This is a genomic window from uncultured Aquimarina sp., assembly GCF_947492965.1.
Lineage (GTDB): Bacteria > Bacteroidota > Bacteroidia > Flavobacteriales > Flavobacteriaceae > Aquimarina.
Genome location: NZ_CANLOZ010000005.1, coordinates 1 through 57671, shown reverse-complemented (window position 1 = coordinate 57671; position 57671 = coordinate 1). Strand labels below are relative to the sequence as shown.

The window sequence follows — 57671 nt, the reverse complement described above, 5'->3', positions numbered from 1 at the left end:
GAGCAAAATTATCAAACATCAAATCATATGCAGGATGTACTGCCACCAATTGTCCCTGCAGATGCGTAGATAATTCTGTGATTTCTAATCCGTAATCTGCAATCTTACCTTTGAGTTCATCACAATAGGTTTGACTTTCTGCAGCAGTATCCAGATCAATAAGTCTGGTCTCCCAAGTAGGGATTTGAATACCTTTATATCCTAAATCAGAGGCCCATTTGCATAATCCATCAAGTGAGTTAAAAGGAGCTTTGTCATCCATAAATTGTGCAAGAAATACTGCAGGCCCTTTTATTGTCTTCATTGTCATAAGTTTTTAGTGGTGGTATATGTGTGTGATTGGTTCATTAAACGTTTTACTAGGATCATAATGTTACCCAAGCGGCATTATTACTACTACTTTCTACGGCAGCATAAATGAATTTCATTCCACGCACCCCATCTGCTACGGTTGGAAAATCTAATTGATCTGAAATAGAGTTTCCATTTTTAAACGCAAGGACTTCTTTGGCAAAACTTCTATAAATAGTAGCAAACCCTTCTAAATATCCTTCGGGATGTCCTGCAGGGATTCTTACATAGTCAGAAGATTCAGGATACGTTCCGTTTCCACCAGGAGTATAGATCTGTTTGGGTTGGTCTAACCATTTAACAATTAACTGATTTGGATTCTCTTGATACCATTCTACACTTCCTTTGGTACCATAAATTTTAACACCCAGATTATTTTCTTCTCCCGTTGCTATTTGAGAAAAAGAGATGATTCCTTTAGCTCCATTGTCGAAACGTACTAATATATTACCATCATCATCGAGACTACGACCTTCGCCAAAAGCGGTTAAATCTGCCGCAAGTGCTTCAATTTTTATATCTGTAATATATTCAATCAAGTTTTCAGCATGTGTGCCGATATCACCCAAAGCACCTCCAATTCCTGATCTCTTTGGATCTACTCGCCATGCAGCTTGTTTTTGACCAGTTTTTTCTACCGAAGTAGAAAGCCAGCCTTGCAGATAGTGAGCGTTTATTTTTCGAATGGTTCCTAAGTCTCCTTTGGCGATCATGGCTTTTGCCTGTTTTACCATAGGATATCCTGTGTAATTATGAGTTAGCGCAAATATTTTTCCAGTAGATGCAACTACTTTTTCTAATTCGACAGCTTCTTCTAAAGTTAAGGACAGTGGCTTATCACAAATCACATGAAACCCATATTCTAGAGCGATTTTAGCAGGAGGGAAGTGCATATGATTAGGAGTTACGATAGATACAAAATCCATTCGTTCCTCTTCAGGAAGTTTTGCCTCTTCCAGGATCATTTCTTCAAAACTGCCATACACTCGTTCATTAGGGATTCCTAGTTCTTTCCCAGAAGCAAGACTTTTTTCTTTACTAGAAGAAAATGCACCACAAACTAAATCAACCATTCCATCAATACTGGCGGCCTTGCGATGCACATCTCCAATAAAGGATCCTGTTCCGCCACCGACCATTCCCATTTTAAGTTTAGTCATAGTTAGCTTTCTTTATATTCTATTTTTTCATTTTTGAAGAAGATAGCAAATAATAGCATTACTGCAGCTGCAAAAATTGCTGGGAATATCCAAATGCTATTCCAGTTATGTTCTCCATCTGCGATTACATTAGCATCCGTAATTTTTCCAGCTACATAAAACCCAATAAGCATTCCTAATCCATAAGTCGCTAGTGTAATTAAACCTTGTGCAGCACTTTTAAATTTTTCTCCTGCTTTAGAGTCTGTATAGATTTGTCCAGATACAAAAAAGAAATCATAGCAAATACCATGTAGCGCAATTCCAACAATGAGCATAAATGCAAGTTCGCCCGAATTTCCGTAGGCGAATAATAGATATCGTACTCCCCAAGCTAACATTCCAACGATTAATGTTTTCTTGAAACCAAAACGTTTAAAGAAAAACGGTAAAAGTAACATGAACAGTACTTCGGATATTTGACCAATAGTCATTTTACCAGCAGGATTGCTAACACCAATTTCACCTAAGAATTGTCCAGCATGTTGATAATAGAATGCAAGAGGAATACAGATTAATATCGAGGCTAAGAAAAACATGAGAAAGTTTCTGTCTTTTAGCAGTTTGATTGCCTCCAGCCCTAAAATGTCAGAAATAGTTACTTTCTGATCTTTTCCAACCTTTGGAGGTGTTTTGGGTAATGTAAAACTAAAAACTCCTAGAATTGCAGATGCAATTGCTGTCATTAAAAAGGTGTTTTTCAGCATTCCATTAGCTACACCTTCTGGAGAATCCCAATGAAAAACATAACTAATGACTAAGCCCGCAACAATCCATCCAACAGTTCCAAATACTCTTACAAAAGAGAATTGTTTCGCCGGATCTGTCATTTGGTTAAACGATACAGAATTTACCAATGCCAATGTTGGCATATATACAATCATATATCCCAAAACATAGGGAAAGAATACCGAAAAATCAGTAGCGTTAGACATTTGATACATTAGCAATGCTCCGATGAGATGTAGTACTCCCAAAATACGTTCTGCGTTAAAAAAACGATCAGCAATAAGCCCGATAATGAAAGGAGCAATGATAGCGCCCCACGATTGTGTAGAATAGGCCATCGCAATTTCACCACCACTAGTATCGAGAGAGTTAGGTAAATAGATTCCCATAGTAACAAACCAACCACCCCAGATAAAGAACTCTAAAAACATCATTAGAGATAACTGAAATTGAATAAATTTCTTCATAATTTAAGAACGATTACCAGGTTACTTAGATAGCTTTATTAATAGATCTCTGGTGGCAATGATGCCATCAATTTCGCTTAGTCGTTCTCCTTCATATTCAACCCCAATATATCCTTGATATCCTGCAGTTTTGATGATATCCATCATTTTTTTAAAGTCGATAGTAGTTTCATTTCCATCTGCATCAAAATCATAGGATTTAGCACTCACTCCTTTGGCAAAAGGCATCATTTCTTCGATACCTTTATATTTTGGATATTCTTTTACACATTTGGCACCCCATCGTGCACCGCCTTCACGCTCCAAACAGAAGTTTCCAAAATCCGGAAGTGTTCCGCAGTTTTTCATGTTTACATTTTGCATCACTTTTACTAATAAAGATGCATCAGATGATAAATAGCCATGATTTTCTACAATTACATTGATACCCTTAGTAGCTGCGTACTCCGATAATTTCTTTAATCCATCAGTTGCTACTTCTACCCATTTTTCAGGATCATTGATGCCAAATAGATTTACTCGTATTGAATGACATCCTAAAAACTGAGCAGCATCTACCCATTTCTTGTGGTTTTCTACGGTTTGGTTTCTTTCTTTTTCACCAAGAACGGCTAGATCACCTTCTCCATCTACCATGATAAGTAGATTTTGGACATTGTACTGATCACTTTTATTTTTTAGCGCATTTAGAATCTCATGTAATTCCTTCTCTGGGTCGCCTGCATCTTTATATAGATGAGTATATAACTGGCTTACATACTCAATACCGGTAAAACCAAGTTCTTTTGCTTTTTTTGCAAAATCCATAGGATCTAATTTTCCGGATTGGATTTCTTTATGAAGCGACCACTGTGCTAAGGATAACTCAAAGATAGGTTCTGGTTCCTTCGGCGGTTCTTGTATGGTTTCTTCTTCTTGGGTTTCGGTTATGGTAGTTTCTTTAGAGGTATTCTTGCAGGAACTAATAATAAGCATACATATAAGCCCCTTAAAGATTGTTTTGTACATAATTTTAAATTTAGTTAGGTAATAATTATAAAGCCCAGTCCTTTCCACCGGTAAGATTTTGAACAGAATCACAACCGATATATTCTCCAGGAACAGGGAGGTAGTTTAATACGTTTTTGCCAATTTCTTTTGAGGTTTTAAATCCTAAAATAGAAATATCTCTTACTGAAGATAAGAAAATAAATGATATGGCTTCTCGAGATACATTTTCTAAATCCTCAGGAGTTTTTACTTTAGAAATTTCTTCCCAGTGCGCTTTTCGGGTTTCTTTAGGAAGTTTTAAGTATTTCGCTAACAAGGCATCATATTCTTCTGTGGTAACATCGTCGATATTTTTTTCTTCGCTAACCCCTAATTCTTTCATGATCACACCAGCACCGTATTTAAACATCTGTGTTTCTTCAGCTTCTTCGATACCCCTATTGATAAATTTATCAATAAACATTGGGATGTGTAATGCTTTTGCACCAGGAATATCTGTAGCTGGTAAGATAAGATCCACGATGTGATCTAAGGCTTTTCCTTCATCCACAGATAATAGTTCTGGTGTCCAATCCAATATGTACTCTTTTTTACAGCTTTGCAATAGACTGAAAAGGGTGGGAGTAGCAGCGATATATCCTGCTGATAGTCCAATATTTCTTAATGCTTGTCTTCTGTTCATAATACTTAGATTAAGCGTTTTTTTGAATTTGTTCTGCGGCATGATTTGCTGCACGAGCCGTAAAAGCCATGTACGTAAGTGATGGATTTACACAACTCGCTGAGGTCATAAAAGAGCCGTCGGTAACATAAACATTAGGAACTGCGTGAATTTGGTTATTTCCATTAAGTACAGACGTTTTAGGATCTCTTCCCATACGAGCTGTTCCCATTTCATGAATTCCTAAACCAGGTGCTCCAATATCATCCCAAGGCTGTATATCTGTAAATCCTGCTTTAGAAAGCATATCCATTGCCTGTTGTATCATATCCTTACGCATCTCTAGCTCATTTTCTTTAAACTCGGCATCAAATGTTACGGTAGGTAATCCCCATTCGTCTAGATTATCATAATCGAGCGTCATTTTATTTTCGTGATAGGGTAGACACTCACCAAATCCCATTAGTCCGAATCGCCATCCTCCAGGTTCTAATATTTTTTCTTTTAATTCGGCACCATAACCAAGCTCAGCAATAGTTTCTTCCCAGTTGGATCTGCTAGCTCCGCCTTGATATCCATAACCTCTTTTAAAATTCTCTTGATCTGTTTCGCCACCAATGTTTCTAAAACGTGGAATGTAAATACCATTAGGTCTTCTTCCTTTATAAAACTTGTCTTTATAGCCATCATATTTTCCAACAGCTCCAGCTTTAAAATGATGATCCATAATATTATGCCCTAATTCTCCAGAATCATTTCCCATTCCATTCGGAAAACGTTCTGATTTTGATTGCATTAATATACTTGCCGAAGCAATGGCTGAAGCACATAAGAAAATAACTTTTGCAGTAAATTGCATTTTCTCCTTAGTAAGTGTATCAATGACTTCTACTCCGGTAGCTTTTCCAGTTTTATCATCATAGAGTACTTGATGTACGATAGAATTGGGTCGCAAAGTCATATTACCTGTTCTTTCTGCAGCTGGTAAAGTGGATGAATTACTGCTAAAATAAGCTCCAAATGGGCATCCACGCATACATCGATTACGATATTGGCAGTTCATTCTGCCCTCAAAAGTCTTGGTTCCGGTAATATGAGCGGTTCTACCAATAGTAAGTAAGCGATCTTCATAATTCTCTGCAATATTCTTTTTTAGATGCTCTTCTACGCAGTTTAATTCCATGGGTGGCAAAAATTGTCCGTCGGGTAATTGTTCCAAACCTAATTTTTCTCCACTAACACCAATAAACTCTTCTACTTTATCATACCAAGGTGCAATATCTTTATAGCGTACTGGCCAATCTACAGCAATTCCTTCTTTCTTATTGGCTTCAAAATCAAAATCACACAGTCTATAACTTTGTCTTCCCCACATGAGTGATCTTCCACCAACATGATATCCTCTAATCCAGTCAAAACGTTTAATTTCATTGTATGGGTGTTTAAGATCATTTACAAAAAAGTGACGGTGTGCTTTATCAGTAACATACCCTGTTCGATGTTGTTTAGGTTGTTCGGCAATTTCTTCTCGAGAGGGTTCTCCTTTAAATTCGTAATCCCACGGATCATCATTAGCAGTGGTGTAATCGTCGATATGCGTTACCATACGACCTCTTTCTAATACGAGTGTTTTTAAACCTTTTTCACAAAGTTCTTTAGCAGCCCAGCCACCACTAATTCCTGTTCCAACGACAATAGCGTCAAATTGAGGTTCTTGTTCCATACTTTTTTTGATGTTTACAGACAGTCTATACGTTACATTAAAAGATGAGAGATTGCGATCAATCTTCTCATTTTATGTTAAAATAAATTAATCTCGAATCAAGCCGATCATTGCTTGATTGAGTACGCTCTGATAGTAGTTTTTTGTTTGTCTGTTTTCTTCTTGTTCTCGAAGAAAGGTGTTTTGAAAAATGAAAAATTAGAATTTCATAATTCAATTGCTATTGTTTGCACAATTTCGCTTCTAATATAAGAAGTTTGTTTCTGTATTAACAATAAAATTAACAAATCATTAATTAAATTAGCTGTGTTTTATGAACTATTCAATTTTGGGGTTATGGCTAAGCTAAATAGAAGAAAAGCAATTCAGAATATGTCTCTGGGTTTTGGAGCATTGAGTATCAGTGGTTCAGCGTTTGGAAGAACGATGTCACAAGATTTTTCGAGAACTTTTTCGGATAGATTAAAAGGAAATGTAAATCATGCAGTTTGTAGATGGTGTTATCAGAGTATACCATTAGAAGAATTCGCAGAAAAGTGTAAAAGCATTGGGATCAAGGCTATTGATCTTTTAAAACCGGAAGAATGGGAAGTAGTGCAAAAAAAAGGACTTTCTTGTTCTGTAGCTACGGATACATTTGCTAGTATTACAGAGGGTTTTAATGATGAGAAGAATCATGCAAAATTACAAAAGCAATATATAGAGCTTATTTCCAAAGCTTCTCATGTAGGAGTACAACAGGTGATTGTGTTTTCAGGAAATAAGAATGGGATCTCTGATGAAGAAGGATGGGAGCAATGTGCTAAAGGATTAGCACCTTTGGTGAAGCATGCGGAGAAGAATAATATTACGTTAATCATGGAATTGTTAAATAGTAAGGTTGATCATGTAGATTACCAATGTGATCATACTCCTTGGGGTGTTCAATTGGTGGATAAGATAGGTTCTGATAGCTTTAAATTGTTATACGATATCTATCACATGCAAATTATGGAAGGAGATATTATTGCTACCATTAGAAAGTACAAAGAGTATATAGCGCACTATCATACAGGAGGTGTGCCGGGACGACATGAAATAAATGACTCACAAGAATTAAATTATCCTGCAATTTTGAAAGCAATTGTGGATACTGGATTCAAAGGATATGTAGCCCAAGAATTTATCCCTACTTATGAGGATAATCTTGCAGCTCTAAAAGAGGGAATACTAATATGTGATGTATAATTTTTTGATCGTACTAGAATAGATCAATCCTTAATATTTTTTTAACAAAAACAGACTCAAATGGCTAAATACCCACTTATCTAAGTGGGGAGAGGGTATATATATAGGTATGGGTTTCATGTAAGATATAATACAAAGGGGTACTTATATAGGTGGGGCATTGTTTGTGAAAGGATTATGAGGGGTACTTCCAATAGTGGGTTAGGGTACCTTAGAGCTTGGTGCAACCTAGTAAAAAGCAAAGTGACACTAAGCTTAGAGGAAAGTGAGACTTCCCTTTTAGCTTCGACCATCTTAGTAATGAGGTAGGGAGAGGGGACTTCAGAAGTAGAGGGAGGGTACTTAACAAGTACCCCTAGTTGGTGAAAAAAACTTAATATTTTAACTTTTTGAATGCAGTTTAAACCACTTCGGTTACACCTTTGTTGCTAAATGATGGTTTTTAGATCCTGAATAACATTAATATTATGGCGTAAATACGCGAAAAGAACAAATAAAATAATCATAGCTACGGTAAACCCTAATAAGTTTCCATTTTTACTACTGGATACCTTTTTGGAAGTTTTTAAATAAGCTTTGGATAATTTTTTAGTGTATTTAGAAACTAAAGCAAAAGCAGGTGCAAAAATCAATACTACGATTAGCATATCGATGAGCACCAAAAGATAGCCTTGTTCATGAATTTGTTTTTTTACAAGTTTAATAACAAATTCGTTAATCAAAGCTGCGCAAAGAACAGCAATGGCATAGATCGCAAATTTAGTGAGTTGTCTATTATTCATGGGGGCATTTTCCTATAATTACTTTATCGTAAAAATAGGAAAATGTTCGTGACTTCTCCCCAAGAAATTTATTTATAAAGGAATATTACCGTGTTTTCTTTTTGGCTGATGGATCTCCTTATTTTCCAGCATGCTAAATCCTTTGATCAATTTTCTTCTGGTATCTTCTGGTAAGATCACTTCATCTACAAATCCGCGCTGTGCGGCTCTGTAGGGATTCGCAAAGGTATCTGCATACTCAGTTTCTTTTTCTGCTAATTTTGCCGCTGGATCATCCGCAGCTTTGATTTCTTTTCTAAAGATAATTTCACTAGCTCCTTTGGCACCCATAACCGCTATTTCGGCAGTTGGCCAAGCAAAATTAAGATCTGCGCCAATGTGTTTAGAATTCATTACGTCATAAGCTCCTCCGTAGGCTTTTCTCGTAATTACGGTTACCTTAGGAACAGAAGCTTCGCTTAAGGCATATAATAATTTAGCTCCATGGACAATAATTCCATTCCATTCCTGATCAGTTCCAGGTAAAAATCCTGGAACATCCACTAGTACCAATAAAGGAATATTGAAACAATCACAGAAACGTGTAAAACGAGCAGCTTTTTTAGAACTATTTACATCTAAAACACCTGCTAAAAACATAGGTTGATTCGCCACAATACCAACACTTTTACCTCCAATTCTGGCAAAACCTACAATAATATTTTCGGCGTAGTTTTTATGAATTTCAAAGAAAGAATCTTCATCAATAATTCCACCAATCACCTCATGCATATCATAAGGCTTGTTAGGATTGTCCGGAATGATATCAGCTAGAACAGCTCTTTTCTCGTCACCTAAGGTATACGGTAATGCTTTTGTTGTTTCTTTATTGTTTTGTGGTAAATAACTTAGTAATGTTTTAAGATCTTCTAAACACTGAATGTCATTAGAAGAAGTGATATGTGCTACACCAGATTTTGTAGAATGTGTGCTTGCGCCTCCTAATTCTTCAGAAGTTACTTCTTCATTAGTCACAGTTTTTACTACATTAGGTCCTGTTACAAACATGTAACTAGTATCTTCTACCATTAATGTGAAATCAGTAATTGCAGGAGAATATACGGCACCACCAGCACAAGGTCCCATAATGGCAGAGATCTGAGGAATAACACCAGAAGCTTGTACGTTTCTATGGAAAATGTCTGCATATCCACCCAAAGATCGTACTCCTTCCTGAATTCTAGCACCTCCAGAATCATTTAGTCCAATAATTGGCGCTCCCACGTTAACTGCTAAGTCCATAACCTTACAGATTTTCTCGGCATGTGTTTCGGATAGTGCTCCTCCAAATACGGTGAAATCTTGTGCAAAAACATAGACTAATCGTCCGTTTACAGTTCCATAACCGGTAACGACACCATCACCGTAGTATACTTCATCTTGCATACCAAAATCAGTAGTTCTGTGAGTAACCAGAATACCAATTTCTTCAAATGACCCTTCATCCAAGAAGTATGCAATACGTTCTCTGGCGGTTAGTTTCTTTTTTTGGTGTTGTTTTTCGATACGTTGTTTACCACCACCAAGATGTGCCTGATCAATTTTTTCTTGTAAAACTTTTATTTTTGAGTCCATATCTAGTGTGTTGGTAATCTTAATTGTTTTTGATCTTCTTGATATTGTCGTAATGCTATCAATGCAGCAATTCTGGCTTCTTCTTCCATTTCTGTTTTCAGAGCATCAGCAGTATAATATTTCTTTACAAAATGAGTATCGAAATTTCCTGATCTAAAGGCTTCGTGTTGGCATACAAATTTTCCAAAGGATAAGGTAGTCTGTACACCTTTTACTTGATAGTGATCAATAGCTTTGATCATTAATTCGATTGCTTCTTCTCGTGTTTCTCCATACGTGATTAGTTTGGATAGCATTGGATCATAGTAAATAGGAATATCCATTCCTTCTGCGTACCCATTATCTACACGAATACCATCACCAACGGGTATTTGATAGGTTTCCAGATTTCCAACACTTGGTAAGAAATCATTCATAGGGTCTTCTGCATAGACTCTTAATTCTAATGCATGTCCTTTAATGGTTAAATCTTCCTGTTTGATGTTTAACTTTTCACCTCTGGCAACTTTGATCTGTAGTTCTACAAGATCTACTTCAGTGATCAATTCAGTAACAGGATGTTCTACCTGTAAACGTGTATTCATTTCCAGGAAGTAGAAATTATGTTGCTCATCCAATAAAAATTCTACTGTTCCCGCACCAACATAATCACAAGCTTTGGCTACTCTAACCGCAGCTTCTCCCATTTTAGTTCTTAATTCTGGACTTAGTACAGCAGAAGGAGCTTCTTCCACTACTTTTTGGTGTCTTCTTTGTACACTACATTCTCTTTCAAAAAAGTGTAATACATTTCCATGCGTATCAGCCATCACCTGAATCTCGATATGTCTTGGAGAACCTACATATTTTTCGATAAAAACAGAACCATCACCAAAGGCAGAAACAGCCTCACTAATGGCACGTTGCATTTGAGATTCTAAGTCTTCTTCTTTTTCTACTACACGCATTCCTTTTCCACCACCACCAGCAGAAGCTTTGATCAAAATAGGAAACCCTATTTCTCTGGCAATTTCTTTAGCTTTTTCAGGATCTGTGATCGCTTCTTCGATACCTGGTACCATAGGGATGTCATATGCTTTAACCGCTTCTTTTGCCGCTAGCTTACTTCCCATAACTTCAATCGCTTTGGACTTAGGTCCAATAAAAATGATATCATTCTTTTCTACTTCCGAAGCGAATTCCGCATTTTCACTTAAGAATCCATATCCAGGATGTATGGCATCCACGTTTAATTCTTTGGCGATTTCAATAATCTTATTTCCTAATAAATAAGATTCACTAGAAGGAGCTTCACCAACACAAACGGCTTCATCGGCAAATGCCACGTGAGGTGAATTCCTATCTATAGTAGAATAGATAGCTACCGTTTTAATCCCCATTTTGCTAGCCGTTTTCATTACCCGTATAGCAATCTCGCCTCTATTAGCGACCAATATTTTTTTCATAATCGTTTAGACTTTCTTTAAAAGACAAAAAACATGACATCTAAGTTGTCATTCTGAGCTTGTCGAAGAACTTTAATAATTGAAGTGTATAAAAACTTCGACAAGCTCAGTTTGACATAGAAATTTATTTTTTGCCACTAGCTACTTATTCGAACTCGATTAATAATTTTCCTTTATCCACAGCATCGCCTTTTGAGACTTCGATGGATTTAATAGTTCCTGCTCTTGGCGAAGTAATGATATTTTCCATTTTCATAGCTTCCAAAACTAATAGATAGTCTTCCTCTTCAACCGTTTGTCCAACCGCTACCTGAATATCAATAATTAATCCTGGCATTGGAGATTTGATAGAGTTTACTTGTTTAGAAGCACCCACAGAAAATCCCATTTCTGCAATCATCAAATCCAATGAGTCAGCAATGTCCACTTCATACGTATTGGAGTTTACCTTTATGCTGTATTTTTTATTGTTGAAATCTGATTGGATGATCTCGCTATGATACGATTTGTTCTTATAGAGAAGATGAAATTTTGAATCAGAAGTCTGGATCATATCCGTTTTGGAGACTTCTTCCTGGTCTATAGTATATTCAAAATCCTTATTTACTTTTACCTTATATGTTGCATTCATAAATAATCATTCATTTGGTGGATAAATATAGGTATTTATATTCAGCATAGGGATTTCTTGTGAAATTTTTAAAAATTGTTTCATAAAGGGTATCTTTTCTAAGAAAATGAAAAAATAAAGACTTTCATTATGAGTTTGATTGCTTTTCTATTTTGATTGTATCTGTAGAGATAGTTTAGTTACATAATCCCCCAACAAAAATCAAGTTTGACACCTTTTTGCAACCCCATTTCACATTATTTTTCTAAGCTGTTACTATAATTTTGTCGTGCAATTTAAAAGCCCTAGTATGAAAAGACTTTTACACTTTACAGCAACAATCTTTATATTTTACACAGTTCAATTTCAAGCACAGACCAATAATCAGGTTAGCGGAGCAAGTATAATTCCTGAGGAGGATATTAGTACTCATACTCCTGCACCTTATGATCGAAGTGAATCATATACTCCGGGTTCACAAATAAGCTCAGGGGATTGGAATCTTATTTTTGGTCCGGGCGCTGGTGGATACTTAACTACTGGTTATAGAAATATATTGATTGGAGGTTTGGCAGGAGCAAGTCTAGATAATAGTGATTATGACAATACCATTATAGGGATGTTTGCTGCAGACCAAACAACAAATAGCTATGATAATGTCTATATAGGTAACTCTGTAGCCCGATATAACATAGGTAACGACAATGTAGTTATTGGGACAGAGGCAGGTAAAGATCTAACAGGAGGTTATGACAACACGATTATAGGTGAAGAGGCAGGTTGGAAACTTACAGAAGGTGATCGTAATGTATTTATGGGAGAAGATACAGGTAGAAATACCACTACCGGATCTGATAATGTATTTATAGGAAGACGAGCAGGGTATAATAATATTGCAGCATCAGGGAATACGTTTGTCGGAGGTAAAGCTCCGAGTAATGTCGATACCGAATTAGCGCTTATTGATACTTCTTATGATATATATTATCGTAATGCTTCTAGTGGAGAAACCAATACTACAGGGATTGGAAATACTTTTTTGGGTGCAGGATCAGGTCTTGATAATACTTCGGGTGGTGCCAATACTTTTTTAGGGTTTGCTGCTGGAGCAAATAGCGATAATGCTCATGGAAACACTTTTGTCGGTTATGGAGCAGGTTTCGAGAATGATAGAGTAGGAGGAACTAACGGTTCTAACAGAAATACATATCTAGGAGCTACCGCAGGGGGAACAAATCGATATGGTTCGGACAATGTAGGGATTGGTTGGAATGCAGATTTTTTAGAAGTCGGGTCATCGGGGAGTATACGAAATGAACGGAATGTGTTTATGGGAAGTTCAGTAAATATACAAGGAACAGAGAAGGTAGTTATAGGACATGAGGCAGAATCTACAGGAAGAAATACAGGAGCGATTGTAATTGGCGCGTTTAGTAAAGTTAACCAACAATACTCGGTGGCTCTAGGCCATAATGTGAACATTACTACCCCCAATACCATGGCACTTGGCGGTAATACAGCTACTAATAGACTAAGTGTGGGTATCGGTACGGTAGCAGCCAATCAAAATGCATCTTTAGAGTTAGCAGATACAGATAAAGGGTTTTTAGTCAATAGACTTACTACAGCGCAACGTAACGCTATGGTAACAACAGCTGCTAGTGGAAATGCATTAACCACTACAGATGCAGGATTATTGGTATATGATACAGATTTATCATCTATTTTTATATGGAATGGTACGGGATGGATAAATTCTACTCAAGATGTTGACACGGATACCGACGACCAAATCATTGACGTTTTTCAATTAAATGATAATGTTCTTGAATTATCGTTACAAGATGATGCTGAGGCAACTAAAACTGTAGATTTATCAGGATATTTAGATAATACAGATGCGCAAGAGTTGTCATTGGTAACGAATACCTTAAGTATTTCTGGTAATGCATCGACTATTGATCTTTCGGGTTATTTGGACAATACAGACAGTCAGGATTTAACACTAACAGATAATACGTTGAGTTTAACAAATGATGCGACTTCAATAGACTTATCAGGATATTTAGATAATACGGATGCGCAAGCATTATCATTAGCAACGAATACCTTAAGTATTTCTGGTAATGCATCTACGATTGATCTTTCAGGTTATTTGGACAATACAGACAGTCAGGATTTAACGCTAACAGATAATACTCTAAGTTTAACAAATGATGCAACTTCAATAGACTTATCAGGATATTTAGATAATACGGATGCGCAAGCATTATCATTAGCCACCAATACCTTAAGTATTTCTGGTAATGCCTCTACGGTTGATCTTTCGGGTTATTTGGACAATACAGACAGTCAGGATTTAACGCTAACAGATAATACGTTGAGTTTAACAAATGATGCAACTTCAATAGATTTATCAGGATATTTAGATAATACGGATGCGCAAGCATTATCATTAGCCACCAATACTTTAAGCATTTCGGGTAATGCCTCTACGGTTGATCTTTCCGGTTATTTAGATAATACCGATAGTCAGCGGTTAAGTTTAAATGAAACAGATTTATCAATTTCTGGAGGAAATACAGTAGATCTATCCTCGTTACAGGATGGAACAGGAACTGATAATCAAACTTTGGATTTAACTGATAATACTTTAAGTATTAGTAATGGAAATTCAGTGGATTTATCTGCTCTACAAGATGGAACGGGAACCGATAGCCAAACATTAAATTTAACTGATGCTACGCTAAGCATTAGTAATGGAAATACGGTTGATCTTTCTGCATTGCAAGATGGAACCGGAACTGATAGTCAAATTTTGGATTTAACTGATAGCACCTTAAGTATCAGCAATGGAAATACAGTGGATTTTTCAGCCTTTGTAAATACAGATGGACAAGATTTAACTTCTGCTAGTCTAAGCGGTACAGATCTTACTATAGAAATTCAAAATGGTGCTTCAGTAACGGTAGATTTATCTCCATTATTGACAGATATAGAAACTAGGTTGAGCAATTTGGAACATACTTTAGGAATAGGTGATGTAGGAGGAAGAGCAAATCAAAAGGCAGTGTTATACCAAAACATTCCTAATCCTTTTGATGCTACGTCTTCCATAAAATATTATATTCCAACAAATGTACGCAAGGCTTCAATTGTGTTCAGTAATACGAGTGGGCAAGTTGTTTCCACCATTGAGATTGGAGAAGTGGGAGAAGGAGAATTGCATATCAATAGCGATGGACTTGCTTCTGGAACTTATTTTTACACGTTATTTACCGATAACAAAAAAGTAGATACTAGAAAAATGGTAATCAACTAAGAAAAAATAATTATGATATCTTGATCCCGATACCGAATATGTATCGGGATTTTTTATGAAAGAATTAGAAATGGGGTAGCAAAAAGGTGTCAAAAGGGTTTCATTGTGGTAGCAAATAAATTATCTTGTATTTTTGAAACTAATAAACCTTTTGTCACATACTATTAAAACCTGATACTCCCTTTGAAACTACTATACCCTATTATTTTTTTCTTTCTTTGTATGATGCAGAGCTATGCTCAATCTCATGATAGTATAGCAAATCAATTAAAGGATAAGATCGAAAATGCGACTACTGATTCTACTCGACTTCGCTTTCAAATAGACTTGGCAAAACAATTACTTGCATCTAATGTAGATACTACAAGGATTATCCTCAAAGATGTATTGCGAACCGTTAAAACGAAAAAAGGGGTTTACTATCAAAGTGCTAAAGCCGCTGCACTAAATTATCTTGGTATTTTGGATACTAAGGAAAGTAAAACAGAAGAGGCATTGGCATCATATTTGGAAGCTTTAGATCTCAGTCAGAACTTGCAAGATTCTACAAATATTGGATTAACATTTCACAACTTAGGAATGTTTTATAGACGTCAAAAAGAATATAATAAAGCAAAACAATATCTGAAGAAATCTATACACATCAAAGAAAACCTGGTGGATGTGGAAGATCTTGCGCTTTCTCATCACATGTTGGCAGTTACTTATTATCAAAATAAACAATTAGATTCTTGCAGGTTCCATATAGCTATAGTAAAAGATTTACCCTGTTCTGATCTTCGAAAATCAAAAGCGAATGGAAGTTTAGCATTATTATATTACTCAAATAAAGAATATGATAAAGCCATTCAGATCTATAAGGAAAACATAAGTATTTCTAAAAAAGCAAAAGATTTGAATGAGTTAAGCGTAAGTTATTTAAATGTAGCAGTGTTATACAATGCTTTACAACAATATGACACTGCGGTTCCATATTTAGATAGTGCTATTGCAGAAGCTAAAAAGATTAAAAATAATGGACTATTAAGAACACAATATTATAGCAAAAGTAATCTGAATGAAACTAGAGGAGCGTATGAGCAAGCGTTACAAGATTACAAGATCTATAAAATGTATAATGATTCTATTAATAATACAGAAAAAACCAAGCGTATTACAGAATTAGAACTCAATTATAAATTTGATAAAGAAAAGCAAGCAAGTGAATTAAGATTGGAAAATGAAACATCTAAGAAGCAATTGTACTTATTACTTTTTGTAATTGCCACCATCTTGGGAGGTATTATTTTCTGGTTGACACGTAAAAACGCGAAGCAACGAATAGCCTTATCGAATGAAGAGTTAGCAACTGAGCAATTGGAAAAGGTAAAAGCAGAATTGGCATTAGTTACCAAAGAAAAAGAATTGAAAAATGCGGTTATAGAAAATTCTTTACGACAAGAAGTATTGAGTAAAACCTTGGGCGATATTAAGGAGATTATCAAACTAGAAAACGAAAAAGAACGTAAAACTGCCTTACAATCATTATCAGCATCCTTACTGTCGGAAAAAGCAACAAAAACTAATATCACGGATTTAAAATCTTATATAGATACGGTAAGTATGGATTTTAAAGTGATTTTGGATAATAAATTTCCCGATTTAAAAGAAAAAGAAAAAGAGCTACTATGTTTAATGACCTTAGGACTTAATGCCACAGAAATTAGCAAACTACAAAACAATACCGTTTCTGCTATTAAATCTGCACGCTCTCGTATTCGTAAAAAAATAGGAGTAGATTCTAAACAAGATATTATCGAGTTTATTAAGAATTCCAATATTTAATTAGTCCATAATTTTACTGCAGGAGTTATGATGTCATACTGGGCCTGTCGAAGTATAACTTTAGAACTTCCCTTTTTTGGCTTCCAGAACCTCAGCCCTCGATGTGTGTGGCCCCTTAATTACTCAAAAGGTCAAATTTTGAATATAACATATCGTCAGTTCGAGTGTCCCGATGTATATCGGGATGTATCGAGAACCAATTCTAGTCTTCATCATGTAGGGCTTCGAGAGCCTAAGCCCACGCTCAAGTTCTCGAAGGGACCGATATAGCCCATAAAGAAAAGAAAAATAAACCTGCAACCCCAAAAACACCTCGTTGCAACCCTTTTGCAACCCCTAAATTCTTTGTAACCCTTAAAATCCTGTTAATTTTGCACTCGATTTTAAGAATTTATTTCAACTCTTTTTTTAATAAAAAGCCCCTTATGAAATGAGCCGTTAAAATGATTTTTATTGAACTGATCATTACTATTGGCGAATTCCATCTGGCTGATAAACCTTATACAAGCAACAGATGAAACACTTTTACATTACACTATTTTTTATTGTTAGTTTTTTTACTGCTGGATTTGCTCAAAGTGAATTTATTACCACTTGGCAAACTACAACAGTTAATGAGAGTATTACCATTCCCACTATAGGATCAGGATACAATTATACGGTTGATTGGGGTGATGGAACTATTGAAACCGGTTTTATCGGAGATGCTTCTCACACATATGCTTCTTCAGGAATGCATACGGTTACTATCACGGGTGATTTTCCAAGAATTTATTTCAATAATAGAGGTGATAAAAGTAAAATTAGAACCGTAGAACAATGGGGTACGATCTCATGGTCTAGTATGGAAGCTGCTTTTTATGGATGCGATCGTTTAGAATTGGATGCGGATGATACTCCTGATTTTTCTGCTGTAACTAGTCTATCGCAAATGTTTAGGAATGCCTTTTCATTAGTTGATCGTAAGAATAATATAGAGAACTGGGATGTAAATACAATCACCGATATGTCTAGTATGTTTCAATTAGCCCCTGATTTTAATGAAAATATTGGAGTTTGGGATGTAGGTAGTGTTACTGATTTTTCGTCCATGTTTGAGGATGCTTCTGACTTTAATCAAAACCTAAACAATTGGAATATAGGGGAACGTGTTATCGGAACAATTGTAATGAATAAAATGTTTCGATCTTCAACGAAATTTAATGGTCCATTGAATAATTGGGATGTAAGTAAAGTGATAAACATGGAATCTATGTTTGATAATGCACATGGCTTTAACCAACCATTAAACCTCTGGGATGTGGGTGAAGTGACAAATATGAAATTTATGTTTTTTTCGGCATGGAGGTTTAATCAAGCTTTGGGAGATTGGGATATTTCTAGCGTTAACGATATGTCGTCTATGCTGGATGGAACTAATCTTTCTATAGGAAATTATGATGCCACACTAATTGGTTGGGCAACAGATAGTACAGATATACCTGAAAATATTTCTTTTAGAGCAAATTCCGGATATTGCCTATCCACAAACGCAAGAAATAAATTAACTTCTGCTCCTTACAGTTGGGATATCTCTGATGGAGGACAGATCTGTAATTTTAATAGAGCATTTACTACCACTTGGCAAACTACAGGGGCTAATGAAAACATTATAATACCCACCACAGGTGCTGGATATGATTATCTAGTGGATTGGGGAGATGGAACTGCAATTACTTCAGAAATAGGTAATGCAACACATACATATACTACAGCTGGATCATATGAGGTTAAAATTATAGGAGATTTTCCAAGAATTTATTTTGGCTTTTTGAGTAATAATGAGAATGCGAGTAAATTACAATCCATCAAGCAATGGGGATCACAGCAATGGACCAGTATGGAATATGCTTTTTCTAACTGTATTAATGTGGTCATAGATGCTACGGATACACCCGATTTAACAGGTGTCACCAGCATGAGAGGAATGTTTAATGAGTGTAGAAGCATTTCTGATAATGGAGGTGGAATTGGTGACTGGAACGTAAGTGCAGTAGAAGACATGAATACTACCTTCAGAAATTCATCATTTAATGAAAACATAAATAACTGGGATGTAAGAAATGTAGGATCTTTTTATGGGATGTTTCAATCAGCAACAAATTTTAACCAACCATTAAATAATTGGAGACTGAATAGCGCTACAACTACAACACAAATGTTTTCCGGCGCTACTCAATTTGATCAAGATCTAAGTGATTGGAATACCGATAATATCACGAGAATGAATGGGATGTTTCAATCTGCTACTTCATTTAATAGGGATCTAAGTAATTGGAATGTAAGTAAAGTAGAGAAATTTCAGAATATGTTTTCTGGCGCTACAGCATTTAATCAATCTTTAGGATCCTGGGATATTAGTAGTGCAAATGCGATGGTATCTATGTTCAATAATTCAGGACTCTCTACCGCTAATTATGATGCTACTTTAATCGGTTGGGCTACTCAAGATACTGGAGAGATGATACCTTCCAATATTAATATTAGTTTCTTAGGCAGTCAATACTGTTTTGGAACAGAGGCTAGAAATACGCTAACTGATCCTACTGGATTCAATTGGAACATTACCGATGATGGAGCTGCATGTGCCACCGCAGATTTCTTTATTACCACTTGGGAAACTACTGTGAATAATCAGAGTATTACCTTTCCAACTACAGGAAATGGATATGATTATTCGGTAGATTGGGGAGATGGTACTATCCAAACTGGATTTACAGGTAATGCATCACACTCATATGCTACTGCAGGAATCCATACGGTTAGAATTATTGGTGATTTTCCAAGAATTTATTTTAATAATGGAGGAGGTTATAAAAATAGAATTCGAACCATTGAGCAATGGGGATCGATTTCATGGACTTCTATGGAAAGAGCTTTTTATGGTTGTAATAGTTTAGAATTAAATGCGGATGATACCCCTGATTTATCTGCTACAACGAATCTATCGCGAATGTTTTGGGGCGCTGTTAAATTTATCGATCGTAAGGATACCATTGGAAACTGGGATGTAAGCACCATCACTGATATGTCTTATATGTTTAGGGTAGCTATTGATTTTGATGAAGACATTGGTAATTGGGATGTGGGTAGCGTCACTAATTTTACCTCTATGTTTGATAGTGCGTATAACTTTAATCAAAATCTAAATGATTGGAATATTGGAGAACGTGTTACTGGAACAATTAACATGAGTGAAATGTTTGCAAGAACAAGAGTATTTAATAGTCCATTGAATAATTGGAACGTTAGTAAAGTGACAAATATGCTTGGTATGTTTAATGAGGCAGATAATTTTAACCAACCATTAAACCTCTGGGATGTGAGTGAAGTGTCAAATATGAGATTGATGTTTTTAAGGGCATCGAGATTTAATCAAACTTTGGGAGATTGGGATATTGGCAACGTCAGTTCAATTTCGAATATGCTTGATCAATCAGGATTATCCACAGAAAACTATGACACTACTTTGATTGGTTGGGTAGGAAATAGTAATACACCAAGTGGATTAGATCTTGGAGCGTCTAATCTTACCTATTGTTTCGGAACGGACGCTAGAAATACACTAACGGATCCTACTGGATTCAATTGGAATATTACAGATGATGGTACTGCTTGTGATTTAACAGAAGCGTTCATCACTACCTGGCGAATCAATTCTAATAATGAAGAGATATCATTCCCTATTCCAGATACCGGACTTGATTTTATAGTAGATTGGGGTGATGGTACTATTACCAATGAAATAGAAGAAGCTTATCATACCTATGCAAATGCAGGAACCTATACCATTCGTATTTTAGGGAATTTTAATCGATTACGTTTTAATGATAATGCAGATAGTGATAAAATACTAACCATCGAACAGTGGGGAAGTAATACATGGACCTCTATGGAGGATGCTTTCAGAGGATGTACCAATTTAGAAGTAAAAGCAACAGACAGCCCCGATTTATCAAATGTTACTTCTCTTGCATATATGTTTGCCCAATGTAGTTCTTTAGATAAAGATTTTCCCGTTGATTTTTCGGGTTGGGATACGAGTGGTATTCAAGATTTTACATGGGCATTTGCGGATGCGGTAGCATTTAACAGTAGTAGTATTGTGAATTGGGATGTAAGCGAAGCCACCACCTTTGGATTTATGTTTGTAGGGGCGACTGCTTTTGATCAAGATTTATCGGCTTGGGATATTAGCAGCGCACAAACTATGGAATCGATGCTACAATTTACTTCCATGTCGGAAGAAAATTATGACAAAACCCTAATCGGTTGGGCTACTTTAGACACTGCTTCGGGGGAAACACAAATACCTTCGAATGTTGATTTAGAAGTTGATGCTACCTATTGTTTAGGAGTAAATGCCAAAAACACCTTACTAAATGCTCCATATGATTGGACTATCGATGATGGAGGACTGGGATGTCCTAATGAGGATCTCTTTATTACTACATGGAATATTGCTACCGATTTTGAATTTATCACACTTCCTGTGGTAGGATCGGGACTGGATTTTGTGGTAGATTGGGGCGATGGTACCGTTACTTTTGAAACTCAAGAAGCGTATCATACCTATGAAAATGCAGGAACGTATACCATGCGTATTTTAGGAGACTTCAATCGTATCAATTTTGATGGATATCCATCAAGCGAAAAAATAGTAACCATTGAGCAATGGGGACCGAACTTCTGGACTTCTATGGAAGATGCATTTAATGGTTGTATTAACCTCAAGTTAAATGCCGATGATGTTCCTGATTTATCATCCGTAAGCTCTACACAACGTATGTTCCAAGGATGTACGAATCTAGAAGACCTACAAGATAAAATGAATGATTGGGATATGAGTGCTGTGATCGATACTAGGTCAATGTTCGAGAACTGTAGCCTATTCAACGAAGTTATTAGTGATTGGAATGTAACTAATGTAAGAACTATGAATGCTATGTTTCAGTCTGCAACTGCTTTTAATCAAAGCTTAGGAAGTTGGGACATCAGTGCTGCCAATACGATGGACAATATGTTGGTAGACGCTGGAATGTCTTCTGAAAATTACGATAAGACCCTAATCGGTTGGGCTACTTTAGAAGCTGGAGAAACACAAATACCCAGTGATATCACATTTGATGCCAGTGCAGCGTATTGTTTAGGAGAAGCTGCTAGAAATATATTAACAGATGCTAGCGGGTTAAATTGGATCATTTCTGATGATGGATTAGGATGTGCTCCTACAGATGCTTTTATAACCACATGGACGGTAGCTGATGGTGGTCAAATTACAATTCCGAACTTTTCAATGTTTATTGCGCATAATTATAACGTAGATTGGGGTGATGGAACTTTCAGTATAGGAAATACCTCTTCTACATCTCATACATATACTTCTGGTGGAACCTATACGGTTAGTATAACAGGAAATATGCCTACTATATTTTTTGGTATTGCAGATAATACCACCAAAGAAAGTTTACAAACTATAGAGCAATGGGGAAATCAGAAATGGGAATATCTAAATGCAGGATTTGCGGGATGTACTAATCTAAAATTGAATGCAGATGACACACCTGATTTATCAGTAGTATCAACAGAAGATATAGGTTCTATGTTTAATGGCTGTACTAATTTTGAGGATCTAAAAGATCAAATAGGGAATTGGGATATGTCTCAGGTTCAGGATATATCATTTATGTTTTTTAATTGTTCCGTTTTTAATGAAGATATAAGTACTTGGTCATTTGATAATCTAACAAGTACAACAAATACATTCTCCAATGCTTTATCTTTTAATCAGGATATTTCTAATTGGGATATGTCTAATCTTGTAAGAGCTGCGGATATGTTTAAGGGAGCTTCATCTTTTAACCAGAACCTTACAAGTTGGGATTTAAGTAGTCTCACAACTGGTTTAGACGAAATTTTCGTTGGAACGGCACTGTCTCAAGAAAACTATGATAATACCTTGATTGGTTGGGCCACTTTAGAAGCTGGAGAAACACAAATTCCTACTGGCATTGATTTAGTAGCAGATGCTACCTATTGTCTTGCAGAGGCAGCCAGAAATACTTTACTATCTGCTCCGTATAATTGGAGCATTACCGATGGAGGACTTGGATGTATTGACCCAATAATTACTTTAATAGGAGATAATCCTCAGACTATTGAGAAGGGCGATGCTTATACAGAGTTAGGTGTTGACGTTACCTATGGAGCAATAGTAACAATCAATGCAACTTCTGTGGATACAGATGTGGTAGGTAGCTATACCGTTACTTATGATGCTACAAATACGGTTTCTGGAGCTACCGCAACACAAGTAACCAGAATGGTAGAAGTGGTAGATACTACAGCACCTGTAATTACCTTAAACGGACCAAATCCACAAATCATAGAACTAGGAGATCCGTATGTAGAACAGGGAGCAACAACCGATGACGGTAGTCCTGTTACCCTTGATACTAATATTTCTCTCCTAGTTAGTAATGTAGGCACTTATTCTGCCACGTATTTTGCAGCAGATGCCTATGGTAATAGTTCGACAGTATTCAGAACAGTAGAGGTTGTTGATACTACAGCACCCGTAATTACCTTAAACGGGCCAAATCCACAAATCATAGAATTAGGAGATCCGTACGTAGAGTTGGGAGCCACAACCGATGATGGTAGTACTATCACTTTTGATACTAATATTTATCTCTTTGTTAGTGATGTAGGCACATATACGGCAATGTATTTTGCTATCGATGACTATGGTAATAGTTCAATAGTATTCAGAACGGTAGAGGTGGTAGATACGACTGCTCCAGTAATTACCTTAAACGGGCCAAATCCACAAATCATAGAATTAGGAGATCCGTACGTAGAGTTGGGAGCAACCACCGATGATGGGAGTCCAGTTACTCTAGATACTAATATTAATCTCCTAGTTAGTGATGTAGGTACATATTCTGCCATGTATTTTGCAGCAGACGCCTATGGTAATAGTTCCACAGTATTCCGAACAGTAGAGGTGGTAGATACTACCAATCCTACTGTGGTATGCCAAAATATAACCGTACAATTAGATGATACAGGGAATGCTAGTATTACCGCTGCTATGATCGATAATGGTTCTGCAGATCTTTCAGGCATAGCCTCAATTGCTATTGATATAACAGATTTTGATTGTACTAACATTGGAGATAACATGGTAACCCTAACGGTTATTGATGCTCATGGAAATATAGAAATGTGTATGGCTACTGTTACGGTAGAAGATAACATTTCTCCAGAATTCGATATAACCACAGTACCTACGGATATGGAAGTGCCTTTTGATACTGGTGATATGTATGCGTTGGCTGATTTTACTACAGATGTAGTGGTAACTGACAATTGTGATAGCAACAGAAGGGCATTGGCCACTACGATTACGCAGAGTCCGGTAGCAGGTACACTGCTAGGAGCAGGTGATCATTTAATTACACTTACAGCAACAGATGATAACTCGAATATAGAAACAATTTCTTTTACGATTACCGTATCTGGCATATTGAGTGTAGAAGAAAATGAAGAGTATCTGTTCACTATATATCCAAATCCAGCGAAAGATCAGGTTTGGATCACTGGATTACAAGGTGAAGCAGAAGTAACGATTTCAGATATCAATGGTCGCATATTACGCACAATAAAAGTGATGAACGATCAAGCGATTTCTACAAGAGATTTATCAGAAGGAGTGTATTTAATTACGATCCAACAGAATAATATCAATCAAACGATGCGATTGATGAAGAATTAGAATACTAAATAATCATCGGCAAAAAGGAAGTGTTACAAAGTTAAGGGGTTGGAACATGGAAGTTTGCCAAACAAAACCATCTGCCTAGGCGGATGGTTTTCTTTTTTGATTAGATAAGAGATTGAATCGTATGTGAAGATATGTTTGGTACAAAGCTGTAGATATAAAAACTATATTTGCCTAGCAACAATCATACATATGTCATTTATAGAAGGGTTTTTGATTGGTTTGGCAATGGTAATTTTTGTTGGACCAGTATTCTTTTTGTTACTCAATAGTAGCTTTCAATACGGCATGAAAGCGGGGATATCTGTTGCTTTGGGTATTATTGTTAGTGATATTGTTTGTGTAATACTATGTTATTACGGAATATCAAAGTTTATAACAGCTTCAAATAATCAATTTTGGATAGGTGTTATAGGAAGTAGTATTCTTTTTGGATTAGGCATCAACTATCTTTTAAAAAAACCACATATTACCAATGATCTTGCGATTAACTCAAAAAAGGGTAGTACTTTTTTTATAAAAGGATTCAGCGTTAATTTTTTTAATCCTTTTGTATTTGTAGTTTGGATTGGAGTTTTTAAATATGGTTCTCAGAAATATTTCGAAACATTAGAATTATACATGTTTTTAAGTGCGGTACTTATGGGAATATTAACAACTGATTTGTTAAAAGTATTCCTCTCTGATAAACTTAAGAGATTTATTTCCGTGGATAGGTTAAAAGTATTTTTTAGAATTACGGGTGCAGTGCTGTTAATCTTTTCGTTTCGGTTATTGTATTTGGTATGGTGAAAATGATACTTTAGATTTTCGCTATATTTGAGTAACAACTTTAAAAACGAACCAATATGGAATTTAATTTAGTGATTACGGCACTTGCCGCTCTTATCCCTATGGTATTAGGATTTATATGGTATAACCCAAAGGTTTTTGGAACTGCGTGGATGAATGTTTGTGGTTTTACCGAAGAAGATCTCAAAGGAGGCAATATGGCGTTAATTTTTATCCTTAGCTACGTACTCAGTTTTTTTCTTGCAAGTTTTGTACAAACGTATGTAATTCACCAGTTCGGTGTTTTCCAAGTTCTTATGGAGAATCCTGATGTTCTAGTAGAAGGAACAGAAGCATACAAATATGCTCAGGATTTTATGGCGGATCATGGAGATAATTTCAGAACCTTTAAACATGGCGCTCTGCATGGAACAATGATGGGAATATTAGTAGCGTTACCAATTTTAGGAACCAATGCAATGTTCGAGAGAAAGGGCTTTAAGTATATTGCTATTAATGTAGGTTACTGTACGGTATGTCTAGCATTAATGGGAGGTGTTATTTGTCAGTTTGCTTAATATTCTTTTTTAAATACACAAAAGAGGGATACCATAGCGATCCCTTTTTTTATGATTTATTTCCAAATACTCGAGCAAACAGTTTTTCTAACATTGGACCAGCTTCTTGCATATCTCGCTCTCGCTCCTTGGCTTGCAATTTTCCGGAAGTATCGTAAAAAAGCTCGTAGCTAAAAACAAAGCGCTTTGCACTTTTTCCTAACCCTAACAAACCAAATCTAAGATCATTAAAATATATGTTGTTCTCAGTTTTTTCTATGGTGTACCAGCCATGAGATAACTTTATGAGACGTTGTACAAGTGGATCGTCTTTCATCTCACCTAATAAATGATGATTTTGAGGAAACTCTAAAAAATCAATAACATCAGGTTCATCGAGATAGGAATAATATCCGATAAGAAAGGAATTATCTGTTTTTATATTAGCAGTCCATAGAATACTATTAAGCGGTGTAGGACGCGTTTGTATATCTTGATATTGAATATGCTGATTCTCCAAATTGGTAATAAAATTTGAGCTAGCTCCTTTTTGCAAAACCAAGGTAAGTAAAAGATATGTGGAGCTTATGTATAACCCAATATTATTAACACGTCTCCTTTTGGGATTCGTTCGTTTGTAAAACATCGCAATGATTACAAATATGAGAAAGGGGACTGTATATAGTGGATCAACAACAAAAATATTATTAAAAGCTAATCTGTTACCAAATGGCCAGAATAATTGTGTTCCCCAGGTAGTAAAAGCATCGAGTATCGGATGTGTAAAGAGCCCTAAAAACATGAGTTTAGTCCAGTCTTTCCAATCGGCTTCTTTGTTTCTGTAAATTTTGCTCACAAGCCAACCGAGTATTGGAGCCATCAGAACGCTAAAGAGTATTGAATGGGAAAAACCTCTATGCAACTCATTGGCAGTTACGGGATCAAAAAACCATTTAGCAATTACATCTAAATCAGGAATAGTTCCAGCAATAGCACCCCATAACATGGCCTTGTTACCAACTTTTCTACCAATAACAGCCTCACCAACGGCGGCTCCTAATACAATTTGGGTTAATGAATCCATACTATCCTAATTGTAGCTTAAAAGGATTACGAATTTCATATTCACTGGGAGAAATAAGTTCTATCAACGGTTTTATTAATTGATTAGAAAGGGAATTTCCATGTCGTGCATATAACTTCATTTCCACGGGTTTAGCTCCCACAGAACTTTTAATGATTTCTGCAGTTCTTCCTAATCTTAATTCGCCGACCTTGCAACTAATGGCAAGATTCACATAATCATATAGCATTCTCTGGTAGATATCATGAGACTTATTGTAAGAATAATCAATTCCAATATGATTAGCTTCTACGATATTATCCAGAATAAAAGCGGTTGTAAAACCAACCAGAGAACCTTCAAGAAAATATCCTTTAAAAACAAATGAGTCGCTAAGAGTTTCTTTTAAGTTCTTAAATGTAATGGCATTCAATTTCCCTATTTTGAAATCTGCTTTATCTAAAACAGAAAGGTATAAAGCATCAATAATTTCTTGGTGTATTTCAATGTCATTGGCTGTAAAATCTTTGATAACTAATTCCTTTGATTTTTTAAGTACTTTTTTTGCTCTGGTTCTAAATTTTGTTTTCATGCTAGCTAAGTAGTCATTAAAACTTGTCCAATCTTTTTGAACCTCTAATACCATATTTACATCAATACTAAACTCTCTAAAATCTTGTTTCTTGATGTAATCACCCTTAGTAAAAGAAGAAGGCCAGAATTCTTTTAGTAAAATGAAAGAAGGCTTGTCGGCTTTTTCGGTTTTTCGTATTTCTTTGAGCGCTTCTGATAAATTTTCGAAAGCTTCTTGATCCGTAATTTGATCGGAATACACAAAACCATGTTCTCCACAAGAAAATAAATTGCCACATATCAGTACGCGAACGTCCATACTTTTAATTAGAGTATTTTTAATAGTATCACTAATGCGACAAGGAAATTCCTGTAGTTTTAGATCCTGAGGATTAAATTTTATCAATTGATTTACAGCGATACCAACGGCATCGTCTCTCCGATAAAAAATGATATAACGAAAATCGATGGTATCTGCCAAGGTATTTTCTAAAGTTCGAAGATATGATAAGGATAAAAACAGATTATGCTGTTCATTTATAGCATTCCATTCATTAATTGGAATCTCCGAAGTATTGGTAAATATCGAATATTGAAGCGAGGTACCTTTGCACCTGTTTTTTATTTTGTTAAGCATAAATCCCTTACAAATATTTTTCGTGTAGCCCCTAGGAAATAATATCAAATTTACATTTAATTTTATTAGCAGTTTGTTAAACCCTTCTCAATTTTGATAGAATCGATTTTTTTAGTGTTTTGTAGCCGTAATTTATTTACGGAAAAACATTTAAAGTTATTTTGTCGTTTAAATGATGTTTTTGAACGAAAACTCATTCGAAAAGTCTGATTTTATGGTGCATATGTCAAATAAGTTTACTTTTTTTGGGTGTAATTGGAAAGTCTTATGGGGAAATCAATCACTTGTGTGCTCTTAATCGATGATGATAGAGCCATTAACTTCTTTAATGAACGAGTAGTTACTAAGCACAATAGTTTTGATAATGTAAATACGGTGCAGAGTGGGAAAGCTGCGCTGGAATATCTTGCTAATGTGGAAAATGAATTGGCAATAAAACCAGATCTTATTTTCTTGGATATTAATATGCCTGCTATGAATGGGTGGGAGTTTTTAATAGAATTTGCTAAGTTGAAAAAAAGCCTTACCGAAGGTATAAAAGTCATTTTATTATCTACGTCTTCTAATCCTGATGATGTTAATGAGTCTATAAAAAATCATTCTGTAGATGATTTTATAAATAAACCGCTATCATTGGATCTGTTAGATAATGTGATCAAAAAACATTTCTCAAATAATACCGTTCCCGCAGATAAGTAAATTGAATTACTTATTTTGTGGATTATTTTAAGAGCTTATGAGAAAGTTGAAGCGTTTTCTTTTAATTGACGACAGCAAAGCAACGACATTTTTTAATAAAACGATTATTTTAAAAACGGAGGTTGTCGAAGAAATTGCTGTTGCTTATAATGGAAAAGAAGCGTTGGATAGTCTGCAGTCAGATAGTACTCCAGAACTAATTTTCTTAGATTTAAATATGCCTGTCATGAACGGATGGGAGTTTTTAGACGCTTATCATCATCCTTCGAATCCATTCCAGAATTCAAAAATCGTTGTCATGCTTGGGGCAGAAATAGGCAAAGAAGAACGAGAAAGACTTTTATCTTTTTCTCAAGTGGTAGAGTTCAGAGATAAAATGTTATCTAAAAAAGTCTTAGAAGAAATTATTCAGAAATATTTTGCGCAAGAAGTATCCTCAAAACCCTAATAAAACCTTCCAAATTATATTCAATTCTAAACAGCTAATGCATTTTATCGTGTTTAGTTGTATTTTATCTATAAATTTAGATTGATTCTCGGGTAAATACACCTTTTTAATACTGTATCTATTTCTTTTGCGCCAACCAACAAAGATATATTATGGATAATGTTGTTGACTGTGTATTGTTAATAGATGATAGTAAGGCTACTAACTTCTTTAATAGTACCGTTTTGGCTAAGCATAAAAGCTTTGATAAAATACTCATCAAACAAAGTGGGAAGGCTGCTTTAGAATACTTGTCAGAGGTCGAAAAAGGTAATGCAATAAAACCTAGGTTAATCTTTTTAGATCTGAATATGCCGGCTATGAACGGATGGGAGTTTCTTATAGAATATGAAGGACTAAACCCTAGTTTAACCAACGATATTACCGTAATTATACTTACTACCTCCTCAGATCATAGAGATATTGAAAAATCAAAATCCAACGATCTAGTTACAGATTTAATTAATAAACCGTTATCGTTACCCATATTAAATAGTGTAATCAATAAACATTTTTTAACACCCCACAGTTATGAAAAAAATAAGAACGGTTCTTTTAGTGGATGATAGTGATGCTACAACTTTTTTTAATAAAACCATACTTTCCAAAACAGGATATGTCGATGAGATATTGGCTGCAAAAAATGGTTTAGAAGCATTAACTATCATTAGATCAGGAGTAGTTCCCGATATCATATTTTTAGATATTAATATGCCTGTTATGAATGGATGGGAATTTTTAGAAGAATTTAAAAATTTGAACAATGCCTTAGAAAATACCATTATCGTTTTAATGATAGGAGCACCTTTATCAAATGAGGATAAGGATAGGATACTGTCTTTTCCACAGATAAAAGAATTTCAGGGTAAGATGCTTTCTCGGATTGTTATGGATGATATTATGAGAAAGCATTATCAAGAAGAATTTGCTATACTACAATCATAAAGACATACTTGTGTTTGTTGTACTTTTTAAAAGATTTCACGTTAATTTTTTTATCTTTCAGACATAAATAGAACGCAAATACATTCTTTAAATAGGAATTAAACTAAAATTACCCCTTATGGTCAGATTACAATATGTAGCCTGTATCGCTTTGTTATTCTTTTTTAGTACTATAGGAAATGTTGTTGCTCAGTCCAGAGGAGTTATATCAGGTAATGTATCTGATCAATTTGGTAGTTTGCCTGGAGCAAAAATTAGTATCGAAGGAACAAATAAAGTTACAACTACAGATGTAAATGGAAGTTATAGCTTTGATGTAGAGGAAGGAGAATATGTGCTAACAGCAGCTTTTGTTATGTATACTTCCATTTCTAAGACTGTTACAGTTAAGGTAGGAGAAACGGTAACCGTAGACTTTATATTAGAAACAGGTTTTTCTATAGACCAACCCATTGCCGTTGGATCCAGAGCCAAACCTAGATCTTCTCTAAAAACTACTGCTCCGGTTGATATTATATCTCCACAAGAAATTACAAATGCCTCCCAAATAGAGCTAAGCCATATTTTACACTATTTAGTACCTTCCTTTCACTCTACACATCAAACCATTGCCGATGGAACGGATCATATTGATCCTGCCACATTAAGAGGATTAGGACCAGATCAGGTGTTAGTGCTTATTAATGGAAAGCGAAGACATAATAGCTCATTACTAAATGTAAATGGTACCGTAGGTAGAGGTACTGTAGGAACAGATTTTAATGCAATACCAATTTCTGCTATTGAGCGAATAGAAATTCTTAGAGATGGTGCTACTTCTCAGTATGGATCAGATGCAATTGCAGGTGTAATTAATATCATACTGAAAAAACAGACTGAAGTAATACAGGTAGATAATAGAGTAGGAATCACTACAGAGGGAGACGGTTTTACTACATATTCATCAGCCAATTTTGGGTTAAAAATTAGGGAAGAAGGGTTTGTAAACGTAACCGCAGAATACAGGAATAGAGAATCGGTAAATAGAGCTGGTGATTACACAGGAACAGTGTATACCGATGATGCGGTTGAGGATGAAAGTTTAATTCAGGAGAATAATTTTTTTGGTCAAACAGGTTATGATGATCGTCGTGTCATGGAAATAGGAAGTGCAGAGACGCAAAACTTGGCTTTAGGAATTAACGGAGAGATAAAAATGTCAGATAATGCTACCTTTTACTTACAAGGAGGTAGAAATTACAGAGAAGGAATGTCCGCTGGATTTTATCGTTTCCCAAAAGATCAGGATAGAGTAGTTCCAGAGCTATTTCCTAATGGTTTCTCACCTCAGATATTAACAGATATTAGAGACGATGTAATTGCCGGAGGAATTAAAGGTATTAAGAATGGATGGAATATTGATTTTAGTCACTCAATAGGAATCAATCATTTAGACTATACAGTAAATAACTCTAATAATGCGTCTCTCGGTGTAGCCTCGCCAAGAACATTTTATGCAGGTGGATTTGAATACCAGCAGAATACCACAAATTTAGATTTATCTAAATCTTTTGATTGGTTAAGTGGAGTAAGTATTGCTTTTGGAGCAGAGTTACGAGTGGAGAATTATCAGATTATAGCGGGAGAAGAAGCGTCTTATATAGATGGTGGTAGCACCTATTTTGATACTTCTGGTCAAGAACTTCCAAGAGCAGTAGGAGCACAAGTTTTTCCAGGGTTTCGACCAGAAAACGAATTAAATCGTTTTAGAACCAATAGTTCAGCATACTTAGACGTTGAAACCAATATTTCAGAAAAGTTATTGGTAAAAGCAGCAGGACGGTATGAAGCGTATAATGATTTTGGTGGTCAAGGTATTTGGAAACTCTCAGGACGTTATATAGTAAAGGACGATATCAGTGTAAGAGCTAGTTTTTCTACTGGTTTTAGAGCACCTTCTTTGCATCAGGTGTTTTTTCAAAATATAAGTACTCAATTTGTAAATGGCGAAAGCATCCAAGTAGGAACTTTTAATAATGAAAGTGCAGTTACTGCCGAAGCATTTCAGATTGGACGTTTAAAACCAGAACTGTCGACACATTTTAGTGCTGGTATTAGCGGAAAGCTAAATGATAAATTTACCTTCGCTTTTGACTATTATTTAATTAATATAGATGACAGAATTGTTCTTTCTGGTAGATTTGCAGAAGGATATGAGACCATATTAGAACCTTTTGGAGTTGGTGCGGCACAGTTTTTTACCAATGCAATTGATTCCAGAACTTCTGGTGGTGATTTTGCAGTTGCATACAAAACAATACTCGGTACTGGCGAATTAAATGCATCGCTAGGAGCAAATGTTACGAATACTAAAGTAAAAGGAGGCATCAAAGTATCTCCATCGCTTATTGGACAGGAGAATGTCTTGTTTAATAGAGAGGAAATTGCAAGAGTAGAATCTTCTCAACCTAATTATAAAATTAATTCTGGAATATCCTACGAATTCGATAAATTCAGATTGCAAATGATGAATTCTCTATTTGGCGAAGTGGAATTTGTACATCCTGATGATGGAGACGCTGCAAATTGGGTGCTAAATGAATTTACCGGAGTAGTAGAATCACGTGACCAAACCTTTTCTCCTAAACTAACTACAGATCTAGCAGTTTCCTATCAATTTAATGATTACGTAAAATGTACTATAGGCGGGAATAATATTTTTAATGTGTATCCAGATGAGCATACACATTCAGCAAATACGAGTGATGGTAATTTCGTTTACAGCAGAAGAGTGCAACAATTCGGAGTTAATGGCGCGAATTACTATCTTCGATTATTGTTACGGTTATAATGAGGATCTTCCACCAACATCTTTTTAATACTAAATTGGGCAGGCGATATACTATAGGTATATTGATATTATTCCTTGTTCTTGGTAATATACAAAGGGTGGAAGGACAAGATCTTGGAAATGAAGAGGTAAAAAGAGCACAGCGAACGATTTTTATTTACAATTTTGCCCAACAAATAGGATGGCCACAAATAGCAGAACTAGAAACTTTTAAGATAGGAGTTTTAGGTCCTGACCGTACGGTAATAGATTTAAAGGCGATCGCACAAAAACGAAAGATTTTTGGAAAACCGATAGAGGTTGTTCGATATCAGTTTGTGAAAAATATTAAAGATATTCAATTGCTTTACGTACACAATAAGTACAATTATGACATAGCCTATATCTTACGTAAAATTTCTAAAAAAAATATACTATTAGTTTCAGAGGATTATTTTTATAATTCTTCGATGATTAATATGGTGAATGTTGGAGATTCTTTCGAATACGAAATCAATGAAAATAGAATAGAAAGAGAAGGGTTTGTGATCGCACCTTCTTTAAAACAATACGCAGTAACTTCTTCACAAAAATGGAAAGGGTTATTTAAATCCACAGAACAATCTTTAGTGAATGCTTTGAATGAAAATGAAGAGCAGAAAGCAGAAATTAAAAGTAAAAATGATCAGTTAAAACAACAAGAAAAGAAGATTGAAAATCAATCTAAAACTCTTGATAATATTCAGGAAAAAATTGTTGAGAATAATCAATGGATAAAAGAATTATCTAATCAAAATCAAATTCAGGAAAAGAAATATGAAGAGAAGCTTCTGATAGAAAAAGAATTAGAGAAAAATATTCAGGAGCAGGTTACTTTTATCAAAGCTCAAGAGGAAAGAATTAAACAGAGCGTAGTCGAAATAGAGGAGAAGCAACGTTATTTAAAGGAACAGAATAAACAGATTAAGGAACAAGAAAGTATTTTAGACAGGCAACGAGGGGAAATCGAAGATCAAAAAACGATTAACTGGTATCTTATTGCATTAATTTCTCTAATTCTCATAGGTGGTTTCTTTGTGTATAGAAGTTATCTCAATAAAAAGAAGTTGAATAAAGTTTTACAAGCGAAGAATAAAGAAATTCATGAGCAATCTTTGGATCTGGAATCTAAAAATAAGGAGTTAGAGCAGTTTGCATATATCGCTAGTCATGATCTACAAGAACCTCTTAATACGATATCTAGTTTTATAGGATTGATATCAGAGGATTATGGTGACAGTTTTGACGAGGTAGGAAAAGAAAGTTTGAATTATATCAGTGATGCAAGTATTAGAATGAAAAAACTGATCGATTCATTATTAGAATACTCCAGATTAGGCAGATCTACTGACTTTGTGGATACTGGTATGGAAACTATTTTACAGGAAATTAAAGAGGACTTTAGAAACGTATTAGAAAGAACAAACGCAAAAATACATTCAGTAAAATTACCCGTAGTATTTGGAAATCCAATAGAGTTAAGACTCTTATTACAAAATTTAATTAGTAATGGTATAAAATTTACAGATAAAGAGACGATACCGGAAATTCATATTAATGTGACTACCAAGAACGTACCAATCAATAGTCAGACAGAAACATTTTGGGAATTTTCAGTAAAGGATAACGGAATCGGTATACCCAAAAAACATCAGGATAGGATATTCGCTATTTTTCAAAGATTACATTCTAGAGAACAATATCAAGGTACAGGTATAGGGCTGGCACACTGTAAAAAGATAATCGAATCTCACGGTGGTAATATATGGCTAGAATCAGAAGAAGGAAAAGGAACTACCTTTTACTTCACTATTCCTAAGAAGGAAAATATACTATTAGATAAATCTGGGATAAAAATCGATTTGTAGACTAGACTTTTATATTTCTGGTCTACCTTTAAGTCTTTTTTCGATTTTTTGCTTTTTAGCAGTAATGATTTTCATCATATCCATTATTTCAGGATCTTTATTTTGCTTATAAATTTCATTAAGACTTAAGACAAGATCTTTAGCTTCTCTTGATGCTTCAACTCTATCACTAGTGGACATATTGCTCATACTCCTGTTCTCAAACTCCCTTGCTTTCTCCATTAATTCCATAACTCAATATTTTGTATAAAATAAAATGTTTAGTAGGTTATATTTTCTAAAATTTGGTACCCAAACTTAACATTTTCGGGCGTAAATATATAAAAAAAATAGGCATTTACATCCTCATATAAATAACAGAAATTAATAAGAATATAAATGTTAATGATACAGCTTTTGATAAAAAAGAATATTTCATTAAAAAACGTATCATAAATTTTAACGATTTAACTAATTTAATGAGAAATTTCTTACTTTCCTAATCTTTTTTGTAGTGAATTATTTTCCTTGATTCTCTATGGATTATCCTATTAATTCTTAACTAGTACATATCTGATTTTTAATTCATTTAAGAGTGTATCGAGTGAAACTGGAATAGCGGTTATTCAAAAACTGGACTACAACCTATATACAGATAAATAATATCATTGTATCAAAATAATTACAATGACTATTACGGACTTAAGTACACAAGAATATGATTCCTACTACAAGAGATATATCGATAAATTATCGTCACGCTTGGATTTACGTGAAGGTTTTGAAATAGGAAAGGAAAATATTATCGCGTTTTTTCAATCAATTCCAAGGAGTAAACATAATTATCAATATGATGATGATAAATGGACAGTAAAGGAGATTTTACAACATCTTATTGATACAGAAAGAGTTTTTATGTATCGATGTTTTCGAATTGCTCGTAGAGATAAAACTCCGTTAGCAGGTTTCGATCAAGATATTTATATCAAACCTTCTGGAGCAAAGGATAAGCAAATAGATGAGTTACTTGAAGAATATACCATATGTAGACAAAATTCAGTTTCTGTATTAGCCAGTATTTCAGATCACGATCTTCAATTTATTGGAAATGCCAACGGAGGTGATATGTCGGCAAGAGCAGCAGCATTTACTATTATAGGTCATGAGATTTGGCATATGGATATTATAAAAGAAAGATATTTATAAACCAGAAAAGATTAGGAAGTTATAATCTTTTCAATTGTCCGTTGTAATGTTGGTAGGACTTCATTCTTAAACCATTCGTTTTTGGCTTGCCATATATTATTTCTTGGAGAAGGATGCGGAAGCACAAAATAATCAGGTAAGTATTCTTTATAATTTTTAACAGATTCAGTAAGGGTTCTCTTTAATCTATTACCTAAATAATAATTTTGGGAATACGCTCCTATTAAAAGGGTAAGTTGCACATTAGACATCTGATTTAATAATTTTGGATGCCATAGAGGAGCACATTCTTTGGTGGGAGGTAAATCACCAGACTTTCCTTTTCCTGGATAACAAAACCCCATAGGAATAAGAGCTACTACTTCTGGATTATAAAAGGTCTCATTATCAATTCCCATCCAACTCCGTAGATTCTGCCCGCTTTTATCGTCCCATGGAATGCCAGACTTATGAACAACGCTACCAGGTGCCTGTCCGATAATAACAATTTTACTATGCTCGCTTGCAGAAACTACAGGCCTTGGTCCCAATGCTAATTTAGAAGCGCAAACATCACATTTTGAAATATCAGACAACAAACTTTCCATAAAATAGTGAATTATAAAAATTGAAATTACAAATAATATAGATACTCTTTAAGAATACCAGAATTATGATGCTTAATCATAATTTTAGTATCATTAGGTATATCGTTCGGCAGTATTTTTTTGCAAAACAACTGTTTATGATATGGCTTAAGTCGATAATTTGAATAATTACCAAAGAATAACTTGAAAGTTTAACAAAAATTTAAGCAAATGTAATTTTAGTGCGTTTTTTATTGAGTTTGGATCGTTTTGATGAGAATTTTTTAATTCTTTTTTGGTTTTTATGTTGTTGTTTATCAGGTGTTTAGTTTGTTTAGTGGTGTTGCTTTGATAAGCGGAATTTTACACATTAAGGTTATGGGTTTACCTGTTTTTATTGTATGGTTGTTTGATATAATTTTTCTACTTTTAAAGCTAACAGAAGTTAGTCTTGTAACAATCCTTTAAGAATATCTTCTAGTAATTGATGAACTTAGATATTGTTACAAGATCAATTCATCAAACTTATTATAATATTCACTCAATCAAAATAGAGGTTTATGAAACGTAGAGATTTTATTCAATACACAGGATTAGGTGCAGGAGCTTTAATGATGCCATCATTACTGTTAGGAAATGATATTTCGGCAGAGGCTTTACTTAATCCAGGAATGGATATAGCCATTAAAAAGAGGATGGCTGATGTAGCCCTCAATACAGCAAAATCGCTTGGTGCTACCTATGCCGATGCTCGAATCGGTAGATATTTAAACCAATATGTGTTTACTAGAGAAGATAAAGTGCAAAATGTAGTAAATACGGAATCCTTTGGTATAGGTATTAGAGTAATCGTAAATGGCACTTGGGGATTTGCATCTACCAATAGTGTTAATGAAGATGGAATTAAGAAAGCAACAGATCAAGCAGTTGCTATCGCAAAAGCCAATTCTAAAATTCAAAAGGAAGAGGTAAAATTAGCTCCAGTAGCATCCCATGGAGAAGTAAGCTGGAAAACACCGATTAAAAAGGATTTTAAAGATGTTCCGGTTTCCGAAAAGGTAGACCTGTTACTATCTGCAAATGCCGCAGCTTTAAAAAACGGAGCAAACTATGTGAATTCTGGATTGTTTATGGTAAATGAGCAGAAGTATTTTGCATCTACAGATGGTTCGTATATAGATCAGGATGTACATCGTATTTGGCCAACATTTACAGTTACTGCCATCGATAAAAGCACAGGAAAGTTTAAATCACGTCAGGCAATGAGTGCTCCAATGGGAATGGGGTATGAGTATATGGATGGATTAGCTTCGGAAAAACTAAAAGGTCCAGAAGGCTTAAACTTGTATCGCAATAGTTATGATATTGTAGAGGATGCAACTGTAGCTGCTCAGCAAGCCAAGCAAAGGTTAACTGCTAAATCGGTAGAAGCAGGTAAGTATGATTTGGTATTAGAACCAAATCACCTTGGTTTGACTATTCACGAATCTGTAGGTCATCCTTTAGAATTGGATAGAGTACTTGGTTATGAAGCAAATTACGCAGGAACAAGTTTTGCAACGTTAGACAAATGGAAAACAAAGAACTTTAAATATGGTAGCGAAATTGTTAATCTGGTAGCCGACAAAACTCAAGTGGGGTCTCTTGGAGCAGTAGGCTACGATGATGAAGGAGTAAAGACTAAAAAATGGGATCTGGTACGTAATGGTATTTTAACCAATTATCAGGCAATACGGGATCAAGTTCATATGATTGATCAAAAAGAATCTCATGGATGTTGTTATTCCCAAAGCTGGAATGATGTGCAATTCCAAAGAATGCCAAATGTTTCTCTAGAACCAGGAAAAGAGAAATACTCTATAGATGATATGATTAAGGATGTAGAGAAAGGAATTTATATAGCTGGTAGAGGTTCTTACTCTATTGATCAGCAACGATATAATTTCCAATTCGGTGGAACCGTTTTTTATGAAATCAAAAATGGAAAGATAGTGGGTATGTTAGATGATGTAGCATACCAATCTAATACACAGGAATTCTGGAATTCTTGTGCTAAGATATGTGACAAAGATGATTATCGAATGTTCGGATCATTCTTTGACGGAAAAGGACAGCCTTCGCAAATAAGTGCTGTTTCTCATGGAAGTTCTACTACACGTTTTAATGGTGTAAATGTGATCAACACAGGTAGAAAAATTTAAATCACTGTCTTATTACAAATAAAAATATCATGGCAATATATACGAAAGAAGAAGCAAAGCAGATCATGGAAAAGGCCTTAAGCTTTTCTACTGCAGATACGTGCGAAATCAATTTAAGTGGAAGCGAAAGTGGTAATATCCGCTATGCAAGAAATACGGTATCCACTGCAGGACATAGATCCAACCAAACACTAGTAGTACAATCTAGTTTTGGAAAAAAATCAGGTACAGCAACAATTGATGAGTTTGATGACGAGTCACTTAAGAAGGTAGTAAAGAGGGCAGAGGAGTTAGCAAAACTTTCTCCAGAAAATCCAGAATTTATGGCACCATTAGGTCCTCAAGAATATGATAAATCTATCACTTTTAAAGAATCTACTGCTAAGATAACACCTGATTACCGTGCTGAAGTTGCTAATAGTAGTATTGGGCCAGCAGCGGCTAAAAATGTAACTGCAGCAGGTTTTTTTAATGATTCATCAGGTTTTAGTGCAATGATGAATTCTAATGGTTTATTTGCCTATAATCAATCTACGAATGCCAGTTTTACAGTAACGATGCGTAGTAACGATGGTACAGGATCTGGATGGGTAACACGTGATTACAATGATGTATCCAAATTTAATGCCGCGGAAGCTTCAAAAATAGCGATCGATAAAGCGGTTATGTCTAAAGAAGCAAAAGCTATAGAACCTGGTAAGTATACAGTTATTTTAGAACCAGCAGCTTCTGTAGGTCTTTTAGGAAATATGGCATTTGCATTCAATGCTCGTACTGCAGATGAAGGAAGGAGTTTTATGTCTAAAGAGGGTGGTGGAACAAAACTAGGAGAGAAAATTGTAGATGAACGTGTGAATATTTGGTCTGATCCATTAAACCCAGATGTGCCAACAGGTACTTGGAATGGTTCTGGTCAACCTTTGAAAAAGACAACCTGGATAGAAAATGGTGTGGTGAAAAACCTTGCCTATAGTCGTTTTTGGGCTCAAAAGAAAGGAGTAGATCCAGTACCTTTTCCTAATGGATTTATTATGCAAGGAGGAGATGCTTCTCTCGAAGATCTAATCAAAGGAACTAAAAAAGGAATTTTAGTAACCAGATTATGGTATATCAGAAGTGTAGATCCACAAACCTTATTATATACGGGTCTTACCAGAGATGGAACGTTCTATATAGAAAACGGTAAAATCAAACATCCTGTAAAGAATTTTAGGTTTAATGAGAGCCCGATTATCATGCTTAATAATCTTGAAACTCTTGGAAAACAAGTAAGAATAGATGGTAATTTGGTGCCTTATATGAAAATAAGAGACTTTACTTTTACCAGCCTTTCGGACGCTGTATAACGGATATCACAATATATCAAATAAGTATAGTTGTTAGGTGTTACAAAGTAATACTTGGCAACTATACTTGCTATTTTGATGTATTTCTGGTAATAGAATCCTAATTAACTTTAATTTTAGATCATCTTCATAAGTAATAGTTTATATTGCTGTTTTACCTAGTTAGTTAAATATTGAGTGCCAAGTTTTTCTTTACGCGATTACAGTATGAGTCTGGAGATTGGGATGTAGATCAAAGAATGCCTTCCAATTTGTTGAACTCGTTAGTAGAGTATACTACATTAAAAGTAGATACACAGGAGAAGATTATTTCATTAAGTAGCGACGAGATTTTTAAAAGTCCATTTTGCTACATCTCTGGTCATAAGCTTGTTCAATTTACCAAAAAGGAAAGGGAAAACTTTAAAAAATATGTGAATAATGGAGGTTTTGTATTTGCAGATGATTGTAACCATGATATTGATGGTTTGTTTTCAAAATCTTTTGAGCGTCAGATGGCAGATATTTTTGGCCCACAAGCACTAAAAAAAATACCAAATAATCACGAGTTGTATAAAGTGTTTTTTGAGTTTGAAGATGGTCCTCCTACCACTTCTCAAGAATTAAATGGATGGGGAGACGATATCGTTCATGATTATCTAAAAGCAATAGAAATTAATGGCAGAATAGGGGTTTTATACAGTAATAAAGATTATGGATGCGAATGGGATTATGATTTTAGAAACAAGCGTTGGTATAAAATAGATAATACACGATTTGGTGTTAACATTGTTATGTATGCATTGACGTCTTAAAATAATGTATGTAAATGAATAAAGAGTTGGCTAGTATAGAACGAGAGATAGATACGCTCACAGAAAAATTACAGAATTTACGTAAAGAAATCGCGAAGGTAATTACAGGACAAGAAGAAACTATCGAACAGCTATTAATTACTTTTTTAGCTGGCGGGCACGCATTATTAGAAGGTGTTCCAGGTTTAGCAAAAACCCTAATGATACGAACATTAGCGCAAGCGATAGACCTCAAGTTTAAAAGGATTCAGTTTACACCAGACTTAATGCCTTCTGATATTATAGGTACCGAAATATTGGAAGAAGATTACAGTACTGGGAAGAAGTTTTTTAAATTTAATAAAGGGCCAATTTTCTCAAATATCATTTTGGCAGATGAAATTAATAGAACACCTCCAAAAACCCAGGCAGCTCTGTTAGAAGCAATGCAGGAGTTCGAAGTGACGTATTCTGGAAAAACATACGAGTTGGATAAGCCATTTTTTATTCTGGCAACGCAAAACCCAATTGAACAATCAGGAACTTTTGTGCTTCCGGAAGCACAACAAGATCGATTCTTATTATATATCAAGATAGGGTATCCAACAGCATCTGATGAAACCACCATTTTAAAAAATACAACTGGAGTAAAAAAAGCTACGCTAAATAAAGTGATCTCCGGAGAAGATATCATTCGATTACAACAGCTTGTCCGAGAGGTTCCTATTAGTGACGATCTTATCTCTTTTGTTAGTAAAGTAATAAGAGCGACCAGACCAGAAACAACAAACGTTTCTTATGTTAAAGAATGGGTGAACTGGGGAGCAGGACCAAGAGCTGGGCAGGCGATGATATTAACTGCGAAGGCCAGAGCCTTGGCACAAGGAAGGTTATCAGTTACCTTAGAAGATTTAAAACAAGTGGCGATTCCTGTATTACGTCATAGAGTAATTGTGAACTTTAGAGCGGAATCAGAAGGAATAACATCAGATGAAGTTACCAATCACTTATTGGAGCAGATCCAGGTAGGGAAATAAAGAATTACTAATATAAGTAGCCGTGAGACAAGATTATCATCAATTACTAAAACCAGAATTGATCAAAAGCGTATCTGGATTGTCTCTTATAGCGCGTATTATTGTAGATGGATATTTATCTGGATTAACCCGAAGTCGTAACGTAGGAACCGGAATGGAATTTAATCAATTTCGGAATTATGAACCAGGAGATGATTTGCGGCTTTTAGATTGGAAAATGTTAGCCAGATCAGGTAGATATTATATCAAACAATCAGAAATAGAAACTAATATCTCAGTCAACTTTATTATAGACGCAAGTGCATCCATGTTGCATACCGAACATACCTTTTCTAAAATGGATTTTGCAAGAGTATTAGTTGCTTCCTTGGGATATCTGTGTCAAAACCAAGGAGATGCTATTGGATTGTTTGGTTTAAATGAAGATCAATTGTATGACTTATATCCTAGAATTCGAAAACAGCACTACAATCGATTTTTGTTAGAACTGACCCAGATAGAAAACAAAGGGAAATGGCCTGAGAATTTGAATACTTCTAAAAGTCTTCATAATAGAAATCAAAAGGAATTGATTTTTTTTATTACAGACCTCTACGAACATACAGAAGAATTAACCAATTTTATAAAAAGACTTAAGACTCCTAAGAATGAAGTGGTTGTATTGCATTTGATGGGAGAAAACGAGCTTACTTTTAATTACAAAGGGACAGTTACTTTTGAAGATTTAGAGACAGGTGCAAAGCTTAAGATAGATACTAAAACCGCTAAAAAGCAGTATTTAGCGTCATTAGAAGAGATGATTAAAAAGGCAAAAAACACCTTGCTAATGAATGATGTTGATTATCATTTATGTGAACTGAATCAACCTATTGAAGAGACCCTTCGCTTATTCCTTAAAAAACGAAATAAACTAGTCTGAGATGTCTTTTTTATATCCTACATATCTCTGGGCGTTGTTGGGACTTATCATCCCGATAGTAATCCATTTTTGGAGTAAGAGAGAAGGAAAAACAATAAAAGTAGGTAGTACTAAATTATTAAGTGAATCAGATTCTAAACAATCTAAAAGCATTCAACTGAATGAGATCTTTTTATTGCTGCTAAGAATGTTACTATTGGGTGTATTTGTATTACTTATTTCCGGAATACGAATTAATAAAAAAGAAACAACGGTACCTGTTACTTATCTTTTTGAACCTTCTCTACTGAAACATGATCGTGTAATGAATATCTCGGATACGATAGATGAAGGAGAGTCGCTACGGTTATTGGCTAATACGTTTCCGCTCATAGACAAAGATCAATTAGATATAGATCAAAAAAGGATTCCTAATTATTGGCAATTAGCCAAAGAAATGGAAAATTTAAAAACAGATAGCGTAGTAGTGTTTACCAGCGCTTTCTTATCTGGACTTAAAGGTGCTAGACCAACGATTCATAAAAACATTAATTGGATTTCTTTTGATATAAAAGAATCAAATAACTATGCTCTTAAGGCTATTAGAAAAGAAGATACCACTCAAATCCTGATGTTAAGGAGTAACTCGGATCAATTAACTTTTATAAAAGAAAAGGTGTCAAATGAAGACCTTGAGTTTTCAAAAAATAATGATAGTATAGTTTTTACAAAAAATGATCTGAAACAACGAGTTCCTGTTTCTAATTTTAGTGCTAAAAAAGTAGCCTTGTTTTATGATGAAAGTCTCTTAGATCAAAAAAGATTAATAAAAGCTTCATTACAAGCCATTGCGAAGTATACTGATAGAACTATTGAAATAAAAGAGTATACAAATACTGCAGATACCATTACAGGTTTTGATCTTATTATTTGGTTGTCTACAGATCCTGCACCTAATACCAATTCAAAGTTATTGGTGTTGAAACCCGATGAATATGCAAAAAGAAGTATAGAAACTACTGATGCATCTAAGATATTCCACCTTACGGAACTACTTACTGTAGAGCGTAGTATAGATCAACATTTTTCAGAACAGCTTTTAGACGTGTTAGATGATTATCAAGATATAAAAAATGATATAGCAAAACATGATAGGCGAGTGATAGAAGTTTCTGAAATAACACCACTAGTAACTTCAAAACAAACAGCAAAAAAGCAGTTCGCATTTTTAGATATTTCTAAATGGTTGTGGTTGGTATTTGGAACATTATTAATAGTAGAACGTTGTATAGCAAAATATAGAAAACAGTAGTGAGCTCAGGATATAACATATTAGTAGGTTTTAAACGAAAATGGCAAGTGCTACTTTGGTTAGAAACCCTTTTGTACGGGGTGGGTACTTCGATACTGATATACACATTGTTTTCAAAAATACTGTTGGCAGTTTTAGTAGCTATCCTTATTGTAGGAGTACTACTAATTTTTACGAAACCATGGAAACCTTCTTTGGAGAGCACTGCCAGTTATATGGATCAACATTTGGATGCGATCGAGTATAGTACAGGTCTTATACTAATTCCGGAAAATGAATTATCCGGATTGGCTAGAATCCAACAAAATAGGGCAGGCAATATTCTAGTTGAAAAATATAAAACAGTTCAACCACCTAGCCATCTTAAATGGAGTGCCTTGTTTTTTGCATTATGCCTTGGGATTGGATTGTTTTTAAATACTATTGGCATATTTCCCTTTTCTCAAAATCCAGTATCACCACAAAATGTGCCAGATGAAATTGTTTTTATAGCAACGGATAGCAGTACCGCAATAACTGCTCCTCCGAAGTTGATAAAACAAGAATTAGAAATTAAATATCCGGCATATACGAGAATAAAGTCTGTGATCACTTCCGATATGGATATTAAAGTGGTAGAAGGTACTAAAGTAACATGGCGACTAGAATTTGATAAAGAAATTAAGGAAGCTTTTGTAGAAAGTGCTGGAAATAGCTATGCAATGAAATTCACTGATGGAATTTATTTTGGTGGTTCGGAAATGAGAAGTTCAGGCTTTTATAATTTTAAGTTTATTGATCTAGACGATAAAGCTCACGTTTCTAAATTATATCCGATAGAAGTTATAAAAGATAAGAGTCCCGAGACACAAATTCTAGGAATTAAGCAGTTCACATCTTTTGAATATTCAGAGGATAAAAAACTTGCCTTTAGAACCAAGATTACAGATGATTTTGGAATTGGTGACGCCTACATTATTGCTACAGTAAGTAAAGGTTCTGGGGAGTCTGTGAAATTTAGAGAAGAAAAATTAAAGTTTAGTAATTTACAAATAGGAAGTAAAGATTTGGACTTATCTAAAGAAATTGATTTGGATAAGATGAAAATGGAACCTGGTGATGAATTGTATTTTTATGTAGAGGCTATAGATCAAAAACGACCTCAAAAGAATGTTTCACGTAGCGAAACCTATTTTGCCGCAATTAAAGATACCGTTTCTGATACATTTGCAGTAGAAGGAACTATGGGAGTAGACTTGATGCCAGATTATTTCAGAAGCCAGCGACAGCTTATTATAGATACCGAAAAATTACTGAAAGATAAATCGAAACTATCTGCCAAAGAATATAAGTCAAGAAGTAATGAGTTAGGTTTTGATCAAAAAGTATTGCGAATTAAGTATGCTGAGTTTATGGGAGACGAAACCGAAGAAGTTCATGCAGCCGAGGGAGATGGGGATGATCACGATCATGAAGAAGAACATGATCATGATCACGATGAACATGAAGATCATGAAGAAGAAGATCCTTTAGCGAAATATACACATAAACATGATCATGAGAACGAACATAACCTTGTACTGGAAGAAGAAAAAAAAGAGAAAGATCCTTTAGAAGAGTATTTACACAATCATGATGATCCAGAAGAATCTACTTTGTTTACACAATCGTTAAAAAGTAAATTACGACAAGCACTAAATGAAATGTGGGATGCTGAATTGTATCTACGATTATACAAACCAGAAAAGTCATTGCCGTATCAGTATAGAGCTTTAAAGCTTATTCAGGAAATAAAGAATAGTGCTCGCATTTATGTACATCGTATAGGATTTGATCCTCCACCCATAAAAGAAGAGAAGAGATTAACGGGAGAGATTGATAAAGTACATGGGTTTCGAAAAACAGCCGAAATAACAGAAGAAGATACTTATAAATCCATACGGTTAGCATTAAACAGGTTACAAACATTAATCACTGCAAGAGAAAAAATAGAAGTTGCTGAAACCGATAAGCAACTGTTTAGAGAAGCAGCAAATGAGTTGGCCATAAAAGCAATCGAAAAGCCTGGAAAATATTTAGCAACATTGCAGCAATTAAAATGGATATCAGAGGATGTAGAGATCCCTTATGAAGCCTTGATCGAATTGCAACAAGGATTGTTGCTGGCACTTCCTGCAATGCCTCCAAATGCTTTCAAAAAAGAGCAACCGTTAAGTGAAATCAATGAGTTATTGTTAAAAGAACTTGAAATTAATGAATAACGAGATTACCTTTTTGCATAACCATTGGATGATACCTATTGTAGTTTGTTGTCTCATCATTTGGGGTATCTTTATCTGGAAAGAATGGGATCATTTTTCAAAACCAAAGTTTTGGATTCGTAGCCTCGTAGCTTCTTTAGCAATTCTTACGATGGGAATTCTTGCATTACAACCTGCATTACCCATACATCGTAAAAACGCCAAAGTAGTTATTCTTACGGGTGACTATAAGAAAAGCACGTTGGATAGTCTAAAAAATCAATATAGAAATATAACCACAATTATTTATCAGGAGAACCAAACAATTCTGAAAGGAATATATACTTCTGATACTATTTTTGTGATTGGAAATGGGTTAGCATCCTATGATTTTTGGCAGTTAGAAAATCAGAAAGTTACTTATATAAATGGTACTACACCTTCTGGAATTATAAAATATACCTATAATCAAAAAGCTACTGTCGGAGAGCAGCTAGTATTCAAAGGGATTTATAACAATGCTAAAAAAGGTGCGCAATTATTTTTAGAAGAACCATCTGGAGATGTAATAGATTCTGTAACATTACAAACTGATAAAAACTGGAAATTTCAGTTATCTGCTACCCTAAAAATAGCTGGGAACTATACTTATAAAATTACCGAGAAAGATTCCTTGGGTACTTTGCTTTCTAAAGATCCTATTCCTATTCAGGTTGCAAAACGTAAAAGTCTAAGAATACTGATCGTAAATGATTTTCCAACTTTCGAAACGAAATATCTCAAAAATTATCTCAGTGAAAAAGGACATAAAGTTTTAGTGAAAACTAAAATAACAAAGGGTAAATATAAGTTTGAATATTTTAATACAGATCGGATTCCGATAGGAGGGTTTACAGAAAAAAATCTAGCACCTTATGATTTAGTGATTTTGGATGCTCTTACGGCTAAGAATCTTAGTAGGAATTCGAGAGTAGCTTTAGAAACCGTAATACGCACTAAGGGATTAGGGCTTTTTATACAACCAGATGAAAGTCTTTTTAGGACAAACAATAACTTACTGACTTTTGATGTAAGCCGAGAAAAATCTACAGAAGTTCGATTATATAGTGAAACTAGTGCAAAGGTGAGCAAATATCCATTTACAATACAACAAGGATTGATGGTTCAACCTATTCATATTGCTGCTAATGAATCCATGGTTTCTGGATGCAAACATATAGGTAAGGGTAAAGTAAGTACTACTTTATTGAAAGAAACCTATGAGCTTGTATTAAATGGGAAAAGTGCTACTTACCAAAGAATATGGTCAGATATTATCAATAAAATTGGTAAAAAAGATAATAAAGCGATTAATTGGGATGGTGGTGAGGTACCTATCCGTAAGGATGAACCTTATGAATTTACTTTAAGAACTTTTATACCAAATCCTGACGTAATTACTGAGAATGGATATCAAATTTCGATGGCAAGAAATATCGACGTTCCTAATTTATGGAAAGGAAAAATATATCCTAAAAAAACGGGATGGAATCATATTAGAACACCACAAGATACCACTACGGTTCTTAATTACTACGTAACAGATACTACTACATGGCAATCCAATAGTAAGTATAATCGAATTCAGGCTAACCAAAGGAATTTCGAAACTTCTCTATTCAAAGATACCAAAACAACTTCTCCGTTAGCACCTGTAAATCCTATTGGATTATATGTGTTTTTAATTTGCTGCCTCGGATATTTATGGCTAGCACCAAAACTTTCATAGAGTAGACTAGATAAAATACTATTCTACTAACATTCATTCTTCTATAAACACTAATCACAGGTAAATATTTAAAGCCTGTAATAATTAAGGGTGTGTTATGTTTTTGAAAATCAAATACTTTAAAAAAATATAAAAAAAATGAAATTAAGGTAGTAACATATTTAGTCCTTATGGAAGATACTTGTAAAGTGACGAGTTGTGATTAGCTAGTCATGGGAAAATGTAAGTTATTAATTCGTGAGTATTATTTATGAGGAAAATTCTTTTAATATGTATGATAACTCTCAGTATGTTATCAACAGCACAAGAAAGCTATTATGGAGGATACACTCCATCAGCAACTACTAAACCAACTGCTGCTAAAATTAGTGGAGGAAGAAATGCATCAGTAAATCTAACAACCGGAGCGGTACAAAAGCACATACCCATTTATACCATAGAACAAAATGGAATGTCATGGAGTACAGGACTGCAATATAATTACGCAGGATTAAGAGTCATGGAAGAACCTTCTGCTATTGGGTTAGGATGGAATTTGACTGCAACAGGAATGGTATCAAGAGAGGTAAGAGGGTTACCAGATGATCATCCTAAAGGCTATCATGGATCTGAAAATATCAGAGAACAATTGCATTTGGATGATTACTATGATTTTAGTCCACTAGGCTCTAGTGTGTCGTCACCAATAGGAGTTTTTCCTGAAACGGGAAATAAAAAAGTACTCAAAGAGCATCATGCTTATTTATTGGCGCAAGGTTTAGCAGATGGAGAACCAGACCTGTTTAGAGTAAGTGCAGGAAATCTGAATTTTGCTTTTAAACTGGGAGAAAATTTAGAGCCAGTATTACTATCTCATCATAATGTTAAGGTTACATTTAGCTGGAATCAGATAGAAGTTGTTGATTCGGAAGGTGTACTTTATATTTTTTCAGCTAAAGAGGTTTTTACTCCTATACCAGAAGATGATATTTTCAAACCTGGTCCTAATGGTGAGCAGATTCTTTTGCCAATAGAACCTAATTATCCATTTACTCGTAGTTGGTATTTAACAAGTATACAACCACCTAATACGACACAACAGATTACTTTTAGTTACGATAATCATCTTTTTCAAACCAAGGCTTTTTTACCTAAAATTTATTCTTATAAAGGGTTGCAGTCAGAGTTTTTAGTGGATTTACTAACTAAACAACCAGATATTGTACCTATTGGGCAACAACCAGATGTAGAGTTAGAAGAAGGACAAGATCCTACCGTATATACACATACTCGATTAGATGTAAACATTACTAAACCTGTACTAAGAAATATTCAATTTGCAGAAGGTTCTTTAGAATTCAATACGAAAACTGTTCCCAGCGGTGCACACCATCAATATGATGAGATTCTTCTAAAAGATTTTAATAATAAGCTAATCAATACATATGCACTTACTACTTCTGGAAATCGACGCTTGTTAAATGACCTGAAAATTAACGGAGAGACGACCTATAGTTTTGATTATTATCTACAAAATAACAACAATACCATACCAAATTTTTCTTATAAACAGAATGAGGTATATGATCAGATGGATTATTGGGGATTTTATACGGGAAGAACATCTATTGAAGATGTACTACAAAGTCAGGAAGGTCACTCACCAGTTTTTGATGCTACTCTTGCTGGTGCATTACAGAGAATTCATTACAAAAGTGGCGGGTATTCAGAAATAAAGTATGAACCTAATATATTACCAAGGACAATTAATTATATGCCTGATATTCCATCTTCCTATAACTACAGTCATGATATTGAGCTAGCTAGTGTAGGAGGAAACAGCAGCGGATCTTCTCAAAAGAAGTCTATTACCAGAACATTTGATACGGCGATTCCGATTACAATTGCTCACCGAGCGGTAAAAACCACTGCTGAAGGGGCATTAAAGATCTTAATCCGAAAACATGGAGGAAATCCCAGTACAACACCATATTATGATCAGGATCAAAATAGTTTTTCACCTTATCTAGATCTTGATATTAAAGCAAGTCTGGATACGGATGGGCCATCATTTCCATCTTTTTTTACACAGAAAAGTAAAACATTTACGATTCAACCAGGCACCTATACTTTTTATTTAGAAACCAGCACAGGAACAGAAGCTTCTATAGAATTGATTTATGGGCAACAACCTAAGTACCGAAAGGAAGTTTTCGATAGACCTTATGGAGGTATTAGAGTATCGAGTATACAAAGTACAGCACAAGATACAGGAGAGCACACTACTAAGGCTTATAGCTACACTACAGATGTTTATCAATCGAGTAGTAAAGTCTATTCTGTTTTGAAAGAATTACCGCGTGAGAAAGACGTAAATAATGAGATCAGAACAGATTTGATAAACCTTGACTATCCATTTTATGTAGAAAACCGAGGAGTACCTATTTATTATAGTCAGGTGAGTGAATCGATACGATCTTCTAAAGATGGTTCTGAAAATGGAAGAACGGTGTATAACTTCGAAGAGCCTTATTTCTTTACTTCAGAATTGGATTACCGTACCAAAGAATACTATGATCGTATGCCCAAAGGACAAATGGAATCTGGAATTCGACTTGGCTCTACAAGAGTTTATAAATACAATAAAGACAAATCCTTAGTAAATAGAGAGGAGTTGATATCCGAAAAAAACTACGAATACCAAGAAGTAACGTTAGAAACGGATGATTACGGAAACGCTATGGATGCTAATTATCCGTATGGGATTAAGGTAATTTCTAAAAGCGGTTTAAAAAGAGAAATGCACTATCCAGATTGGATGGTACGACTAAAACAACTAGGACAAATATCAAATATTCCAGATATTTTACTAGAAGATTTTGATTATAAGTATACCCAAGGAACACAAGAAGAATTTGAGCAATATGTAAACTCTTTATTAAGTGCTACGGGAGCTAATGGAGGCAGTCCTGTAGGAAGTTATATCAAGTATATGGGTGTTGGAGTGAGTAATATAGAAGTAGAAACATTACCCGGATGGCAATTAACCTCTGGTTTTAGTGAAGAGGTAAAGCACGAATTCTATACAACATTAGAGTATAAAGAAACCAATGTGCAATATTTACGAAGTAAAGTCACTACCAAAACCTATTCGGATACAAATCCAGATGAGTTTAGTATTACCGAGCAAACTTTTAAATATGATGATAACAATCAACTCGTAGAACAGCATACTACCGATTCTAAAGGCGAAACCAATAAAGTAGCATACTTTTATCCATATCATCCATCGGTAGATAATACCAAATTGATAAATGGTAATCGCATATCCGCTCCAGTACGAACAGAGACTTATTATAAAGATCAAAAGCAAAGTACGGCATTGGTTAATTTTAAGGAATGGGATACTGATAGGTGTCTTCCACAATCTTTACAAGCTGCTAAAGCAGATACACCACTTTTAGATCAAACAATTTTTTATGGTTATGATGATTACGGGAATCCTTTAGAAACCTCGGCTAGAGAGGGGATACGTACTATTTATGTTTGGGGATATAATTATACCACTCCTATTGCTGTCATTACGAATGCATCCTATACAGGAATGCCTTCAGCAGTACAGAGTCTTATTAATACTGCCATTGCAGCATCTGATAATGACACCGATGCTACTTCTGAAAATCAATTAAGAACGGCATTACAAAATCTTAGGAATCACAATTACTTTGCTTCATCACAGATGGTTACTTACACCTACGATCCTTTGATCGGTATGACCAGTACAACGGATGTTAGAAATAGAACGGCCTACTACGAATATGATAGTCTCCATAGACTAAAACAAGTAAAAGATCAGGATGGGAATATCCTGTCAGCCAATGAATACAATTATAAAAACAACTAATACAGTACTAAGATGAAGACATTACAAAAAATCGTAAGTGTAGTTGCTGTATTAGTAGCTACGATAGTAAGTGCACAGACACCAACAGAAAATTATGTAAAAACTACGGTCTATCAAACCGAAGTACAAGAAGGACAACAATCTCAGGTATTAGAGAGTGATAAAATCGAATCAATAAATTATTATGATGATTTAGGAAGACCTAAACAATCCGTCGCTGTAAGAGCTGGTGGCCAACAACAAGGTACGAATATCTTAGATTGGACCGATGATTGGAAAGTAGGTACCGGAGCTACCCCTTTGTTTAATTTAAACGGTCAATCTTCTGATAATCAAAGAATATTTGACAGCAACCCTTTTGGAGAACAATCCCTTTTATGGAGATGTGGAAATGATAGTAATAATGATGCTGATGGCGGATGGAATACAGATTACATCCCTGTGAATAAAGATGTTGCGTATAGATATACCGTTTGGGTAAAACGCACAGGTTCACAAGATGGTAAAACCTATCATGGAACACAAAATGTAGATAATCTTAATGGTACAGCAAATAACAACCCTTATTTCTGGTCTGGAGATATGCCGAATCTTAATCAGTGGTATTTATTAGTAGGAGTCATACATCCACATACCTACAGTGGCAATAATTCTGGTATTAGTGGGGTATATGATGTTAATGGTAACAAAGTAAGAACAGCGAATGATTTTAAATGGAGAAATAATACCACCACTTCACGATTTAGAAGTTATCTCTATTATGCTACAGATACTAGCGTACGGCAGTATTTTTGGAATCCAGTATTGACAAAGATTGATGGGAATGGAGTGCCAGTAAGTGAGTTAATACAACAGACCAAACCCAAAGACATCATTACGCATTATGAATATGATGATTTTGGCAGGCAAACCAAATCCTATCTACCTTATGCTTCTGATCAGACAGCTAATGGCGATATACATGCAGATGCTTTGAGCGAATTAAAAGCGTTTTATAATACACCAAAATATGAGAATACATTAAATCCTTATAGCGAAACCATAACGGAAATCTCTCCATTAAGTCGATCTTTAGAAACAGCTGCACCAGGAACTCCATGGCAATACAGTAAAAATAACCAAGAGTACAAAGATCCAGTATATGTACCTTTTCCCAATACGGCTACTTATAGTGCTACTTGGTTTGCTAATGAGATTTTCTATAATGATGGTACGGATTCTGGAGATCCTACGGATGATAACGACCCTATTTTGATAGATGGTAGAAATTTCTTAACCATAGAAATAGCAAATAATCAACTCCGATTAGAGGCGGATCTAGATCAGACATCTGGGGGAACAACCATACAAACTGGTAAGCTGCGCTATATGAATATTTATCCGATGATCTCTTATTTTGATTTAGGAACGATTAAGGATAAAAATGGGAATGATACCGATTATCATATCTATATACAAGACAACCACTTGGTAATTGATCCTACTACTACCAATCCAATATTAACGAATGGGATAGCAATGGATGTTACCTATAATCTAAGTCAATTACAGGTGCTTAGTGATTATTCCGAAAGTTATTCTACAAATCATACTACTAAGGCATCTTATCAACTAAATGAAGCAAATGAGGTAGTACGTTTTGATGTACGTTTAGAAAATGGAATTCCTACTTTAATAAAGAATGGTCATTATACACAGAATCAATTATCAAAATCTGTAGTAAAAAACGAAAATTGGACCGTGGCAGATGGTAGTAATAGAACTTCTGAAACCTTTACCGATAAAAATGGAAATGTAGTACTAAGTAGAGCCTATAATAATGGACAGGCACATGATACGTATAATGTATATGATGATTTTGGAAACCTTACCTATGTTATACCACCAAAGGTAACTATCGATAATGGCGTATCGGCTACAGAGCTTACCGAACTGTGTTACCAATATAAGTACGATGACCGAAACCGATTGATCGAAAAGAGAATACCTGGAAAAGGCTTGGAGTATATCATCTACAACAAATTGGATCAACCGGTAATGACGCAGGATGCAAAACAACGTGCCCGAGATGAATGGTCATTTACCAAATATGATGCTTTCGGTAGAGTGGCATTTACAGGAATACATAAGCATCCAGGAACAGTTTCAAGAGTAACCATGCAGGGATTTTCTGACACAGGAAATTATACGCAATATGTTACTAAGCAATCTGCAGCCTCTACTATTGCAGGTACATCTATATACTATTCTAATGATGCTATTCCAACAGGAATTCATCAGGTTTTAACTATCCATTACTATGATGATTATGAGGTGGGTGACATCGTTACTTTTAATCCTGCTAATGGCGGTGGTACTTGGGAAGGAATGACCACTACAACGAATGTAAAAGGATTACCAACCGTAGCACAAGTGCGTGTATTGGGTACGAATCAATGGATTACAACGGCAACCTATTATGATGAGCGCGGAAGAGCCTGGGAAACTCATGTAAAAAATGAATACTTGGGTACAGATGATTGGGTGTTGAATCAATTGGATTTTACAGGAAAAGTATTAAAAACATTAAGTAGACATACTAAATCTGGTACAACCATTACTACGATAGATAGATTTACTTATGATCATATGGGACGTTTATTGACCCAAAAACAACAAATAAATGACCAGGCAGAAGAATTGTTGTCTCAGTTGGTATATGATGATTTAGGACAGCTCGTACAGAAAAAAGTAGGAAATGCAGAACAAGCACCTTTGCAAACCGTAGATTATACATATAATATCCGTGGATGGTTAACAAATATTAATGATGTTGATGCTATGGGTGATGATTTGTTTAGCTATAAAATTAATTACCATACAGTAGAAGGATATTATGATGTTCCAGCGCTGTATAACGGAAATATATCACAAGTTGTTTGGAAAAGTGCTACCGATAACATCAAAAGATCTTATTCTTATCAGTATGATGACCTAGATAGAATTACAAGCGCGAACAGTCTAAAAGGAAATACCTTAATGAGTGGAGATGCTTATAGTATTTGGGGAATTGCCTATGATAAAAATGGAAATATTGGAAGAATCACTAGAAATGGAAGACCTGGAGGTGGAGCTATTAAAACCATTGATGAACTCTATTATACTTATAGTAACAATAAGCTGTTAAAAGTTAGGGAGGCTATAACAACTGTTTATAAAAATGAAGGTTTTAAAGACGGTACCAATACCAATGATGATTACGAATACGATGTAAATGGTAATATGACCATAGATCGTAATAAAGGCATTACCAGTATACAGTATAATCATTTAAACTTGCCAGGAACAATTAGTTTTTCGTCATCAGGTGTGAAAGAGATTGATTATAAATATGATGCTACAGGCATAAAGATTAGCAAAGAAATAATCGATGAAAGTGTGGATTTAGAAACTCGCACCGATTACGCAGGTAACTACGTATATGAAAATGGGCAGTTAAAACTTTTTCATCACTCGGAAGGGTATATAGAACCAGAAAGTGATGGAAGTTTTACCTATATTTATCAACACAAAGACCATTTGGGGAACAATCGTTTAAATTATAGCGATAAAGACCACGATGGTCAGATAGACGTTCTTAGAAATGATACTACCGATCTGGATGGTGATGGAGACTATGCCCACGAGATTTTACAAGAGAATAGCTACTATCCGTTTGGACTTACTCACAAAGGCTATAATACACAGATTACAGGACAGGAACACCAGTATAAGTACAATGGGCAGGAGTTAGAACAATCTCTTGGGTATAACATGACAGAATTGACTTTTAGGCATTATGATAATGTATTAGGTCGTTTTGTAGTACCAGATCCATTAGCAGAAGTATCACCACATTTAACACCATTTAGATATGGATATAACAATCCAATAGTATTTAATGATCCACTAGGTTTACACGAAAATATAATTATTGATTGGAATGCAGCTCCTGTAAATGGGGGAATGGTTTGGTTTAATAATGATGCAAATGGAGGCGCTGGACATTCATGGAATTTTACCTATGAAGATGCTATGATGATGTTTAGCCCTGCCAATTGGGAAAGTTTGGGAAATAGGAGTGCTTTAGGAGAAGTACATATTGGTTATTCCGAAAATAATTCGGCTTATAATATTCTTGAGAGAGTTGGTGGAGTTAATAATATTGTAAATCAAATTTACAATACTAAGTGGTATGATAGATATTATGGAGGAGATGGTAGTGGTAGTTTTGCCGATAACTCCTTATATGTGATGGATAAAATCAACCAATATAATCCAATAGCCATGTTGGCGGATAATTATTACCAAGCCAAGTATGGAACCGATAGACTTGGAAATCCCATGACTACTACTCAAGCAAATCTTAATACATTAGGTATTATTCCTATAGGAAGAGCAGGTAAATTAGCTCAAGGAGGGAATTCCGTACAATCAGGTCTATGGAGAGTAGGAGCATATAACGAAATAAGAGGTACTGTTGCAGGGTTAGACGCTCATCATGTTGGACAGGCAGCTATAATGGAAAGAATGATTCCTAACTATAATAGAAAAACAGCTCCATCAATTTTAGTTCCTAAAGTTGGTCATACTATAAAAGGACCTAATGGGATTGTAAAGAGAAGTACAAAAGGTTTGAAAAATCCTAGAGAAGTATTAGCAAGGGATATTTTTGAGTTACGTAGAGTATATCCTGACATACCTAATTACGCGTTAGAGGCTTTAATAAATTTAAATAAGAAAAAGTATCCTCAATCATTTTTAAAAAATAAATAAAAAATATGACACCAGAAGAATTCGTTCAAAGTATTGTTGATTTAGTAGTAAAAGAGAATCTGGAGATATATAAAAACCTATTCAACACTACCAATAAAGATTCAACTAGAGATTTGTATTGGAAGGAAGTATTAACATTTTACCAAGGACTTGATGAATCAAAAAGACAAGTTTTATTTAAGATAATTAAACAAATACAAATAGATACTATTTCAAATATTTTTGGAATTTTAGATGGAAATTCAATGCTTGAGGGACAATTAGATGACTTTGATCTTGAATATAATGGTCAAAGACTGAACGATGATTTGCAAAGTATGCTTATTGAAATAACAGAAGAATAATAAAGATGAAATTAATAGAACTTATAAGCTATTTCAGGAAAGAGGAATGCCCTCGATTTCCATGATAAAATCAAGGGTTAAAAGTTAAAATATTAGGCAGCAGCTTTTTGATAAGGTTGTTGCCTTTTTAT

General features: G+C 34.9%; 38 protein-coding genes (1 of these 38 running past the window's edge). 24 read left to right on the top strand and 14 right to left on the bottom strand.

Annotated features, from left to right (window positions below; all coding sequences use genetic code 11):
• From Q1B37_RS13830 to Q1B37_RS13805, 6 genes are all read right to left on the bottom strand, one after another.
• Positions 1–304 carry the 5' portion of a sugar phosphate isomerase/epimerase gene (locus Q1B37_RS13830; RefSeq protein WP_299607467.1) on the bottom strand. The gene continues 749 nt to the left of window position 1, outside the view, so 304 of the gene's 1053 nt are visible here — the first part of the coding sequence; it begins with the start codon at positions 302–304; its stop codon lies beyond the left edge, outside the window.
• 61 nt (positions 305–365) lie between these two features.
• The gene (locus Q1B37_RS13825) at positions 366–1511 is read right to left on the bottom strand and encodes a Gfo/Idh/MocA family oxidoreductase (RefSeq protein ID WP_299899404.1); all 1146 of its coding nucleotides are present in this window, start codon (positions 1509–1511) and stop codon (positions 366–368) included.
• A gap of 2 nt (positions 1512–1513) precedes the next feature.
• On the bottom strand, positions 1514–2746 hold the full coding sequence (locus Q1B37_RS13820; protein ID WP_299607463.1) for a nucleoside permease: 1233 nt from the start codon (positions 2744–2746) through the stop codon (positions 1514–1516).
• Positions 2747–2767: 21 nt separating this feature from the next.
• Positions 2768–3721 (bottom strand): sugar phosphate isomerase/epimerase, encoded by a 954-nt coding sequence (locus Q1B37_RS13815; RefSeq protein WP_299899402.1) that lies wholly within the window; start codon positions 3719–3721, stop codon positions 2768–2770.
• 58 nt (positions 3722–3779) lie between these two features.
• Positions 3780–4418 (bottom strand): gluconate 2-dehydrogenase subunit 3 family protein, encoded by a 639-nt coding sequence (locus Q1B37_RS13810; protein WP_299899400.1) that lies wholly within the window; start codon positions 4416–4418, stop codon positions 3780–3782.
• A gap of 10 nt (positions 4419–4428) precedes the next feature.
• Entirely contained in the window at positions 4429–6120 is a 1692-nt protein-coding gene (locus tag Q1B37_RS13805; RefSeq protein WP_299899398.1) for a GMC family oxidoreductase, read from the bottom strand.
• A gap of 336 nt (positions 6121–6456) precedes the next feature.
• Between Q1B37_RS13805 and Q1B37_RS13800 the strand changes: the two genes are divergently transcribed.
• The gene (locus Q1B37_RS13800; RefSeq protein ID WP_299899397.1) at positions 6457–7347 is read left to right on the top strand and encodes a TIM barrel protein; all 891 of its coding nucleotides are present in this window, start codon (positions 6457–6459) and stop codon (positions 7345–7347) included.
• Positions 7348–7775: 428 nt separating this feature from the next.
• Here the strand turns inward: Q1B37_RS13800 and Q1B37_RS13795 are convergent, their stop codons facing one another.
• From Q1B37_RS13795 to Q1B37_RS13780, 4 genes are all read right to left on the bottom strand, one after another.
• Entirely contained in the window at positions 7776–8129 is a 354-nt protein-coding gene (locus tag Q1B37_RS13795) for a hypothetical protein (RefSeq protein ID WP_299607455.1), read from the bottom strand.
• Between the two features lie 72 nt (positions 8130–8201).
• Positions 8202–9743, bottom strand: a complete 1542-nt coding sequence (locus Q1B37_RS13790) for an acyl-CoA carboxylase subunit beta (RefSeq protein WP_299899396.1) — start codon at positions 9741–9743, stop codon at positions 8202–8204.
• Between the two features lie 2 nt (positions 9744–9745).
• Positions 9746–11188 (bottom strand): acetyl-CoA carboxylase biotin carboxylase subunit, encoded by a 1443-nt coding sequence (locus tag Q1B37_RS13785; protein ID WP_299899394.1) that lies wholly within the window; start codon positions 11186–11188, stop codon positions 9746–9748.
• 145 nt (positions 11189–11333) lie between these two features.
• Entirely contained in the window at positions 11334–11819 is a 486-nt protein-coding gene (locus Q1B37_RS13780) for a biotin/lipoyl-containing protein (RefSeq protein WP_299899393.1), read from the bottom strand.
• A 289-nt stretch (positions 11820–12108) separates the two neighbouring features.
• Between Q1B37_RS13780 and Q1B37_RS13775 the strand changes: the two genes are divergently transcribed.
• The 5 genes from Q1B37_RS13775 (at position 12109) to Q1B37_RS13755 (ending at position 26115) form a co-directional block, all read left to right on the top strand.
• Entirely contained in the window at positions 12109–15120 is a 3012-nt protein-coding gene (locus tag Q1B37_RS13775) for a T9SS type A sorting domain-containing protein (protein WP_299899392.1), read from the top strand.
• A 183-nt stretch (positions 15121–15303) separates the two neighbouring features.
• A complete protein-coding gene (locus Q1B37_RS13770) occupies positions 15304–16944 on the top strand; it encodes a tetratricopeptide repeat protein (RefSeq protein ID WP_299899390.1) in 1641 nt (546 codons plus the stop codon).
• 514 nt (positions 16945–17458) lie between these two features.
• Positions 17459–24760: a BspA family leucine-rich repeat surface protein gene (locus Q1B37_RS13765; RefSeq protein ID WP_299899388.1), complete on the top strand. Its 7302-nt coding sequence runs from the start codon at positions 17459–17461 to the stop codon at positions 24758–24760.
• 198 nt (positions 24761–24958) lie between these two features.
• Positions 24959–25558, top strand: a complete 600-nt coding sequence (locus Q1B37_RS13760; RefSeq protein WP_299899386.1) for a LysE family transporter — start codon at positions 24959–24961, stop codon at positions 25556–25558.
• A 56-nt stretch (positions 25559–25614) separates the two neighbouring features.
• Positions 25615–26115, top strand: a complete 501-nt coding sequence (locus Q1B37_RS13755) for a DUF1761 domain-containing protein (RefSeq protein WP_299899384.1) — start codon at positions 25615–25617, stop codon at positions 26113–26115.
• 49 nt (positions 26116–26164) lie between these two features.
• Here the strand turns inward: Q1B37_RS13755 and Q1B37_RS13750 are convergent, their stop codons facing one another.
• Together Q1B37_RS13750 and Q1B37_RS13745 are read right to left on the bottom strand one after the other, a co-directional pair.
• Positions 26165–27178 (bottom strand): metal-dependent hydrolase, encoded by a 1014-nt coding sequence (locus Q1B37_RS13750; RefSeq protein ID WP_299899382.1) that lies wholly within the window; start codon positions 27176–27178, stop codon positions 26165–26167.
• 1 nt (position 27179) lies between these two features.
• Positions 27180–28367 (bottom strand): hypothetical protein, encoded by a 1188-nt coding sequence (locus Q1B37_RS13745; protein ID WP_299899380.1) that lies wholly within the window; start codon positions 28365–28367, stop codon positions 27180–27182.
• A gap of 267 nt (positions 28368–28634) precedes the next feature.
• Here Q1B37_RS13745 and Q1B37_RS13740 point away from each other — a divergent pair, with 267 nt between their 5' ends.
• The 6 genes from Q1B37_RS13740 (at position 28635) to Q1B37_RS13715 (ending at position 35214) form a co-directional block, all read left to right on the top strand.
• Positions 28635–29066: a response regulator gene (locus tag Q1B37_RS13740; RefSeq protein WP_299607440.1), complete on the top strand. Its 432-nt coding sequence runs from the start codon at positions 28635–28637 to the stop codon at positions 29064–29066.
• Between the two features lie 37 nt (positions 29067–29103).
• The gene (locus Q1B37_RS13735; protein WP_299899378.1) at positions 29104–29514 is read left to right on the top strand and encodes a response regulator; all 411 of its coding nucleotides are present in this window, start codon (positions 29104–29106) and stop codon (positions 29512–29514) included.
• 152 nt (positions 29515–29666) lie between these two features.
• Positions 29667–30119, top strand: a complete 453-nt coding sequence (locus tag Q1B37_RS13730; protein WP_299899376.1) for a response regulator — start codon at positions 29667–29669, stop codon at positions 30117–30119.
• Positions 30085–30498, top strand: coding sequence for a response regulator (locus Q1B37_RS13725; protein WP_299899374.1), 414 nt, complete (start codon positions 30085–30087; stop codon positions 30496–30498). The genes Q1B37_RS13730 and Q1B37_RS13725 overlap by 35 nt, the downstream gene beginning before the upstream one ends.
• 118 nt (positions 30499–30616) lie before the next feature.
• Positions 30617–33328 (top strand): TonB-dependent receptor, encoded by a 2712-nt coding sequence (locus tag Q1B37_RS13720; protein ID WP_299899372.1) that lies wholly within the window; start codon positions 30617–30619, stop codon positions 33326–33328.
• 98 nt (positions 33329–33426) lie between these two features.
• Positions 33427–35214, top strand: coding sequence for a YfiR/HmsC family protein (locus tag Q1B37_RS13715; protein ID WP_299899370.1), 1788 nt, complete (start codon positions 33427–33429; stop codon positions 35212–35214).
• A 9-nt stretch (positions 35215–35223) separates the two neighbouring features.
• Here Q1B37_RS13715 and Q1B37_RS13710 read toward each other — a convergent pair whose 3' ends face one another.
• A complete protein-coding gene (locus tag Q1B37_RS13710) occupies positions 35224–35445 on the bottom strand; it encodes a hypothetical protein (protein ID WP_219009713.1) in 222 nt (73 codons plus the stop codon).
• Positions 35446–35880: 435 nt separating this feature from the next.
• Here Q1B37_RS13710 and Q1B37_RS13705 point away from each other — a divergent pair, with 435 nt between their 5' ends.
• The gene (locus Q1B37_RS13705) at positions 35881–36399 is read left to right on the top strand and encodes a DinB family protein (protein WP_299899368.1); all 519 of its coding nucleotides are present in this window, start codon (positions 35881–35883) and stop codon (positions 36397–36399) included.
• Between the two features lie 11 nt (positions 36400–36410).
• Here the strand turns inward: Q1B37_RS13705 and Q1B37_RS13700 are convergent, their stop codons facing one another.
• The gene (locus Q1B37_RS13700) at positions 36411–36986 is read right to left on the bottom strand and encodes a uracil-DNA glycosylase family protein (RefSeq protein WP_299899366.1); all 576 of its coding nucleotides are present in this window, start codon (positions 36984–36986) and stop codon (positions 36411–36413) included.
• Positions 36987–37525: 539 nt separating this feature from the next.
• Here Q1B37_RS13700 and Q1B37_RS13695 point away from each other — a divergent pair.
• The 11 genes from Q1B37_RS13695 (at position 37526) to Q1B37_RS13645 (ending at position 57540) form a co-directional block, all read left to right on the top strand.
• The gene (locus Q1B37_RS13695; RefSeq protein WP_299899364.1) at positions 37526–39166 is read left to right on the top strand and encodes a TldD/PmbA family protein; all 1641 of its coding nucleotides are present in this window, start codon (positions 37526–37528) and stop codon (positions 39164–39166) included.
• Positions 39167–39195: 29 nt separating this feature from the next.
• Positions 39196–40512, top strand: a complete 1317-nt coding sequence (locus Q1B37_RS13690; protein ID WP_299899362.1) for a TldD/PmbA family protein — start codon at positions 39196–39198, stop codon at positions 40510–40512.
• A gap of 173 nt (positions 40513–40685) precedes the next feature.
• A complete protein-coding gene (locus tag Q1B37_RS13685) occupies positions 40686–41306 on the top strand; it encodes a DUF4159 domain-containing protein (RefSeq protein WP_299607421.1) in 621 nt (206 codons plus the stop codon).
• 14 nt (positions 41307–41320) lie between these two features.
• Positions 41321–42322 (top strand): MoxR family ATPase, encoded by a 1002-nt coding sequence (locus Q1B37_RS13680; protein WP_299899360.1) that lies wholly within the window; start codon positions 41321–41323, stop codon positions 42320–42322.
• A gap of 22 nt (positions 42323–42344) precedes the next feature.
• Complete coding sequence (locus Q1B37_RS13675) at positions 42345–43241, top strand: DUF58 domain-containing protein (RefSeq protein WP_299899358.1); 897 nt, start codon at positions 42345–42347, stop codon at positions 43239–43241.
• Between the two features lies 1 nt (position 43242).
• The gene (locus Q1B37_RS13670; RefSeq protein WP_299899356.1) at positions 43243–44532 is read left to right on the top strand and encodes a BatA domain-containing protein; all 1290 of its coding nucleotides are present in this window, start codon (positions 43243–43245) and stop codon (positions 44530–44532) included.
• Positions 44532–46772, top strand: a complete 2241-nt coding sequence (locus Q1B37_RS13665) for a tryptophan-rich sensory protein (protein WP_299899354.1) — start codon at positions 44532–44534, stop codon at positions 46770–46772. The genes Q1B37_RS13670 and Q1B37_RS13665 overlap by 1 nt, the downstream gene beginning before the upstream one ends.
• The gene (locus tag Q1B37_RS13660; RefSeq protein ID WP_299899352.1) at positions 46765–48519 is read left to right on the top strand and encodes a hypothetical protein; all 1755 of its coding nucleotides are present in this window, start codon (positions 46765–46767) and stop codon (positions 48517–48519) included. The genes Q1B37_RS13665 and Q1B37_RS13660 overlap by 8 nt, the downstream gene beginning before the upstream one ends.
• 274 nt (positions 48520–48793) lie before the next feature.
• Positions 48794–52402, top strand: a complete 3609-nt coding sequence (locus tag Q1B37_RS13655; protein ID WP_299899350.1) for a hypothetical protein — start codon at positions 48794–48796, stop codon at positions 52400–52402.
• Positions 52403–52414: 12 nt separating this feature from the next.
• Positions 52415–57196: a DUF6443 domain-containing protein gene (locus Q1B37_RS13650; RefSeq protein WP_299899349.1), complete on the top strand. Its 4782-nt coding sequence runs from the start codon at positions 52415–52417 to the stop codon at positions 57194–57196.
• Between the two features lie 5 nt (positions 57197–57201).
• Positions 57202–57540 carry a hypothetical protein gene (locus tag Q1B37_RS13645; RefSeq protein ID WP_299899346.1) on the top strand — a complete coding sequence of 113 codons (339 nt, stop codon included), beginning with the start codon at positions 57202–57204 and terminating at the stop codon, positions 57538–57540.
• Positions 57541–57671: the final 131 nt, after the last annotated feature.

What these genes read in the sequence shown, in the direction of transcription:
- Q1B37_RS13825 (WP_299899404.1), bottom strand. Translation starts at nt 1,511, where the DNA reads ATGACTAAACTTAAAATGGGAATGGTCGGTGGCGGAACAGGATCCTTT.
- Q1B37_RS13820 (WP_299607463.1), bottom strand. Translation starts at nt 2,746, where the DNA reads ATGAAGAAATTTATTCAATTTCAGTTATCTCTAATGATGTTTTTAGAG.
- Q1B37_RS13815 (WP_299899402.1), bottom strand. Translation starts at nt 3,721, where the DNA reads ATGCTTATTATTAGTTCCTGCAAGAATACCTCTAAAGAAACTACCATA.
- Q1B37_RS13810 (WP_299899400.1), bottom strand. Translation starts at nt 4,418, where the DNA reads ATGAACAGAAGACAAGCATTAAGAAATATTGGACTATCAGCAGGATAT.
- Q1B37_RS13805 (WP_299899398.1), bottom strand. Translation starts at nt 6,120, where the DNA reads ATGGAACAAGAACCTCAATTTGACGCTATTGTCGTTGGAACAGGAATT.
- Q1B37_RS13800 (WP_299899397.1), top strand. Translation starts at nt 6,457, where the DNA reads ATGGCTAAGCTAAATAGAAGAAAAGCAATTCAGAATATGTCTCTGGGT.
- Q1B37_RS13795 (WP_299607455.1), bottom strand. Translation starts at nt 8,129, where the DNA reads ATGAATAATAGACAACTCACTAAATTTGCGATCTATGCCATTGCTGTT.
- Q1B37_RS13790 (WP_299899396.1), bottom strand. Translation starts at nt 9,743, where the DNA reads ATGGACTCAAAAATAAAAGTTTTACAAGAAAAAATTGATCAGGCACAT.
- Q1B37_RS13785 (WP_299899394.1), bottom strand. Translation starts at nt 11,188, where the DNA reads ATGAAAAAAATATTGGTCGCTAATAGAGGCGAGATTGCTATACGGGTA.
- Q1B37_RS13780 (WP_299899393.1), bottom strand. Translation starts at nt 11,819, where the DNA reads ATGAATGCAACATATAAGGTAAAAGTAAATAAGGATTTTGAATATACT.
- Q1B37_RS13775 (WP_299899392.1), top strand. Translation starts at nt 12,109, where the DNA reads ATGAAAAGACTTTTACACTTTACAGCAACAATCTTTATATTTTACACA.
- Q1B37_RS13765 (WP_299899388.1), top strand. Translation starts at nt 17,459, where the DNA reads ATGAAACACTTTTACATTACACTATTTTTTATTGTTAGTTTTTTTACT.
- Q1B37_RS13760 (WP_299899386.1), top strand. Translation starts at nt 24,959, where the DNA reads ATGTCATTTATAGAAGGGTTTTTGATTGGTTTGGCAATGGTAATTTTT.
- Q1B37_RS13755 (WP_299899384.1), top strand. Translation starts at nt 25,615, where the DNA reads ATGGAATTTAATTTAGTGATTACGGCACTTGCCGCTCTTATCCCTATG.
- Q1B37_RS13750 (WP_299899382.1), bottom strand. Translation starts at nt 27,178, where the DNA reads ATGGATTCATTAACCCAAATTGTATTAGGAGCCGCCGTTGGTGAGGCT.
- Q1B37_RS13745 (WP_299899380.1), bottom strand. Translation starts at nt 28,367, where the DNA reads ATGCTTAACAAAATAAAAAACAGGTGCAAAGGTACCTCGCTTCAATAT.
- Q1B37_RS13740 (WP_299607440.1), top strand. Translation starts at nt 28,635, where the DNA reads ATGGGGAAATCAATCACTTGTGTGCTCTTAATCGATGATGATAGAGCC.
- Q1B37_RS13735 (WP_299899378.1), top strand. Translation starts at nt 29,104, where the DNA reads ATGAGAAAGTTGAAGCGTTTTCTTTTAATTGACGACAGCAAAGCAACG.
- Q1B37_RS13730 (WP_299899376.1), top strand. Translation starts at nt 29,667, where the DNA reads ATGGATAATGTTGTTGACTGTGTATTGTTAATAGATGATAGTAAGGCT.
- Q1B37_RS13725 (WP_299899374.1), top strand. Translation starts at nt 30,085, where the DNA reads ATGAAAAAAATAAGAACGGTTCTTTTAGTGGATGATAGTGATGCTACA.
- Q1B37_RS13720 (WP_299899372.1), top strand. Translation starts at nt 30,617, where the DNA reads ATGGTCAGATTACAATATGTAGCCTGTATCGCTTTGTTATTCTTTTTT.
- Q1B37_RS13710 (WP_219009713.1), bottom strand. Translation starts at nt 35,445, where the DNA reads ATGGAATTAATGGAGAAAGCAAGGGAGTTTGAGAACAGGAGTATGAGC.
- Q1B37_RS13705 (WP_299899368.1), top strand. Translation starts at nt 35,881, where the DNA reads ATGACTATTACGGACTTAAGTACACAAGAATATGATTCCTACTACAAG.
- Q1B37_RS13700 (WP_299899366.1), bottom strand. Translation starts at nt 36,986, where the DNA reads ATGGAAAGTTTGTTGTCTGATATTTCAAAATGTGATGTTTGCGCTTCT.
- Q1B37_RS13695 (WP_299899364.1), top strand. Translation starts at nt 37,526, where the DNA reads ATGAAACGTAGAGATTTTATTCAATACACAGGATTAGGTGCAGGAGCT.
- Q1B37_RS13690 (WP_299899362.1), top strand. Translation starts at nt 39,196, where the DNA reads ATGGCAATATATACGAAAGAAGAAGCAAAGCAGATCATGGAAAAGGCC.
- Q1B37_RS13680 (WP_299899360.1), top strand. Translation starts at nt 41,321, where the DNA reads ATGAATAAAGAGTTGGCTAGTATAGAACGAGAGATAGATACGCTCACA.
- Q1B37_RS13670 (WP_299899356.1), top strand. Translation starts at nt 43,243, where the DNA reads ATGTCTTTTTTATATCCTACATATCTCTGGGCGTTGTTGGGACTTATC.
- Q1B37_RS13660 (WP_299899352.1), top strand. Translation starts at nt 46,765, where the DNA reads ATGAATAACGAGATTACCTTTTTGCATAACCATTGGATGATACCTATT.
- Q1B37_RS13655 (WP_299899350.1), top strand. Translation starts at nt 48,794, where the DNA reads ATGATAACTCTCAGTATGTTATCAACAGCACAAGAAAGCTATTATGGA.
- Q1B37_RS13650 (WP_299899349.1), top strand. Translation starts at nt 52,415, where the DNA reads ATGAAGACATTACAAAAAATCGTAAGTGTAGTTGCTGTATTAGTAGCT.
- Q1B37_RS13645 (WP_299899346.1), top strand. Translation starts at nt 57,202, where the DNA reads ATGACACCAGAAGAATTCGTTCAAAGTATTGTTGATTTAGTAGTAAAA.